We start from the raw sequence: 57,671 nt of genomic DNA, 5'->3' as shown, positions 1-57,671 counted from the left end.
AAGAAGGTGGAGCAAACTTAGAGGGTAACTCAAGATTAAAGGATGCTGTAGCAAAAGCTAAGGCTGCAAACATGCCAAATGATAACATTCAAAGAGCTATAAAGAAAGCTGCTGGAGAAGGGGATTCAGTAAACTATGAATCAATAGTTTATGAAGGATACGGACCATCAGGAGTAGCTGTAATGGTTGAAGTATTAACAGATAATAAAAATAGATCAGCTGGTAATGTAAGAAGTGCTTTCACTAAAGGTGGCGGAAACATGGGTACATCAGGATGCGTTGGTTTTATGTTCCAAAAGAAAGGTGAAATAGTAATAGAAAAAGCTGAGTTGGATGAAGATGAAATAATGATGCTAGCTTTAGATGCTGGAGCAGAAGATTTTGCATCAGAGGAAGAGGTATTCATAGTTACAACTTCACCAGAAGATTTTGGTACAGTAAGAGAAGCTTTAGAAGCAGAAGGATTAGAATTCTTAGAAGCATCAGTTAAAATGATACCAGATACTGAAACTGCTATAAACGAAGAGGATGCTAAGAAATTCCAAAAAATGTTAGACTTACTTGAAGATGACGATGACGTTCAAGAGGTTTATCACAATGCTGAATTCCCAGAAGGATGGGATGAGTAAGAGTTTAATATCTTATTAATTATAAAAATTAACTTTTGATTTTGAATAATAAAAATACCTTTTGATGTGCGTAATAGATAACAAAAGGTATTTTTTTATATAGGCAATAATTTATCTAGTTATGACTATCATAATAATTAAAATTTTTTATTAGTATTAATTTATATAGGATTATTTATAATAGATTTATTTACTAATATATATTGGTTTAAGATATACATAGGTTTAAGAAAAATTGAGATTTAAAAACTAAAAGATAAGATTTTTATAAAAATATTAAGAGACTAATAATTAAATAAGATTCTAAAAAAGTTAATTCAGTTAAAGGTAGTAATATCTAATGGTTTTACCATATTAAATATTACTGCCTTTATTTTTGGTTTTCATGCAATATAAAATCAATCTTAATATAATTATTTTTTAGTTTCTCTTAGTGAGGTTGAAAATGCTGTCATAAGCATTATTAAAAAAAGCAATATAAGTAATAATTCCATGGGACCTCCTTAATCATAAATAAACTAGATTTAAATATAATTAAAAGTTCAATTTGCTTAATGCTATAGAAAAACAATTCTTGTTATATTTTAAAAATATATAAATAATAATGTTTACAGTTTATAAGAATATTTTATCATACATAATATGGAAAAATATTAATTCTTTGAAAAAAATCTTTAAACTTAAGAAGTTTAATAAATTAAGGATAAATATAAAATATCTAAAAGATTTAATAAAAGTTAACAATTAAAGAAAATAAGTAGTATAATTAAAAAAAGAATTTTGGTTATATTAGGAGATGATGTTTTATGAGAAGCTTAAATGGAAATTTAATAAGAATCGCTGGAGAGATATTAAAAATAACATTAAATAAAGAAGTTACTGGAACTTTATATTATTCTGAGAAACTTGATGGAGAATTAAAGTTTATTAAACATATAGAAAAAGAAAATGAATTTGAGTTTAATGATCCAGAGCCTAAAAATAGAACTTTTTATTTTATAAAATGTGAAAATGAAGAGTTGATTTTAGCAGAGAGACTTGTACCACTTAAAAGATTTTGTAATTTTAGAGATTTAGGTGGATATGAAACAAAAGATGGAAGAATGGTGAAATGGGGATTATTCTACCGCTCAGAAGCTTTAAATAAATTAAAAGGAGAAGATTTAGAATATTTTAAAACTCTAGGAATTAAGTATATTTTTGATTATAGATCCTTAGAAGAAGTTAAATTAAGTCCAGATAAAAATGTTGAAGGGATAAAAAATATAAATATATCTGCAATGAGAAATTTAGATAATAAAAATCTAAATATGGAATCTTATTTAAAAGGCATTTTATTAAAGGATAGCAATCAAGAACCGCCTGAAAAGATACTTATGGATGGATATATTGAGATGCCAATAAATAATTTAGCTTTTAAAGAGCTTATAAAGATAATAGAAAATCCTAAAAATCTAGCTGTATTACAGCACTGTACATCAGGAAAAGATAGAACTGGTTTAGGATCAGCTTTAATATTATTGTTATTAGGTGTGCCAGAGGAAAAGGTAATAGAAGATTATATGTTAAGTAATGAATATAGAAAAGGAGAAAATCATAGAATACTTCAAGTTTATGAAAAACATATATCAAATGAAACTATAAAGGAATTAATAGATGACATTTTAGGAGTAAAAAAGAAATTCATAGAACTTAGTTTAAATAAAATAAAAAATACTTATGGTAGTTATGAAACATATTTTTTAAAAGAATATGGATTAACTAAGGAAAAAATAGAGTTTTTAAGAAATGAATATTTATATTAAATAAAATATAAGATTGGTTATTAGTAAGTTAATACATATGTTTTAAAAACTATTAAAAATATTAAAATGTATGTATAAAAAGAGAAAAATATGTTAATCATCACCAATGAGGTGATGATATGAATTTTAATAATATAAAAAATAATAATAAAATTAAAAACTTAATATTTATTCTTTTAGGCATATTTATATTTGCAAGCAGTTATATGATAACTTACTTTTATAATAGTAAAAAAATTAAACAAACTAATATGAAGGTTACAGAGAAAAAAGGTGGCATTGTTTTGGCTGAGAATATGGATGTGATATTTACAAGAAGAACTTTAGATGATCATGTTGTAGTTGATTATAAAACTACTATTGGAGAGATGATTAAAAATGAAGAAATAAAGGGAGAAAATATAGATGAGTTAATTTCTTCTGTAGAAAAAGATGGATATGAATTAGTTTCATCAACTTCAGGAGAAATAATTTTCTTAAATGATATGGGAATCTTAGAAGCTGGTAAGTATTATATAGGAGAAAAAGATGGATACATAGCAATGTTTAAGGCTGGTGAGGATGGAAGACCATTTATTGAAAAACCAGAGGATGTTAGCACAAAGAAAATAGATGATTTACCAGAGGTTGATAGAAGTAAAATAATTAATTTTGAAAAGAAATATGATACAAGAGAAGAATGTGAGGAAAATATAACAAATTACATAAGTTAAAAAATATTAGTAAACTTATTATTTGAAAAAATATATAATTTATAGCTATGTCTTATTAGGATATAGCTTTTTTTATTATTTAAATTAAAATATGACCTAGGAAAATAGAGAGTTTAGAGTGTTTTAAATGGATAGTAAATTTCGTGTAATTCATTGATAATATTTTCTCTTCATGTTAAAGTATTATATAGATTTAAAGAACTTATTATACATAGGAGTATTAAATATGTACGAATATATAAGAGGTCAATTTCAAGGGATAAGTAAGGATTATGTTGTAATAGAATTAAATAATATAGGATATAAAATTTTTACATCTGGAAATACAATGTCTAATATGCCAAAAGTAGGCGATGAGGTTCTTCTATATCTAGAGCAGATTGTTAGGGAAGATTTTATAGGTCTATATGGATTTACAACAAGAGAAGAATTAAAAATGTTTAAGCTTTTATTATCCATAAATGGGGTAGGAGCAAAAGCTGCTTTATCACTCCTATCAATTAGTACTGTTAATAATTTAAAGTATGCAATAATGATGGGAGATGAAAAGCACATAACAAGGGCACCTGGAATAGGAAAGAAAACGGCTCAAAGAATTATTCTAGAGCTTAAGGATAAGTTAAAGCCTGATGAACTTACTTCTAAAGAGGAAGAATTAATAGAAGGTATTAATGATAATTCTGATTATAGTTTCAATATAAATGAAACATTAAGTGCATTAATAGCATTAGGATATACAGAGAAAGAAGCTAAAAAGGCTTTAGAAAAAGTTGATAAGACATTATCTATAGAAAATATGATAAAGGAGTCTTTAAAGCTTTTAATGCGTTAGGAGGTGTAATTAAATGAGTGAAAGATTAGTTACCTCTAATGAGATTGGAATAGATTCAACTAATGAATACAGTTTGAGACCAGAGAAAATAAATGAATATATAGGTCAAGATAAAGTTAAAGAAAGACTAAATATATTCATAAAAGCAGCTCAAAGAAGAGAGGAAGCCTTAGACCATGTAATTTTATATGGACCACCAGGTCTTGGAAAGACAACATTAGCTAATATAATAGCCAATGAAATGGGTGGAAATCTTAAAATAACATCAGGGCCTGCTATTGAAAGAGCAGGAGACTTAGCAGCAATATTAACAACCTTAAATACTAATGATGTTTTATTTATTGATGAGATACATAGATTAAATAGAAGTGTAGAAGAAATACTATATCCTGCAATGGAGGATTATGTTTTAGACATAATTATTGGTAAAGGGGCTGCTAGTAAATCTATAAGATTAGATTTACCTAAATTTACTCTAATAGGTGCTACAACTAGAATTGGTATGCTTAGTTCACCTTTAAGAGATAGATTTGGGGTTTTATGTTCTATGGAATATTATACTGATGAGCAATTAAAGGAAATAATAATTAGAAGTGCTGAAATTTTAGGGTGCCATATAACTGAAGAAGGAGCATTTGAAATTGCTAAAAGATCAAGGGGGACTCCTAGAATAGCAAATAGACTTTTAAAAAGAGTAAGAGATTTTGCAGAAGTTTTATATAATAATGAAATTACAGAAGAAGCTGCAAAAAAATCCTTAGAGATCTTAGAAGTTGATGGTGAAGGGTTTGATAGGATTGATAATAGAATTTTAGAAGCCATAATAGATAATTTTAATGGAGGACCAGTAGGTATAGAAACCTTAGCGTACTTCGTTGGAGAAGAGTTAGATACTATAGAAGATGTTTATGAGCCATATCTTCTACAAAAAGGGTTTATAGTTAGAACTCCAAGAGGAAGAATGGCAACAGATAAAGCATATAAACATTTAGGAAGAGTTAGATTTAATGAAGCTAAAATAGATTCTAAACAATTTACATTATTTGAAAAATAAAATAGAGAAGGTGTAATTAAAATGAAAGTAAGTGATTTTTATTTTGAGCTACCAGAGGAACTTATAGCTCAATGTCCACTTGAAAAGAGAGATTCTTCAAGATTAATGGTTTTAGACAAAGAAACTGGAGAGATTGAACATAGAAAATTTCATGATATATTAGAGTATTTAAATGAAGGAGATACTTTAGTTTTAAATAATACTAGAGTATTGCCTGCTAGACTTATAGGAGAAAAAGAAGAAACTGGTGGTAAAATAGAATTTCTTCTTTTAAAGAGAATAGAAGGAGATAAGTGGGAGTGTCTAGCTAAGCCAGGAAGAAAAGCTAAAGTAGGTACAGTTTTCACCTTTGGAGAAGGAAAACTTAAAGCCATAGTTAGAGAGATTGGTGAAGAAGGAAATAGAATAATAGAGTTTATGTATGATGGTATATTTGAACAAGTATTAGATGAATTAGGCCAAATGCCACTTCCTCCTTATATACATGAAAAATTAGAGGATAAAGAAAGGTATCAAACAGTTTATTCTAAGGAAAAAGGATCAGCAGCAGCCCCAACAGCTGGATTACATTTTACTGAGGAATTATTAAAAGAAATTGAAAGTAAAGGTGTTAATATCGCATATTTAACTTTACATGTGGGACTTGGAACATTTAGACCAGTAAAGGTTGATGATGTAAATAATCATGTTATGCATTCAGAATATTATCATTTAGATAAAGAAAATGCAGATCTTATAAATAAAACCAAGGAAGCTGGAAAAAGAGTAATTGCTGTTGGAACAACATCTTCAAGAACTTTAGAGACTATTGGAGATGAAAATGGAAGAGTTAGAGAACAAAGTGGATGGACAGATATATTCATATATCCAGGATATAAGTTTAAAATAGTTGATAACTTAATTACAAACTTCCATTTACCTGAATCAACTTTAATAATGCTTGTTTCAGCTTTAGCTGGCCAAGATAACATAATGAATGCTTATAACACTGCAGTAAAAGAAAAATACAGATTTTTCTCATTTGGAGATTCAATGTTTATAAAATAAAAAGCAAAGGAAGGACTTTTTTCATGACTAAAAAAAGATATACTCTTTTAAAAAAAGACGGAAAAGCTAGAAGAGGTGAGTTTGTAACTCCTCATGGTACAATTCAAACTCCTGTTTTTATGAATGTAGGAACTTTAGCAGCTATAAAAGGTGCTGTTTCTTCAATGGATTTAAAAGAAATAGGATGTCAAGTAGAGCTTTCTAATACATACCATTTACATTTAAGACCAGGAGATAAGATTGTAAAGCAAATGGGAGGATTACATAACTTTATGAATTGGGATAGACCAATCTTAACAGATTCAGGTGGATTCCAAGTTTTCTCATTAGCAGGAATGAGAAAGATAAAGGAAGAGGGAGTTTATTTTAACTCACATATAGATGGTAGAAAGATATTTATGGGACCAGAAGAAAGTATGCAAATACAAAGTAACTTAGGGTCAACAATAGCTATGGCCTTTGATGAATGCATTCCAAATCCATCAACTAGAGAATATGTAGAAAAGTCAGTTGCAAGAACAACAAGATGGCTTGAAAGATGTAAAAAAGAAATTGATAGATTAAATTCATTAGATGATACTGTTAATAAAGAGCAAATGCTTTTTGGTATTAATCAAGGTGGAGTTTATGAAGACATAAGAATAGAACATGCTAAAACTATAAGAGAAATGGATTTAGATGGCTATGCTATTGGAGGATTAGCAGTTGGAGAAACTCATGAGGAAATGTATAGAATTATAGATGCTGTAGTTCCTCACTTACCAGAGGATAAACCAATATATTTAATGGGGGTTGGTCTTCCATCAAATATATTAGAGGCAGTAGAAAGAGGAGTAGACTTCTTTGATTGTGTTTTACCTGCTAGAAATGGAAGACATGGTCATGTTTTCACTAAGGAAGGTAAAATAAACTTAATGAATGCTAAGTTTGAATTAGATGCTAGACCAATAGATGAAGGGTGTCAATGTCCTGCGTGCAAAAATTACACAAGAGCATATATAAGACACTTATTTAAAGCTAAAGAAATGTTAGCTATGAGATTATGTGTTCTTCACAATCTATACTTCTATAATAAGCTTATGGAGGATATAAGAGAAGCTATAGATGGCGGATACTTTGCAGAATTCAAAGCTAAAAAGTTAGAAGAATGGAATGGAAGAGCTTAATAATATAAATTTTAAACAATTAAGAAGGGAGTGGCCGATATGAATTTTCAACAAATAGCAACAATGGTATTACCGTTTATTTTAATGTTTGGTGTATTTTACTTCATAGTTATTCTACCAGAAAAGAAAAGAAAGAAAAAATATGATGCTATGTTAAATGAGCTAAAAGTAAATGATAAGATCATAACTAGAGGCGGTATCATAGGTAGAATAGTAAAATTAAAAGATGATAGCGTTATAATAGAAACTACTCAAGATAGAACAAAAATCGAGTTTTCAAAACAAGGCATAAGTTCAAAGATTGATTAGTATAATTTAAAGAAATAGTTATTTTAATGTATTTTATACATTAAAATAACTATTTTTTCATTTTAGGTATTGAATTTTATATTATAATGTGAAAGAATAAGTATGGTAAATCAAATTAGCTTTTTAAAAAGAACTTTAAAATTAAACCTTAGCATGGTATAATATTAAAGATAGTTTTGATTGGAGGAAGAGTAAATGAAGCGTATAAAAACAGTAAACAAGTCAAGCTTAAAAAAGAGCTTATGTAAACCAGCAGATTGCAGAGAGTGTGCTAACTCATGCCAATCAGCTTGTAAAACATCAGCTACAGTAGCAAACTTAGCTTGTGAAAATTAATTATAAAAATTCTTAAGTGGCAGTAACTTTTAAAGTTACTGCCATAGTTCTTAGTTAGGAGGAAATATTGTGGCATTAATTCATAAATTTATGCAAGGTGGAGAGTATTACGTAGTAGATGTAAACTCAGGAAGTGTTCATATTGTTGATGATCTTATTTACAATATGATAGACAATGATAACAAATTAAGTAGTAAGGAATCTTTAATTGAAAAGTTAGAAGATAAATATCCAATTGAGGAAATCGAAGAGGCTTACGAAGATTTACTTCAATTAGTAGAAGAGGACGCTTTATACTCAGGAGATTTATATGAAGAGGTTGCTAAAGAAAGTGATAAGGCACCTTCACACATAAAAGCACTATGCTTAAATGTTGTACATGACTGTAATTTAAGATGTAAATATTGTTTCGCTGATGAGGGAGAGTACAAAGGATGTAGAAAACCAATGAGTGTTGAAGTTGGTAAAAAAGCTATTGATTTTGTATTAGCAAATTCAGGTGGAATAAAGAATATAGAAGTTGATTTATTTGGTGGGGAACCACTAATGGTATTTGATACAATAAAAGAAATAATAGATTATGGTAAAAAAAGAGGAGAGGAAGTAGGCAAAAATGTAAGATTTACTATGACTACTAATGCAACTCTTTTAAATGATGAAAGAATTGATTATATAGATAAAAACATTGGGAATATAATTCTTTCAATAGATGGAAGAAAAGAAGTTAACGATGCTGTTAGAATAAGAGTTGATGGTTCAGGAAGTTATGATAGAATACTTCCAAACATTAAAAAAATGGTTGAAAAGAGAGATCCAAGTAAAAAATATTATGCTAGAGGAACATTTACAAGAAATAATACTGACTTCTTCCAAGATGTAATGGCTCTTGCTAATGAAGGATTTACTGAGATTTCAATAGAGCCAGTTGTGCTTCCAGATGAACATGAATTATCTTTAAGAAGAGAAGATTTACCAACTATTTTTGGAGAGTATGATAAATTATACAATGAAATGGTGAGAAGATTAGAAGAGGGAGATAACATATTCAAATTCTATCACTTTAACATTGATTTAAATGGTGGTCCTTGTGTTTACAAGAGAATAGCAGGATGTGGAGCAGGTCATGAATATATTGCTGTAACTCCAGATGGAGAAATATATCCATGTCACCAATTCGTTGGAAATACTGATTTCTTACTAGGAAATATCTATGATGGAGAAATCAGAAAAGATCTTTCAACAGAATTTAAACAAGCCCACATATATAATAAACCAAAATGTAAAGAATGTTGGGCAAGATTCTACTGTAGTGGTGGATGTCAAGCAAATAACTTTAACTTTAATGGCGATATTCACGTTCCTTATGAAATTGGATGTGAAATGCAAAAGAAAAGAATTGAGTGTGCTATTGCATTAAAGTCAAAGACTATGAATGATGAATAAAAATATAATATTGATAATATGTTGCCATATATTGACTATATGGCAACATATTAATATAATTTAGTTTATCAGAGAAATTTTTACAGAGGGGGATAACCATGAAATCAAAATTAGGTAGCTTCATATTATTTTTTATCTCCATAGTAGTGATAAGTTTTTTAGCTCTAGCAGGGTTCAAAGGATTTACCTTAGGGGACTATCAATTTAAAACGTTTAATGAGGTTATAACTAAAGGATTGGATTTACAGGGTGGAGTTTCTGTTCTTATGGAAATCCAAAGTAATGATGTAACAGTAGATCAATTAAACACAACCAAGGAACTTTTATCTTTAAGGGTTAACAAGGTTGGGGTTTCAGAAACTGTAGTAACAACAGAGGGGAAAAATAGAATAAGAATTGATATTCCAGGAAAATACGATTCAAAAACTATAGTAGATTCTCTTCAACAAACAGGAGAGTTAACATTTGTAGGTCCTGAGAATGATGTTATTTTAACAGGAAAAGATGTTGAAAAATCAAGTGTATATATAGACCCTCAAACAGGTAAGCCAGTTATAAAATTAGAGCTTAACGAAGAGGGTAAGAAAAAGTTTGCTGAAGCAACAAAAAAATATAAAGGCCAAAAAATAGCTATAAAAATGGATAATGAAACATTAACAGATCCAGTAGTAAATGACATAATTTCTAATGGTGAAGCTATTATTTCAGGAAACAGATCAATGGAAGAAGCTGAAAAGGTATCTGGAATAATAAATGCTGGTGCATTACCAGTTCCAGTTAAAGCAGTTTCAGTTGAGACTGTAGGTGCTCAATTAGGTGCAAATGCTCTTCCAAATGCAATGAAAGCAGGAGCAATAGGTGTAGCTATAATATTCCTATTTATGTTAATCTACTATAGAGTTCCAGGATTCATTGCATGTATGTCATTAAGTGTTTATATATTAGCAGTACTTTATGTATTTTCATTAGTAGGAGTAACTCTTACTTTACCAGGTATAGCAGCATTCTTATTAACAATAGGAATGGCAGTAGATGCTAATGTACTTATATTTGAAAGAATCAAAGAAGAACTTAGAAATGGTAGAAGTATAAAATCAGCTATTAAAATTGGTTTTAGTAATGCTTTAAGATCAATAATGGATTCTAATATAACAACTTTTATTGCTGGTTTAGTATTATACTTCTTTGGATCAGGACCAGTTAAAGGGTTTGCCTTAACATTATTAATAGGTATTATAATAAGTATGTTTACCGCTATAATAATGACAAGATTCTTCATGAATTTAGGATTCAACATGGGAATATTAAATAAACCTTCAATGTTTGGTCGTATAAAAGGAGGTAGACATAATGCTTAAAATTGTAGAGAAGAAAAAAATATGGTTTACTATATCAATTCTTATAATTGCTATAGGTTTTGGATTTATGTTTACTAAAGGTATGAATTTTGGAATAGACTTTAAAGGTGGTACTCAAGTTGTAATAAACATGGGAACAGAATTTAATAAAACTGATGTTGATAAAATTGTAGATGAATATTCAAAAGATGCAGTTACAAATCAAGTTAATGGTACTGAACTTCAAATAAAAGCAAAAGAGTTAAATAGTACTCAAGTTAGCGATATCTTTAACGCTCTTAAAGAAAAATATGATTTAAAAGATGATGCCTTAGTATCACAAAATGAGATTGGAGCTTCTGTTGGAAAAGATTTAACAATAAATGCAATAGTGGCTCTTGTAATAGCTATAATAGGAATGCTTATATATGTAATTATAAGATTTAAATTTTCCTTTGGTGTAGCAGCTATAGTAGCTCTTTTGCATGATGTATTAATAACGTTAAGTGTTTATGCTATATTTGGTATAACAATAAATACTCCATTTATAGCAGCTATACTTACAATAGTAGGTTATTCTATAAATGATACAATAGTTATATTTGATAGAATAAGAGAAAATGAAAAAAAACTTAGAGGAAAATCTGTGGAGGAGATTGCAGACATAAGTATAACTCAAACAATGTCAAGATCTATAAACACAACACTTACAACTTTAATCACTATAGTTTGTGTTTATATCTTTGTTCCTACAGTTAGAGATTTTGCTTTCCCATTAATAGTTGGTATAGCATCAGGAGCTTGTTCTTCAATATTTATAGCAAGTCCAATTTGGTGTATGATAACTAATAGACAAAAAAGCAAAAGACAACAAATAAAGTCAATAAATAAATAATAGTAAAAAATGCTAAAAGTTATAAAACTTTTAGCATTTTTTTATTTTGATTAGAATTTTTATTGTTTTTGAAGAAAAATAGGTAAAAAGTAATAAAAATGACTAATGAATACGTATTTATTTGAAAAGTATTTGTCAAAAAGATAAATTTAAATTATAATATACTTGTTTTCTTAATTTTATGGAGGAGTTAAATTATGCAGAAGGCTTGGAAAAACATATATTGCACTAATTACATATCTGGGTATAGCCCTTTTAACATTAAAAATATGAATAAAGCAATAGAAAGACTAGCATCTGCAATTAACAATAGAGAAAAGATAGTTATATATGGTGGGTGTGATTTAGATTCTATATGCGCAATATCATCTTTAATGCTTATATTAAAGTATTTAAATGCTGATGTTGAATATTGTGTAAGTTCAGATTATGAAGATAATGACTATGATATAGATGAATATACTTTAAGAGAAGATATAGCTTTTTTAGGTGCAGAACTTTTAATAACAGTAGGTTGTGGACTAAAAAATAAAGAGGTAGAGAATCTTTGTAATATATTTAATATAGATTTGATAATAATGGAAAATAAGCGTACAAAATGTATATATAATTCAACATATATAAACCCAAATGAAGAAAAGTGTTCATATAGATATAAGGATTTGACTAATTCAGGGTTAACTTTTAAGTTAATGCAAGCTATTGCTATATATTATAACATGAAAAGAATAAATAAGTATCTAGATTTAATACTTATAGGTAGTGTTTCAAAGAATGTTAAAAACAAAGGAGAAAATGGAATAATATTAAAAGAAGGCATTCAATATTTAAGATATACTAATAGTATAGGATTGAATGCCATTAAGAGTTTCTTTAATATTAGTGATATAAATATAGATAGTATTAATAAAATAGTTAATGAGATAACTCCAAGAGAAGGTGCTATTAGCAAAAAAGATAACGCAAAGATAATTGTGGAGTTATTAACTACAAATGATAAGGACAGAGCGGAGCAAATAACTAAATATATTTATAATGAAAAAATAAGGTAGTAATTAAAATTTATATATATTTATTGATTTTGGAGGCAAAGTAATGAGTTTAAAGGATAAAATAAGAGTTATAGAAGATTTTCCTAAAAAGGGAATAAGTTTTAAAGATATAACTACTTTAATAGCAGATGGAGAAGGATTAAGAGAGTCAGTTGACAAAATGGCAGAATTCTTCAAAGACAAGAATATTGACGTTGTAGTTGGACCAGAAGCTAGAGGATTTATATTTGGAGTTCCTGTAGCATATGCTTTAGGTGTTGGATTCATTCCAGTAAGAAAGCCAGGTAAACTTCCAGGAGATACAGTTAAAGTAGAATACGATTTAGAGTATGGGAAAGATGCTTTAGAAATACATAAAGATGCTATAAAACCAGGTATGAGAGTTGCTATAGTTGACGATCTTTTAGCTACTGGTGGTACAATAGCTGCTGTTGCTAAATTAGTAGAACAAGCTGGTGGAGAAGTTGCTGGGTTAGCATTTACTATTGAGTTAACAGATTTAAAAGGAAGAGATAAATTAAAAGGATACGAAGTAACATCATTAGTTGATTATGATGTTTAAAATTCTTTAGGTTTGTAAAATTTATAATAGATTTTAAGATGGCTGGTTTATTGACCAGCCATTAATTTTATTATTGGTTTATTTTATTTTTTTGTTATATAATAATATAATATATTAAAAGAAATTTTAAGTAGGGGAGAATAATCCGGTATGTTAGAAGAACTAATTTCTAAAATAAAAGCTAATGGGAACAATGTTGATATAGATTTAGTTAAAAAAGCATATGATTTAGCTTTTGAAGCACATAAAGAACAAAAAAGAGAATCAGGAGAGCCATACATAATTCATCCTATTAGCGTAGCTATGATATTAGCTGATATGGGCATGGACACAAACACTATAGTTGCAGGACTTCTTCATGATGTCATAGAAGACACGGATTATACTTATGAAGATATAAGTAATATTTTTAATGTTGAAGTAGCTAACTTAGTTGATGGTGTTACTAAACTTGGTAAGATAAAATATAAAAGCAAAGAAGAACAACAAGCTGATAATGTAAGAAAAATGCTTTTAGCAATGGCTAAAGACATAAGAGTTATAATAATAAAATTAGCAGATAGACTTCATAATATGAGAACCCTTAAATATATGAAGCCTGAAAAACAGAAGAAAAAAGCTCAGGAAACTTTAGATATATTTGCACCTTTAGCTAATAGATTAGGTATATCTAAAATAAAGTGGGAATTAGAAGATTTATGTTTAAGATATATTCACCCAGAAGAATATTATGATTTAGTAAATATGATAGCTGAAAAAAGGGTGGAGAGAGAAAAATTTATTTCTCGTATAATTGAAGAGATAAAAGAGAATTTAGATAAAGCTAATATAGATAGTGACATAGAGGGAAGACCAAAACATTTCTACAGTATATATAGAAAAATGGTAAATAAAAATAAGAGCATAGAACAAATATTTGATTTAACAGCAATAAGGATTTTAGTTAATACAGTTAAAGATTGCTATGCAGTACTAGGTATAGTACACACGATTTATAAACCAATACCAGGTAGATTTAAAGACTACATAGCAATGCCAAAACCTAATATGTATCAATCTTTACATACAACAGTAATAGGAAGTGAAGGAAAGACTTTTGAAATTCAGATAAGAACTTTTGAAATGCATAGAACGGCCGAGTACGGAATAGCAGCTCACTGGAAATATAAGAGTGGTGTTACTGGAACTGATTCAAAAGATATGACTTTTGAAAACAAGCTAACATGGCTTAGAGATATACTTGAGTGGCAAAAGGAAGCTGTTGATGCAACTGAATTTATGGAAGGATTCAAACTTGACTTATTTTCAGATGAAATATTTGTATTTACCCCTAAGGGTGTAGTTATAAATTTACCAGCGGGAGCAACTCCTATAGACTTTGCATATAGGATTCATACAGATATAGGAAATAAGTGTGTAGGCGCTAAAGTTAACGGAAAGATAGTGACTTTAGATTATAAGCTTAAGACTGGAGAAATAGTAGAGATATTAACATCTTCATCATCTAGAGGACCTAATATAGATTGGTTAAATATAGCTAATAGTAATCAAGCTAGAAGCAAAATAAAGCAATGGCTTAGAAAAGCAAGAAGAGAAGAAAATTTAGAAAGAGGAAAGGAAATGCTTGAAAAGGAATGTAAAAAGCAATCCTTAGTATTTTCAGATCTTTGTAAAGGGCCATTATACGAAAAATTATTAAATAGATATCATTTAAACAATGTTGAAGAAATATATGTTGCCGTAGGAGAAGGAGAATTACTTTCATCTACTGTAATATCTAAGCTTAAAGAGAATATTGTAAAACAGGTTAGTGAAGAAGAATTAAATAAAAATATTGAAGAACAAATAGCTAAAACCGAAAGACAAACAAAGAAAAAACAAAGCTATGGAGTAACTGTTAAGGGATTAAATAATATAATGGTTAGATTTGCAAGATGTTGTAATCCTGTACCAGGAGATGATATAGCAGGGTATATAACTAAAGGAAGGGGAGTTTCTGTACATAGAAAGGACTGTTCTAACTTTAAGGCTATATTGGAAAGACAGAGAGAGAAGGTTGTAGATGTTGTTTGGGGAACTGAAAAAGGTGCTGCATATGTGGCTGAACTTGAAGTTAAAGCAGAAGATAGAATGTGTTTATTATCTGATATTATGTTAGTTATAACTGACTCTAAACTTAGTCTACTTTCTTTAAATGCTAAATCAGGGAAAAATGGAGTAGCTAATATAAATATTAAAGTGAAAATTGATAATATAGAACAATTAAAAGATTTAATGAAAAAAATAAGAATACTACAAGGAATATTAGATGTTTATAGAGTAAATAAATAAAAGGAGAGAATAACAGTGAGAGTCGTAGTTCAAAGAGTAAATAAATCTTCTGTTAAAGTAGATAATGAGATAGTTGGAATTATAAATAAAGGCTTTAATGTATTGGTTGGAATTGGTAAAGAAGATACTGTTGAAGACTTAAAATATATGAAAGATAAAGTTTTAAACTTAAGAGTTTTTGAAGATGAAGAGGATAAAATGAATTTATCCTTAAAGGATGTTAGAGGAGAACTACTCCTTATATCACAATTTACTCTTTATGGAGACTGTAGGAAGGGAAGAAGACCAAACTTTATGAATGCTCTTGGAGGTGATGAGGCTAAGAAACTTTTTGATGAGTTTGTAATGATGTGCAGAGAAGAGGGAATAAAGGTTGAAACTGGAGTGTTTGGTACTCATATGATAGTTGATATAGAAAATGATGGTCCTGTAACTTTAATGCTAGATAGCAAAAAGAATTTCTAAACAAATATTACTATTTTATGTATAAAGCATTATAATAAATATAGGATTTAAGAAAAGTTAAACATTGAAAGTTTTTATAGGAGTTTAGCTTAACAAGTTAGACTCCTATAAATTCGGTTAAAAATATAAATTAAACTTTATTTTTTAGGAGGGATTGATATGTTAATAAAAACAATTCCAGTAGGAATGTATCAAGCTAATTGTTATGTTGTTATAGATGAAGAAACTAAGGATTGTATAATAGTAGATCCTGGTGAAGAAGCATCAAGAATTGAAAGCGTAATAGAATATTTAGATGCAAAACCAAGAATGATATTATTAACTCATGGACATTTTGATCATGTTGGAGCTGTACAAAAACTTGTAGAAAAATATAAAATACCTTTTTATATAGATAAAAAAGATGAAGATATGATAGAAAGAAATGTTGATGTTTTTGGAAATCTTCCAAAGGCTGATGGATATTTAAAAGATGGAAATACTCTTAAATTATCCGATAATTATGAAATAAAATGCTTAGAAACACCGGGACATACTCCAGGAGGAGTGTGTTTATTAATAGACAACTGTCTTTTTACAGGAGATACTTTATTTAGAGAATCCATTGGAAGAAGTGATTTTGAAGGTGGTAATCAAGCAACTCTTCTTAAGAGTATAAATGACAAATTGATACCATTAGGTGATGACATAGCAGTATATCCAGGACACGGACCAAGTTCAACTATTAAACACGAAAGACAAAGAAACCCATTTTTAGCAGGAGATTTTTATGTATATTAAAATATATCTTAATGACTTAAAGTATAGATATGATGTTTATCAAATGTTTAATATATTTTATACTTTTAATGAATTAAAGTTTGTAGAGGAAGAAGAAAAGAGAGATTACGGGGTATTTATATCTGAAAATATGGTGGAAATTTCAGATGGAGACAATAGTTTTTATTATGAGTTCAAAGAAGGATACGGATTAAAAACTGAACTTAAAAAAGGAATATTCAAATTTTTATCTGAAACTCTTAAGGATGAATATCCTTGGGGAACATTAGTTGGAATAAGACCAAGTAAAATAGCTTTATCCCTAATAAGAGAAGGAAAGTCTGATGAAGAAATAATAAAATATTTTGAAGATTATTATATGGCTAGTGAAGAAAAAGCTAAACTTTGCATAGAAGTTGCAGAAAGAGAAGAAAGCTTTGTAAATAAAGAGGAAAAAAATGTAAGTATATATGTTGGTATGCCTTTTTGTCCTACTAGATGCCTTTATTGTTCCTTTGCAGCAAATCCTATTGCTGGATGCAAGAAAGATGTGGAACCATATTTAGAAGCTTTAAGTAAAGAAATTTCATCTATAAGCGATTATGTATCGAACAAAGGCTTGAAGATAGAAACTGTTTATTTTGGTGGAGGTACTCCAACATCAGTAAATAATGAACAGTTTGAAGTATTAATGAAACATATATATGAGAGTTTCGTTAATAATAAAGGAATAAAGGAGTTCACTGTTGAATGTGGAAGACCTGATTCTATAACTGAAGAAAAATTAAAAACTATGAAAAGATATGAAGTATCTAGAATATCTATAAATCCTCAAAGTATGAATGATAAAACCTTGAAATCAATAGGTAGAGGGCATTTAACAGGTGATGTAGTGGATAAATTCAATTTGGCAAGAAGCTTAGACTTTGATAACATAAATATGGATATTATCATAGGTCTTCCAAATGAAGATATTTCTGAGGTTTCTAAAACATGCAAAATGATAAAGGAGCTTAATCCAGATAGTTTAACTATTCATGGTATGTCTATTAAAAGAGCATCAAGACTTCATGAAAATTTAGTTCTAAATAATACTATAACTATTGCAAAGCAAAAAAATCTTAATAATATGTATGAAATGAGCAAAGTTTTAGGAAGAGAACTAAATATGCATCCATATTATATGTATAGACAAAAAAATATGGTTGGTAATATGGAGAATGTAGGATATTCAAAAGCTAATAAGGAATGTATCTACAATATTCAAATGATTGAAGATAAGCAGACTATAATTGCATTAGGAGCAGATGCAGTTTCTAAAGTAGTATTTTTAGAGGAAGATAAAAATCGTATAGAAAGATTTGCAAATGTTAAAGACGTAAAGGAATATGTAAAAAGAATAGAGGAAATGGTTGAAGGTAAGAAAGAATTGCTTGATACTTTATATAAATAAAAAATAATATTATGTAGGAGGATTTGTTTATGGCGATACAAGCTCAAAAGGGTACAAAAGATATGATACCTAACGACGCTTATAAATGGAATTATATAGAAGACAAGTTAAGAAAAATATCAGCTGAATATGGAATTAGAGAGATTAGAACTCCTATGTTTGAGGCAACTGAACTTTTCAAAAGAGGAGTTGGAGAAACTACTGATGTGGTTCAAAAGGAAATGTACACTTTTGAAGACAAAGGTGGAAGAAGTATAACTCTTAAACCAGAGGGGACAGCTCCAGCTGTTAGAGCATTTATTGAAAATAGTTTATATGCTGATGCTCAGCCAACAAAAATGTTCTATTTTACTCCATGCTTTAGATATGAAAAAATGCAAAAAGGAAGATTAAGAGAATTCCATCAATATGGAATAGAAGTTTTTGGTTCACAAGAAGCTTCTATTGATGCAGAAATCTTATCTTTAGTTATGAGAGCATTAACAGAGGATTTTGGAATAAAAGGATTAAGTTTAAATATAAACAGTTTAGGATGTCCAAAATGTAGAGCAAAATTCAATGAAGCTTTAAAACAATACTTAAAAGAGAACTATGATAATCTTTGTGAAACTTGTAAAACAAGATTTGAAAAAAATCCTATGAGAATAATAGATTGTAAAGAAAAGAGATGTAAGGAAATAGTTAAGGAAGCTCCTTCAATACTAGATTATATCTGTGAAGAGTGTAGTGATCACTTTAGCAAGTTAAAAGCTTACTTAGATGTTATGGGAATAGAATACAACATAGATCCACAAATAGTAAGAGGATTAGATTATTATAGTAAAACTGTTTTTGAGGTTATAAAAGATGGATTAACAGTATGTGGCGGAGGAAGATATGACTATCTAGTAGAAGAAGTAGATGGGCCGAAAACTCCAGCTATGGGATTTGGATTAGGTCTTGAAAGACTTCTTTTAATCCTAGATGAAGAAGGAATAGAAATTCCTGAACCTGTTAGATGTGAAGTTTATATTGGCTCAATGGGAGATAAGGCTAAGCTTGAAGCTATGAAATTAGCATTTAATCTTAGGAAAGTTGGTATTAAGGCTGAAATAGATCATTTAGGAAAGAGTGTTAAGGCTCAAATGAAGTATGCTAATAAAATAGGAGCTAAATATACTTTTGTTATAGGTGATTCTGAAATAGAAGAAAACAAAATTAAAATTAAGAGAATGAGCGATGGAGAACAATTCGAAGTCAGCTTAGATATAAATGAAATAGTAAATATAGTTAAGTAGTAGATAGGAGGAGAATTAAAATGGGTGAAGCTTTAAATGGATTAAAGCGTAATATAATGTGTGGAGACGCTAGAGAAAGCCATATTGGACAAAAAGTAACCGTAATGGGTTGGGTTCAAAGAAATAGAAATCTTGGAGGTCTTCAATTTATAGACTTAAGAGATAGAGAAGGAATTTTACAGGTTGTATTTAATGATGATTTAGGAGAAGAAATCCTAGAAAAAGCAAAATCAATAAGACCTGAATATTGTATTGCTGTAACAGGTGAAATAGTTAAGAGAGAATCAGTAAATCCAAACATGCCAACAGGTATGGTTGAGTTAAAAGCTGAGGAATTAAAGATTTTATCTGAATCAGATACTCCTCCAATATATATAAAAGAAGATTTAGATGCTGCTGAAAGTATTAGATTAAAGTATAGATACTTAGATTTAAGAAGACCAGATATGCAAAATATCTTCAAAATAAGACATAAGACAACTAAAGCAATAAGAGATTATTTAGATCAAAATGGTTTCTTAGAAATGGAAACACCAATACTTACAAAATCAACTCCAGAAGGAGCTAGAGACTATCTTGTTCCATCAAGAAACTATCCAGGAATGTTCTATGCATTACCTCAATCACCACAATTGTTTAAACAATTATTAATGGTATCAGGTTTTGATAGATACTTCCAAATAGTTAAGTGTTTCAGAGATGAAGATTTAAGAGCTAATAGACAACCAGAGTTTACTCAAGTTGACTTAGAAATGTCATTTGTTGAGCAAGATGACATTATGGCTTTAAATGAAGGTTTAATAAAGCATGTATTTAAAGAAGTTTTAGGAGTAGATGTAAAAACTCCAATAAAGAGAATGACATTTAAAGATGCTATGGAAAAATACGGTTCAGATAAACCTGATTTAAGATTTGGAATGGAAATCAAAAACTTAAGCGATGTTGTTAAAGAATGTGGATTTAAAGTATTCACAGATGCTGTAGCTAATGGAGGTTCTGTTAGAGGTTTATGCTTAGAAGGCGGAGCTTCTATGGGAAGAAAAGATATTGATAGATTAGGAGAGTTCGTTAAAACTTTCAAAGCTAAAGGTTTAGCATGGATTCAATTAAAAGAAGAAGGTGTTAAATCACCAATAGCTAAATTCTTCCAAGAAGAAGAGTTAAACAAAATAATTGAAACTATGGGAGCTAAAACAGGAGATTTAATTCTTATAGTTGCTGATAAAAATTCAGTAGTTTTAAAAGCTTTAGGAGAATTAAGATTAGAGCTTTCAAGAAAATTCGATTTAGTTAAAGATAAGAATGAGTTTAACTTTACATGGATAACAGAGTTTGATCTTCTTGAGTATGATGAAGAAGAAGGAAGATATTTTGCAGCTCATCATCCATTTACAATGCCAATGGATGAGGATATACAATACTTAGATACTGATCCAGGAAGGGTTAGAGCTAAGGCTTATGACTTAGTATTAAATGGAGAAGAATTAGGTGGAGGATCTATAAGAATACATGATACTAAACTTCAAGAAAAAATGTTTGAAGTATTAGGATTTACTCAAGAATCAGCTTGGGAAAGATTTGGATTTTTATTAGAAGCATTTAAATTTGGACCACCACCACACGGTGGATTAGCTTTCGGTTTAGATAGAATGATAATGTTCTTAGCAGGAACTGAAAATATTAAGGACGTTATAACATTCCCTAAAAACCAAAATGCATTTTGTTATTTAACTGAAGCACCTAATATAGTAGATGAAGGACAATTAAAAGAATTAGGAATTGAAACAATAAAGAAAGAAGATACGGCAGAGTAATTTTTGAGCAATCTAAATTGATATACTAAAGTAAACTTAATTAGCGTGGGTTTTTTTACTCACGCTAATTTTAGTCAGTTTATATAGGTGGTAAGTAAAAAATATACTTTATAAATTAAGAGTTTTTATTAATTTACCAATTAAAAATTAAATCTTAATTATAGATTGCTACTTTTATTGACTTTGAATAAAGAATTAAGGTATATTAAATAATTAATATGAAATAATATAAATTAAAAATATAGTATGTATTAGATTACAATAATGGTATGAGGTGTAAATTTTGAATGATAATGAAGCTTTAAGAAAAGATATACTTGTAAGATTAAGAAAAATAGAGGGTCAAGTAAAAGGAATTCAAGGAATGGTAGATAAGGATGTTTGTTGTAGAGATGTATTAACTCAAATATCTGCCATAAGAGCTGCTATAAACAAAGTTGGAGTACTTATTATAGAAAACTATGCTAGAAATTGTATGGGCATAGGAGAAGAGAATAAAGAAGAATTAGCAGGTTTAGAACAATTAATAAAAACACTAAATAGTTTTGTAAAATAATAGACCACAAATGTGGTCTATTTTTTTGTATGAAAATCTACGTTACTTTTATTTTTAAATTTTTTTAATAATAGGATGTTTTTAGGATTTAATGATTCATGAGTATATTGTTTTTTTCTATTGTTTATTAAACGAGTAATTGTGGATACAAATAAAACTCCTAAAGCTAATGCTCCTGAAGATGATATTGTCATTATGGCTTGATTCCAAGTTGACATAGCATCACCTTGAATAGCCTCGTACATTGTATTATACATACCGCTTCCAGGAACTAAAGGTATCAAGGCACAAATAACTATTGTTGTTACTGGAGTTTTTAAAATCCTTGCATATATTTCTGAATAAGCACTAAAGGCAATTGCTGAAAAGAACATTGATAATATGACACTTAGTCCACAATATAGTCCTATTTTATAAACTAGCCATCCTAAGGCGCCACCTATTCCAGCAAAGAATAAATTCTTTCCATGAATATTAAATAATACTCCAAAAGCTATAGTGGCTATGAAGGTAGCTAGAACTTCTTTAATTAAAACCAATTATATACCACCTCCAAAGTAAATCCAAATACTCATAACCATACCAGTTCCAACAGCTATAGAGATAGCTACTAAGAAGGCTTCAGCAGCTCGTATAAGACCAGATATTAAATCGCCAGCAATTGTATCTCTAATAGCATTTGTAATAGATAAACCAGGAACTAATAGCATTATACTACCTATTATCATTGTATCTAGATTGCTTCCAATTCCTAAGTTATAGGCTGTTAATGATAAAAGAGCAGCTATTGCTCCTCCTAAAGTATTTATAAAAAAGGTGTTTATTCCTAATTCACTAGCCTTAAAGGTAGTTAATTTTACAAACATTCCAACGAAAAATGATACTACGCAGTCTTCTACAGTACCACCTAATATAGTGGTAAATCCAGCAGCAACTATAGCTGAAAATATTAGATTTGTTTTAAAATCATATTTAGGACAATTTTCATTTATATCTATTAATTTTTCTAAAACCTCATCAAGAGAATATTTTTCAGTATAAAGTTTTCTTGAAAGTTCATTAACTAAGTGAATTTTCTGTAAATCAACAGTTCTATTAGTAACTCTTTTTACTAAGGTAGTTGTGTAATTATTGTCATCATAAACAGAAACCATAATTCCAGTTGGAGTAACAAAACTTTCAGCATATCTAATACCATAAGCAGCACAGATTCTACAAATAGTCTCCTCAACTCTGTAAGTTTCCCCACCACTTTCTAGTATTATTCTACCTGCAAAAGTTGCAATGTGTAATACTTTATCAAAATCCATATTATTCGCCCCTATGTAAATTTATAACCAATATAGTAATTATAACATATGAAAAGTTAAAATAAGCTATACAAACTCATATTAGTTTAATAAAAATATAAACAAATTATTTTATATTGATAAAAATAATTAATAAATTTATAATTAGTAATATACACTTTATGTTTGGGGTGAAGAAAAATGAATTTTGAAAACTTAGAAAAAGAAGATAAGCAAATTGCAAATCTTATTCAAAAGGAAAAGGAAAGACAAGAAAATAGTATAGAGCTTATAGCTTCAGAAAACTTTGTTAGTAAAGCTGTTATGGAAGCTATGGGATCATATTTGACAAATAAATATGCTGAGGGTTATCCTTCAAAAAGATATTATGGTGGATGTCACGTAGTAGATGAGGTTGAAGATTTAGCAAGAGAAAGAGTGAAAAAATTATTTGGGGCTGAGCATGCTAATGTACAACCACATTCAGGATCACAAGCTAATATGGCTGTTTATTTTTCAATATTAGAGCCAGGTGATACTGTATTAGGAATGGATTTAAGTCATGGAGGACACTTAACACATGGTTCACCAGTTAACTTCTCAGGTAGATTATTTAATTTCGTGTCATATGGTTTAGATAAAGAGACAGAAACAATAAATTATGAAACTGTAAGAGAACTAGCTATTAAGCATAAGCCTAAGTTAATAGTTGCAGGAGCTAGTGCATATTCAAGGATTATAGATTTTAAAACTTTAAGAGAGATAGCAGACGAGATAGGAGCATACTTAATGGTTGATATAGCTCATATTGCAGGACTCGTAGCTACAGGCTTACATCCATCACCAGTTCCTTATGCTGACTTTGTTACATCAACAACTCATAAAACTTTAAGAGGACCAAGAGGAGGATTAATACTTTGTAAAGAAAAATTTGCGAAAGTATTAGATAAGAATATCTTCCCAGGAATACAAGGTGGTCCTTTAATGCATATAATAGCTGCAAAGGCTGTTTGTTTTAAGGAAGCATTAGAACCAAGTTTTAAAACATATATGGAGCAAGTTGTTAAGAATGCACAGGTTTTAGCGAAAACTTTAGAATCTTATGGATTTAAATTAGTTTCCAATGGAACTGATAACCATTTAATACTTGTTGATTTAACTAATAAAGATATAACTGGTAAGGATGCAGAAATCCTTTTAGATAGTATAGGAATAACTTTAAATAAAAATACTGTACCAAATGAAACAAAAAGTCCATTTGTTACTAGTGGTGTTAGAATAGGAACTCCAGCTATAACAACTAGAGGATTTAAAGAAGAAGAAATGAAAGAAATAGCTTCTATAATAAATGATGCTATTAAAGAAAAAGATGGAGATTTAGAGCCATTAAAAGCAAGAGTTAAGGCTTTATGTGCTAAATATCCTTTATATTAATAATTGTAAAATAGTTTTTATGGAAGATTATCAGATCTAAATTAAAAAACACTGAATAAAAAATTAAAGTCATGTTACAATTTAAATTTGTAACATGGCTTTAATTTTTTGATAATAATAGTATTACAAGAGAATAATTTAAAAAGAGAAAAATTTTTGATATAGTTTATATTGTGAAAATATTCATATTATTAGATGAAAGAGGTGAACTTTCATAGGAATTTACCTATGAAGATTTTTATGAAATTTATAGATTTTCATTGTGATACAGCATCACTTATGCTTCAAGAAAATAAAAAGCTTTTTAAAAATGATTTGAAAGTTGATATAAATAAATTAAGAGAAGGGGAGAATTTAGCTCAATTTTTCGCTTTGTTTATAAATAAGGAATGTAATTATAATACTTATTCTTATTGCAAAGAAATGCTACAGAATTTTAAAAGAGAAATAAATGAGAATTCAAGATATATAGTTTTATGTAGAAATATAAGTGATCTAGAAAATGCAGAAAAAGAGAATAAAATAGGAGCCTTTCTAACTATTGAAGAGGGAGATGCTATTAATGGTGATATTGAAAAGTTAAGAGAGTTTAAAGAGGAAGGAGTCTCTTTAATAACTTTAACTTGGAATTATATAAATGACTTAGGATATCCAAATTATGAGTTTAAATATAAGGACAGAGGTCTTACTAAAAAAGGTATAGAAGTTGTTGAAGAAATGAATAATCTAGGAATGTTAATAGATGTTTCTCATATTTCTGATGGAGGGTTTTATGATGTAATAAAATATTCAAAGAGTCCAATTATAGCATCTCATTCTAATAGTAGAATACAGACTAATCATAGTAGAAATTTAACTGATCATATGATTAAGGAGCTAGCTAATAATGGAGGAGTAACAGGAATAAATTTTTGTAATACTTTCTTAAAAGAGGAGTGGGAAGAGGATTCAAATTTAGCTTCTATAAGAAATATGGTTAGACATATAAAACATATAAAAAATATTGGGGGAATAGATGTTATTTCCTTAGGATCTGATTTTGATGGTATAGAAAATGAAGTTGAAATTAAAGATTCAAGTAATATGGGCTTATTATTAAGTGCTTTGGAAAGAGAAGGTTTTAAAGATGATGAAATAGAAAAAATATATTATAAGAATGCAAAGAGAATAATAAGGGATGTTTTAAGATAGTCTTATAAATTAATAGGTTGTATCAAAACTTTAAAAAAATAAAACTTATAAATATATTACGAGAATTACTAGAGATTGCTAAGAATTATAAGTTTTAATAAGTTATTTTTATACAATTTTTTGAGAATTTTAATATTTGTAAAGAAAAGGATGAAGTATTAATGGAGAAAAAATTATTAGGCAAGATTGTATATATAACAGGAGCTTCAAAAGGAATTGGAAGAGGGATAGCAAAGGAATTTGGAAAGGCAGGAGCTTTTGTTTTGGTTGGATATAATAATGATTTAGAAGGAGCTAATGAAACCTTAAATATGATTAAGGAAATAGGTGGTTCAGGAGAGATTTTAGGTGGAAATGTAGCTAATAAGGATGAGAGAAATAATATAATAAGTTCTATTAAAAATAAATTTGGAAAACTTGATGTATTAGTAAATAATGCTGGGATATCAAAAATAGGATTATTTATGGATTCTAGTGATGAAGAAATAGATTCTATTATGAATGTTAACTTAATAGGTGCTATGAAGCTTACAAGAGATGCTATAGACTTATTAAGAGAAGCAAGCAATTCATCAATTATAAATATATCATCTATATGGGGAAATGTTGGGGCTTCCTGCGAAGTTTTATATTCAACTACTAAAGGAGGAATGAATTTATTTACTAAAGCCTTATCAAAAGAAATAGCTCCTTGGGGTATAAGAGTAAATGGTATAGCTCCAGGTGTAATAAATACAGAGATGAATTTATGGCTTAGCAAAGAAGAAAAAGAGGGATTAGAGGAAGAAATACCTATGAATAGATTTGGCGAAATTGAGGAGATTGGAAGAGTAGCAAAATTTTTAGCTTCAGATGAATCTTCATACTTAACAGGGCAAATATTGACTGTAGATGGTGGAATGCTTTAAAAAATTAAAAGATTCTGTATAAAAATATAATAAAGCCTACAAACAATATGAAGAGAATATATAGATGAGGTTTAGAATTTAAATTATTATTTAGAAGATATCACATTAAAAAGCTTAGACTGTTTGAAGCGTAGCAAGTTTCTAAACTTTAGTGATATCTTCGGAGTAATAATTGTAAATTATTAGCGTAATATGGTAATTGTTGGAATGTGTTTGTAAGCTTTATTAAAAATTACTTTGATACATGACATTTAGATTTCTTCTGCTACATCTATTTCTTTAGATTTTTTTAGTGTAAAGTAGAATTTAACACCATTTTCTGTATTCATAACTCCGAATTCACTTTCATGAGCTTGAAGTAGATTCTTAACTATGGATAGTCCAAGTCCTGTGCTTCTAGAGCCTCTATTTCTTGAAGTATCTACTCTATAAAATTGAGTCCAAATCTTATTTATATCTGAATCAGGAATATGGACACCGGTGTTTTCAATTGAGAAGTAAATTTTATCTTCTTCAACTGGTTTTATATCTATTATTATTTTATTATTAGGTTCAGAGTATTTTATAGCATTTGTAACAAAATTAGTTAGGACCTGTTCTATTTTAAAGTCATCTCCGTGAACATATAAATCTTCATTAAGAGAGTAATTTTTTATTACAGTTAAATTATTTTTGTTAATATCAACAGAATTTTTTACTAGAACTTCCTCAGTAAGTTCAGTAAGAGAAAAATCTATGGTATGTAAATCAATTTTCCCAGATTCAAGTTTTGAAAGTTCAAGCATATCCATAACTAATTTGTTCATTTTTTCTGCTTCATCTATTATTATATCTAAATAAACTCCTTGATCTTTATAATCAACTATACCGTCTTTTATTCCTTCAGCATATCCAGATATTATACCAATAGGAGTTTTAAGTTCATGAGATGCTCCAGCAATAAAGTCTTTTCTAAGTTTTTCTAATTCTCTTTCCTTTTCTATATCTTCTTCTAATTTTTTATTTTTTATTTTTAAATCATCTAAGGCATTAGATAGATTTTTAGATAGAAAGTTTAAAGTTTTAGCTAGATTGCCTATTTCATCTTCACGTTCTATATTACACTTTTCAGAAAAGTCCATAGCACTCATTTTCTTTGCAGATTTATTTAATTTAACTAGAGGCTTGGAAATTAAATTTGAAAATACATAAGATAAAATCAATCCAATTACTATTACTATAAGAATTATATATTTGTAAAAATCTTTTATTAAGGCACTTGCTTCTTCAATTGGTTGGAATGATGTTATTGCTATAATAATAGAATCATTCTTAGAATTAAGGGAAAATGGAACCATATAAACAATATATTTTGTTGAGTATTTTCTACTTTTAAAGTCTGTAGTTACCCCAGAGTTTGAATTTAATAAGGTTTTTGCAAAATCTGGGTCACTATATAACTCATTGAAAATATCGTTTAATAAATCAAAAGCTTCTGAATTTTTGTTAGCTGGATCAGGCACATATTTTGGAGTACTGTCTATAGAGTAAATTCCTATTTTAGAGTTGTTTTCAAGCTCAAAAAGGCTTAAAGCTCTATATAAAGAGTCAGTATTTTTTATGTCATAAGAATATAAAGCTCTAAATTTTAAAACTGCATTGCTTAAATCATCACTTTTTCTTTTAAAATAAAATTCTTGAAAAAATGTCATTTGAAAAATCATGGTGAATAGTGTTAAAAATAATATTATACCAAAGGTTATAATAAATAGTCGTTTTGAAATACTTTTTTTCACTATTTCACCTCAAATTTATAGCCACTTCCCCTAACAGTAGCTATGTAATTAGCTTTATCTAGCAATTTTTCTCTAAGTCTTTTTATATTAGTGTCAACGGTTCTTATATCTCCAAAATAATCATATCCCCAAACATTATCTAGAATCCTATCTCTTGATAAAGCTATACCTTCATTTGAAGAAAGGTAAATAAGTAAATCATATTCCTTAGGAGATAGTAATAGTCCTTCTCCATTTAGTTTTACTTCATGAGATAATTTATTTATTGTTAATCCGTTGAAATCTAAAATGTTTTTATCGTTTAATGTACCTGTTCTTCTTAATAATGCTTTAGCCTTTGCTAATAAAACTTTAGGGCTAAATGGTTTAGTCATATAGTCATCAGCTCCAAGCTCATAGCCAAGAAGTTTATCTTCCTCTTGGCTTTTAGCTGTTAATAATATTATAGGAGTATTTGAAACTTCCCTTATATTTCTACAAACAGCAAGACCATCTAATTTTGGCATCATTATATCTAATATTGCTAAATCAACTATATTTTCAGAAAATATCCTAAGAGCTTCTTCACCATCAGAAGCCTCTAAAACATTAAAACCATCTTTCTTGAAGTAATCTCTTACAAGAAATCTTATACGTATTTCATCTTCTACAATAAGTACCGTTTTATTCATATAATCACCAACCTTTAAAAAATATTGTTTTAACTTACTTAATATTATACAATGAAAACTAAGGTTTATATAAATAATTTTAGAGGAGTTTTTAATGAAAAGGTGGACATTTGATGAAAATACCATAATTTTACCCAATGGGTTAAAAGTTATAACAATAAAAAAAGATACAAGGTTAGCATCTATAAATATTGGATTTAATATAGGATCTTTATATGAAGATAAAAAAGAATTAGGTATGAGCCATTTTGTTGAGCACATGCTTTTTAAAGGAACAAAGAAGAGAAGTAATGAACAATTAAATAGAGAATTAGAATTTTTAGGTGGAGATTATAATGCTTATACAGATTACATTTCAACAGTATATAGCATTACTTGTCTAGATGAGGAATTTGAAAAGGGAATAGAACTTTTAAGTGACATGGTTTTAAATTCTTCTTTTGATGAAAAAGAAATGAAAAAAGAAAAGGGTGTTGTTTTATCAGAAATAAAAAGTGATAAGGATGATATTGAAGATTTAAGTATTAGCAGAACTCATGAATATGCTTTTGATAAATCAGCACTTAAAAATTCTATTGCAGGAACTGAAGAACATGTTAAGGGATTTAAAAGAAAGGAGGTTTATGATTTTTATAAAAAATATTATACTCCTGACAATTGTGTTATTGTAACTGTAAGTGCTTTTAGTCATGATCAAATGCAAAAGATAATAACAAACTTATTTGGAAAATGGAAAGGAAAATTATGTGAAAAAGCTAAAATAATAAAGGAAAAAAATAAAGAGTTAATAAAAACAACTTACAAATCTCAAATAGAGCAGGGAACTGTTACTTATCTCTATGCATTTAAAGAGGTTGAGGAAAAAGATAAACTTCCATTAAAAATATTAAGTTATAAGCTAGCTGAAAGTTCAAATTCAATATTATTTAGAGAGCTTAGGGAAGAGCGTGGATTAGCCTATGATGTATATAGTCAAATGGATTTAGATGAAAATGTAAATACAATGAATATTTTTACATCAGTTAGAGAAGAATCCATAGATGAGGTGATAGAAGTAATAGACAAAGCTATATTAGACATAAAAAATAAGAATATAAACTTTGATGAAGATATGCTTTGTATGATGAAAAAGACTCATAAGACAGGGGTAGTTTCCACATTAGAAGATTGTAGCAGTTTATGTAGTTATGTATTAGTTCAAAGTTTAGCAGGAAAAGATATAACTGAGTTTATAAATAGCATGGAAGAATTAGAGTCTTTAACTGGTGAGGATATATATAGGGTTTGTAATAAATACTTGAATAATCCGACTATACACATATTAAAACCAATGGAGTAGATAAAATGGGAAAAATAACAAGTATAGAAGTTCAAAAGAGAAATGTAAATAGAGTAAATGTTTATGTGGATGAAGTTTTTACCTTTGCTTGTGATGCTGAACTTATATATAAGCAAGGAATACAAAAGGATTTTGCAATAGATGTTGAAGCAATCAAGGAATTTGTAAAAGAAGATGAATTCATAAAATGTAAAAATTCAGCACTTAGAACAGTTGAAAAAACCTATAAAACAGAAAAGGAATTAAGAGATAAACTTATTGAAAGAGGTTTTGAAGAGGATACAATTAAAAGAGCTATAGAATTTTTAAAGGAATATAATCTTTTAAATGATGAAAAATATGCAGAGATGTATATAAAGGATAGGCTTAAAAGCCAAGGAAGAAATAAAATAAAATATGCTCTTATAAAAAAAGGTATTAGTGAAGATATACTTTTAGATAAATTATCTAATATTGACTCAGAGGATGAAAATCATACTGCTTTTAAATTAGCAGAAAAGAAATATAATATACTAAAGAAAAAAGAAAATGATAAATATAAATTATCTCAAAAATTATTTAGATTTCTTTTATCTAAAGGATATGATTACGACTGCTGTAATAGCATAGTTAGAAGCTTAACAAATAATGAATATATGGAGTAGATAAAATGAATTTTAACTTAGTAGATATAATTATAGTTTGTTCTTTTATACTGCCATTAGTAGTTGCTTACAAAAGAAAGTTTAATATTATTAGAATAAAAAAGAGCATAGAAGAATTGGGAGGATATATATCATTTTTTCTTGCTTTATACTTAAGTTTTATAGCTATAAAAAAGATAGATATAATAGAGAGGATGTTTTCAATTGCAGTTGTTGAATTCAATAATATTATATCTAATTTTAATATTTCACCGCAGGTTATAATGATATTAATAGTATTAGCTCTTACGCTTGTAATTTATTTTATAGTAAAAATTATACTTAAAATATTTAATTTTATTATTTTAAATCCAATACTAAGATGGTTAAAGAAAGAAGAGTCTAGAAGTGGTAAGGGATTTGGAAAAGTTGCAGCTTTAATAATAAACATACCAAAGTCTCTTTTTTATATGGCAGTAATTGCTTTAGTTATTGTTATTCTAGGAAGCAATGGTTTCTTAGGAGAGAAAATGGAAGGCTTAACTTTAACTTCAAAGGCATATGAGATTATAAATAGTAATAAGTACTATGCTGCTTTAAACAAAGAATATGAAGCTTTTCATGATGAATATAAAGATGTTATTAGTAAGAGTATATATCCTGTAGATGAAATTAATAAAGAGCCAATAAATGAAAAAGTGGTTGAAAGTAATGAAAATGTTATAAATCTTTATAATGGAGTAACTATAGAACAAGGTATAAAATCAAACGAAGCTATTGATAAAAAAGCTAAGGAACTTACTAAAAATACAAAAAATAGTAGAGAAAAAGCTAAAAAAATATATACTTGGATAAGTGAAAATATTAATTATGATTATGATAAAGCTAAAAATATAAGTAAAAAAACTTCACAGTATAAGTCTGGAGCTATTGAAGCTTTTGAAACTAGAGAAGGGATATGCTTTGATTATTCTTGTCTTTATGTTGCTATGGCAAGAGAAGCAGGTCTTAAAGTTAGAATGGTAACCGGAGAAGGCTTCAATGGAAAGGAATGGGGACCACATTCTTGGAATGAGGTTTATTTACCAGAAAAAAATCAGTGGATAACTATTGATTCTACCTTTGGTAAAGCAGGAAATTATTTTGATAGCAAAAAAAATAGTGAATCACATAGAGATGGAAAAATAATAGGTGAATGGTAAGATAATAAGCCATATGAAAATACAATAAAACTTACAAATATATTTTGGAGAGAATTAAATTTATCTTAATATTATTTGTAAGTTTTATTTAAGTTTTAGGGGAGATTAGATTTTTTATATATTTTTTAAAATCGAACTTTTACTTATGTAATTTTAATTATAAATGGGGATTAAGTGTGTTATAAATTTTATTTTGAGATTTTTGATAAAATTAAACTTATAGCTTTTTCACAATCATTATCTGCATTGTCTAATGCCCAAGCTAGATTAAAATATCTTAAAGCTTTAGAAGTATTATTTGTCATTGAATAACAATAAGCTAAGTTGAAAAAATATTTTGAATCTTGGTATAGATCTAAAGCTTTAGTTATCATTTCAATAGCTTTTTCATATTGATTTAGTTTAATATAGCAAACACCAGCGTTATAGTAACTATGGCATTTACACTCATCATTATCTAAAGCCTTTTTATAATAATTTATAGCGTCAGAATAATTTCTAGTATTGTATAATTCATTACCTTTAGAAAAGTTACTCATTTTTGACCTCCTAAATAATATCTATTTTAATTATTAACTTATTTTGGGATTATATTCACAGATTGAAAATATTGAATAATTTGATCAATGCGTAAATTATATGATTATATTTAAGACTAAAAATATTATAAATTTATATTATATTTGATTAGAGTTACTTGACATATGTTAAAATAATAGTATAAGATATATCTATAATTTAAATGATTATACAAACAGTGATAAAGAGGAGTAAAGATAGGAAGAGCTTTCAGAGAGGAAATCCTTGGGTGGAAGATTTCTAAGTTTGATATCTTGAAGGTAGCTTTTGAGTTTCTTTGGTGAAATTATTAAAGTAATCAAAGACGGCAAATTCAGTCGTTAATTTTAGAGAGCTCTTATTATGAGAGAAAAAAGGTGGTACCGCGAGTTTTCGTCCTTTTGTGGATGGAGGCTTTTTTTATTGCTTAAAACCACTTTAAGATAAAGGAATATTTTAAATTAGTGTTTGTTTCTATATAGAATTTTAATATAAATCTAAATGGCTAACTAAAATAAATATTCATTTAAAATAGATTATAAATAAAAATAATTGTTAAAAGGCATTTCAAGATAGCTTTTGGAATGTTTTAAATAAATACATAAAATTGTGTTTAAGTTTTAAGGAGGTAAGTCTAATGGATAATAAGAATATTTCTACAACGTATAATCCTAAAGAGTTTGAAGAAAGACTTTATAGCAATTGGCAAGAAAAGAAGTATTTTACTCCTGTAGTAGATAAGAGTAAAAAACCTTATACTATAATAATGCCACCGCCAAATATAACTGGTAAATTACATTTAGGTCATGCACTTGATAATACACTTCAAGATATGCTTATAAGATTTAAGAGAATGCAAGGATATTGCACTTTATGGTTACCAGGACAAGACCATGCTAGTATAGCAACTGAGGTTAAAGTTGAAAATGAACTTTTAAAAGAAGGTCTTTATAAGAAAGAAATGGGAAGAGAAGCTTTCTTAGAAAAAGTTTGGGAATGGACAGATGAATATAGAGAAAGAATAAGAGAACAACTTAAGAAAATGGGATGTTCAGCTGACTTTACAAGAGAAGCTTTCACAATGGATGAAAACTTAAGTAAGGCTGTAAGACACGTATTCGTTAAATTATATAAAGAAGGTTTAATATACCAAGGAAACAGAATAACTAACTGGTGTCCTAAGTGTCAAACTGCTTTATCAGATGCTGAGATAGAGTATGAAGAAAAGGAAGGAAACTTCTGGCATATTAAATACCCAGTAGTTGGTTCAGATGAATTCTTAGAAATAGCTACAACTAGACCAGAAACTTTACTTGGAGATAGTGCTGTAGCAGTTAATCCAAGTGATGAAAGATATTCTCACTTAGTAGGTAAAATGTTAAAATTACCTTTAACTGATAGAGAAATACCTGTAATCGCTGATGATTATGTTGATGTAGAATTTGGAACAGGAGCAGTTAAAATAACTCCAGCTCACGATCCTAATGACTTTGAAGTTGGTAAGAGACATAACTTACCACAAATAAGAGTTATGGATGATAGTGGTGTAATAAACCACCTGGGTGGAAAATATAAAGGCTTAGATAGATATGAAGCTAGAAAACAAATGGTTGCTGATTTAGAAGAGTTAGGATTATTAGTTAAAATAAAACCTCATACTCACAATGTTGGTACTCATGATAGATGTGGTACAGTTGTAGAGCCAATCATATCAAAACAATGGTATGTAAAAATGCAATCATTAGCAGATCCTGCTATAGAGGTTGTTAGAAATAAAGGAACTAAATTTGTTCCAGAAAGATTTGAAAAGACTTACTTCAACTGGATGGAAAATATTCAAGATTGGTGTATTTCAAGACAATTATGGTGGGGTCACAGAATACCAGTATTCTACTGCAAAGATTGTGGAGAAATAATGGTTGAATTAGAAGATCCAACTAAGTGCTGCAAATGTGGATCAGAGAACATAGAACAAGATAAAGACGTTTTAGACACTTGGTTCAGTTCAGCTTTATGGCCTTTCTCAACTTTAGGATGGCCTGATAGAACTGATGATTTAGAATTCTTCTATCCAACATCAACATTGGTTACAGGATACGATATAATATTCTTCTGGGTTGCTAGAATGATATTCTCAGGTATCCATAACATGGGAGAAACTCCATTTGATACAGTATTAATTCACGGTATCATAAGAGATGCTCAAGGAAGAAAAATGAGTAAGTCTTTAGGAAATGGTGTTGATCCATTAGAAGTTATAGATGAATATGGTGCTGATGCATTAAGATTCATGTTAGTAACAGGAAATGCTCCAGGAAATGATATAAGATATATTCCTGAAAGAGTTGAAGCTGCAAGAAACTTTGCTAATAAGATTTGGAATGCTTCAAGATTCGTTATGATGAACTTAGATAGAGAGCTTATGGATAAATACAAAGACTGTAAAGAATATAGCTTAGCAGATCAATGGATATTATCAAGAATGAACTCATTAATCAAAGAAGTTACAGAAAACATGGAAAAATATGAGTTAGGAATAGCTCTTCAAAAAGTACATGATTTCTTATGGACAGAGTTCTGTGATTACTATATAGAATTAGTTAAACCAGTATTATATGGTGATGATGAAAAAGCTAAGGGAGTAGTATTTAATGTGCTTTATACTGTATTAAATACAGGATTAAAATTATTACATCCAGTAATGCCTTTCATAACAGAAGAAATATATACTCACTTAAGTACAGAAACTGAATCAATTACAATAGCTACTTGGCCAGAATATGATGAAGCTTTAAATAACGAAAAAGCTGAGAAGGACATGACATTCATAATGGAAGCTATAAAATCATTAAGAAACTTAAGAGCTGAAATGAATGTACCACCTTCAAGAAAAGCTAAGGTTATGGCTTATGCTTCAGAGGAGGCTAAAGATGCATTCATAAATGGTGGAGCTTACTTAGAAAAGCTTGCATCTGCATCAGAAGTTACTTTCTTAGATAATAAAGATAACTTAGATAATAACTTAGTATCAGTAGTTGTTAAGGGTGGAGAATTATTCTTACCATTACTTGACTTAGTTGATAGAGAAAAAGAATTAGAAAGATTAAATAAAGAGAAAACTAAACTTGAGGGAGAAATCTTAAGAGTTGAGAAGAAGCTTTCTAATGAAAGATTCGTAAGCAAAGCACCAGAGGCTGTTGTTAATGAAGAAAGAGAAAAAGGTGTTAAATATAAAGAAATGTTAGAGGCTGTTCTAGAAAGAATACAAGCTTTACAATAATATTTAGCGTATTATTTTTTACTAGAATCAAAGAATTACTTAATTTCGTAAAGTATTTCTATTATTCTTACATAGATAATGAAACACTAATTACTCATTAAGATATTCTTTATGTTCTAGTTAAAAAATAAATATTTGCTAAATCTAGAGAGTGTGTTGATAATTAACTTTATTATGTTAGTTTGATACACACTCTATTATTATATTTAGGAGGGCTATAGGAATGATGAATTATGATGAAGCTATGGAATATATTGTTACTGCATCAAGGTTTGGAATGAATTTAGGATTAGATAGAATAGAAAAGATTTTGGAGTTTTTAGGGAATCCACATAAGGGTACTAAGTTTATACATATTGGGGGAACAAACGGCAAGGGATCAACTACTGCTATGATAAGTTCAGTTTTAAAGGAAGCTGGCTTTAAGGTTGGAATGTACACATCACCTTATTTAGAAGAATTTGAAGAGAGAATACAGATTAATGGTAAGAATATAAATAAAGATGATTTAGCAAATCTTATGGCAGACGTTAGAAAGGCTATAGACAAAGTTATAGAGCTTGGGTATGAAAGTCCTACTCAGTTTGAAATAATAACTGCTTTAATGTTTTATTATTTTTCAAAAAAGAAAGTAGATTATGCTATTTTAGAAGTTGGTTTAGGTGGAAGATTAGATGCAACCAATGTGGTTATTCCTGAGATAGTTGTACTTACTTCAATAAGTTTAGATCATATGAATATTTTAGGAAATACCATAGAGGAAATTGCAAAAGAAAAGTGTGGAATAATAAAGAAGGGTATACCTGTAATATCTTATCCACAAGAAGAGAAGGCGTTGGAAGTAATAAAACAGAGATGTAATCAATTAGGTTGTGACTTAGAGGTTGTTAATATTGATGATATAAAAAATATAGTTATAGATAAGAAAAATCATGTTCAGAAAATAGAAGTTTCAGTAGAAAATGAAATTTTAAAAATAGATTTAGGTTTACTTGGAGATCATCAAGTAAAGAATTTTTTAGTAGCACTAAAAACCATAAATAAGTTAAGAAATAATGGAGTAAACATAAGCAATAAGTCTATTAAGAATGGTTTTAAAAAAGTAAGATGGATTGGAAGAATGGAAGTGTTAAATGAGATTCCATTAGTTGTTATAGATGGAGCTCATAATATTGATGGAATAAGAAGTTTAAGAAATAGCATAGATAAATACTTTGATTTTAAAAATATAACATTAATATTAGGCGTTTTAGGTGATAAACAAGTAGATGAAATGGTAGAAGAAATAACTAAAGGAGTAGATAAGGTAGTTATAGTTGAACCACATAGTGATAGAGCAGAGGATATTGAAAATTTATATATTAAAGTAAAAAAATATGGGAAAGAAGCCTTTAAATTTAAGGATTATAAAGAGGCGTATAACAAAGCATATTATCTTACTAATGAGGATGACTTATTATTAATTTGTGGTTCTCTATATATGGTTGGAGATATGAGAAAAACCATAAGAAATAATGAAAATACATCATTAAGAAGTATAAAGTATTAGCCTTGAGTATATAAATTGTATTTAACTAGCTAAATTGTATTTAACTAGATAAATTAGAAAAATATAATTTGAACTATTGTTAATAAAAGATATATAATTTATTAATAGAATGTTATGGATGTGATTAATATGGATAAAGATAAAGAGATAAGTGGATTAAATAATTTAGAGTTTAAAATAATAGTGCAAGGAATATTAGTAGGAATAATTGTTGGAATTGTAATAATGATTTATAAAACAATAATAGGATTTGGAGTAAATGGATTTAACAAGTTATATTTATATACAAGAGAAAATCCAAAGCTTATAATTCCTTTATTTTTAGTTCTTATATTTTTAGGCTTTATAGTTGGAATTATAGTTAAAAAGAATCCTATGATAGGTGGAAGTGGTATTCCGCAGGTTGAAGGAGAGTTAAGTGGAAAAATAACTGTAGACTGGCTAAGAGTATTTAGAGATAAGTTTATTGGTGGAATAATATGTATGGCGTCTGGTCTTTCAATAGGTAAAGAGGGACCTTCAGTACAAATTGGAGCATCAATAGGAGAAGGATTTGCAAAAATATTTAAAAGAAGTGACTTTGAAAAGAGATTATTAATAACGGGGGGAGCAAGTTCAGGTCTTGCTGTAATATTTAATGCACCCCTATCAGGAGCTATATTTGCTCTTGAAGAAGTACATAGAAGTTTTTCTTTACCAGTTATGTTAGCTGCACTTTCAGCTTCTCTTACAGGAGTTTTTATAGATAATCTTATTTTGGGAAATGATTTTTGTATAAAAATACCGCCTATAAATTCATTGCCAATACAATATTATTGGACATTATTAATACTAGGAGCAATATTAGGGGGAACAGGATGGATTTTTAATAAAGGACTTTTAAAAACACAAGATTTTTATGTGAAGACTTTGAAAAAAATTCCTGTTGAATTTAAAACAATCATTCCTTTTGTTATGACTGGAATTTTAGCTTTAACAATTCCACAAGTAATTGATGGAGGAGATTCTTTAATTGAAAGTGTGATAGGAAATAATATTGCAATAAAGCTTTTAATAGTAATTTTAGTGATAAAATTTATATTTACGTTCTTTAGTTACTCATCAGGAGTTCCAGGAGGAATTTTCTTTCCTTTATTAGCTATAGGTGCTTTAGTAGGAGCTATATTTGGATTGTTTTTAAACAAGTATTTAGGAATAAGCGATTCTTTAATAGTTAACTTTATAGTACTAGCTATGGCGGCACAATTTGCATCTATAGTTAAGGCTCCTATTACTGGATTAATGCTTATAACAGAGATGACAGGTACTTTTAAACATTTATTACCAGTAGCTATAACAGTTACTGTGGCATATTTAGTTTCTGATATGCTTAATAATAAGCCTATTTATGAAAGTTTATTAGAGAAATTATTAGAAAGAATGAATATTAAGTTTAATGCTGGTACAAAGAAAAAAGAGATTTTTGATTTTGAAGTAAAGATTGGTTCTGAATTAGATGGGAAACTTATAAAAGATGTGAAATGGCCTGAGGGTAGTTTAATAATAACTATTTTTAGGGGATCAGATGAAATAATACCAAATGGAGAAGTTAAAATTCAGTCTGGGGATGTTTTAGAAATAATATTTAGTAAAGAAAAACAATCTCAGTATTATGATGAAATATCTAAAAAAACACATTGTCAAATGTGATTATTAGTAGATTTTTTTCTGTAATATTATATACATAATGATATAAAAAGAGAGTTATATAGAAATTTAAAGCTAATAAGTTTAGTTTCTATATAACTCTCTATTAGTTTTCTTGATTATTATTGTTTTCAGAAGAAGCATTTTTATCTGTAGATGGAGAGTTAGATGATTCTCCATCTACACCAACTTCATTATCTTCAGTTGGTTGCTGTGTTGGAGATTCGTGTGGAGTATTTGGCTTTTCTGAAATATTAGGTTTTTTAGTAGAATTATTATCAGTAGAACTATTTTCAATAGTTGGCTTACGAGAAGAGTTATGATTATTTCCTTGACTAGAATGTTTTTCTATTTTATTGTTGTTATTAGAATTATTGTTACTACTATTACTTGAATTGTTTTTAGGTTTTTCAAAATTTCCAGTAGTATTTATACTAGGTATATATTCATAATCAGGATGAGTAGTATCATCTTTAATATCATAGTCATTAAAATATTGTTCTATTATAGAGTTGAAGTTGCTAGTATCAGGCTCATAATTTTTATTATCGTTAAATATGAACTCTTGAAGAGCTTTTGATGTTTCAACTTTATCTATAACGAATACCCAACCTTTATCATTAAGAATTCCACCTTTTGAAATACTGTCTATAGGAACTCTAAATTGGTCTATTTCAAAATTGCAATTTTTACCTACATTTAAAGTTGTAAATCCATAATCCATAGCATTTCCTAAGGAAATATTAGTTTTAACATATGGGAATAGTTCATTAAGTAGAGAAACAAGTTTAACTGTTGACATATCTTTAATTTTTTCTAAAGCAACTTGAAGAATAGCTCTCTGTCTTTCAGTTCTTTCATATTCACCGTTACCAATTTTTCTAATTCTAGCATAAGATAATGCTTGATAACCATTAAGATTATAAGTGCCAGGTTGAGGAAGTAAATCTTTTTCAGAACCTCCACCATCTATAATATATTTATTAAGTTCATCAAGTTCATAATCTTTAATTGTTACTTCAATTCCGTTTATAGCATCTATGACATTAACAAAAGCACTAAAATCTACGATTATATAGTTATTTAATTTTATACCAAAATTATTTTGGATAGTTTCAATTGTTTTAGTAGGACCGCCATAAGCAAATGCATGGTTTAGTTTTTCTTCACCATGACCATCTATTTTTACTAGCATATCTCTCATCAAAGAAGTTACTTTTAATTTTTTATTGATATTATCTATTGTTAAGATCATTATGGAATCTGATCTAGATACATCTTCACCAGGTCTAGCATCACTGCTAAGTAAAAGAATATTTGTTACCCCAGAAATCTCTTTAAACTTAATATTTTCATCTACAGTATTAACTTTTGCAGGATCCGTATTTCCTTCATAGGATTGATTATAAAATCTAAAAACAAAAAAAACTACTATAGATGCAATTAATATAAGGATAATTAATAGGGAAAATATAGTTATTTTTTGTTTTTTACTAAAATTAAAGTGTTTATTTTTATCCATAAGTACTCCTTTTTATAATTTATTTAAACGTTTTAATTAGTATCTAAAACTTAATTATTTAATAATAACATAATAGTTACGTCTTAACATCATATTTAAATGATTATTAACAATTAGTTGAATAATAAAAAGATATAAAAATAAGTGGGATACTTTTATATATCCCACTTATTTTATTCACTTAAATTTTGTTTTTTATTTTCTAATCTGTATTCAATGAATTTCTCAGTATATATTTTTATTAATGCTATTATAGGAACACTTAAGAACATTCCTAAAACACCAAATATTCCGCCACCAACTGTGACAGCAAATATTATGAATAATGGAGAAACACCTACTTGATCTCCTAATATTTTTGGACCTAAGTACCAACCATCAAATTGTTGGAGTATAAATATGAATAAAAGAACCCATATTGCCATAGATGGTTGAACAATAAGTGTTAATAAAAATGCAGGAATCATTCCTATAAATGGACCGAAATATGGAATCATATTTGTTAATCCAACTATGAAAGAAATAAGTACTGCATATTGAGTACCCATTAATAATAAACCTATATAACAAAGTACACCTATTATAAGTGAATCTATAATTTTACCTATTATAAATCTACTAAAAATATTGTGAGCTTCTGCCATGAAACTAATAAAAAGTTCTGAAGATTTTTTAGATGGCATAACTGCAACTATAATTTTTTTACATCCTTTAATTAAAGTTTCCTTATCCATTAACATGTAGATTGAAATAATAAATCCAAATACAAATTTAACAAAGGATGAAGTTATTTTTATAGTTTGAGTTAACAAGCTACCTACTATATTAGATAGCAAGGTTGATGTCTTAGAAATAAATTCTCCAGCAGAAGTATTTAAGTGATTTAAATCTAAAGGAATATTCATATTCGCTAAGGTGCTGTTAATCCACTTTTCAGCAGAAGATGCATATTCACTAAGATTGCTAAATAATTCTGACAAACTATCAAATATTGTAGGAACAATAATAGCAATTAATATGTAAACACATATTATAACTAAAATATAGCTTATCATTAATGAAAAAGCTCTCTTAAGCTTAAACCTTTTTTCTATGAGCATCATGAGAGGATTTATTAAATAAGCTATACCAAAAGCCCAAAAAAATGGTGTTAAAACGGATAAAAATGGTCTAATACCTTCACCTAAAATACTCCTAATATTAAAAATTAACATGATTGAAAGTGTTGATATTAATATTAGTGGGAGCCAATTAAAGTGAAAATTATGTTTTTTAAACAATTATATTTTCCCCCTAAATTATATAAATTTTATAGCGATTTTTGCTAATAATAATAGCAGGATTATTAATCTTCTATAAGAGCATTAATTATTTTGTTATATATATAGGAAGAATTATTTTCCCATTTGTTGCAAATAGATTTTGCTTCAGTTTTGGAAGGAACGCTTACATTTAAATCAATTAGAATAGTATTATTTTCTATTGCTTTAAGATTTACTATGAAGGAACTGTCTTCTCCAACAGTATAATCAGCAGATATACTTAATTCTTTTTTTATTTTTTCAACGTGCTTGCGTACATATTCATCTATAAGCTTTAATTTGTTTGGAGATATTCTATCTTTGAAGAAGAATAGTACTTTATCTCCTTTTTCCGTAAGTACTATGATTTCTTTATTATCATCTTGTTTCTTATATTCTAAGAACTCAGAAGAAATTAATTCAGATACATATTGCTGTAACATAAAATAATTTATAAAACTATTTTCTAAAACTATATCTGTTAATTGTGTATTAGATATAGGATATTTTATGGATTTTATTATATATAAAAGAAGTAATTTATTCTCAGCTAATTCTAATGTGCTATCATACATTTATGTTTTCCTCCATAACTGTTTTGAAATAATAATCCTATTATACCATATATGTTTTAAGATAATAAAGTTATTTGATTAATATTAAATATCAAGGAGTGAATACTTTGAAAAATAATAATTTTTTTGTTTTTAAAAATTTTATTACTACTATTACTTTAATTGTGATAATTGCCATATTTACATTGCCTAGTAATGTTTTTGCAAAAGTTAATAAGCCGATTCATTGTGTGGATAGAGAGGATAAAAAAATTTCTCTTACTTTTGATGTAAATTGGGCAGAAAATGATTATTTATATGAAATTTTAGATTTATTGGATGAAAATAATATAAAAGCTACATTTTTTGTAATGGGTAAATGGGTAATATATCCTGAAGGTAATAAGGAAAAGTTAGTAGAAATTTATAAAAGAGGACATGAAATAGGAAATCATAGTTATGTACATCCTGATTTTAAGAATATAGGAAAAGATAGAATCATTGAAGAGGTTAAAAAAACAGAAGAAATAATAGAAAAGGAAGTTGGAGTAAAGACAAATTTATTTAGATTTCCTAGTGGTTCATATAATCAAGAAAGTTTAAGCATTGTTGAAGGGTTACAATACAAGAGTATCCAATGGGATGTTGATAGTGTTGATTGGAAGGGAGAGAGTAAAGAGAAGGAGTATAAAAAGGTAATTAATAATGTAAAAGGTGGGTCAATACTTTTATATCATAATAATGGTAAATATACTGTGGAGAATCTCAAGGAAATAATTCCAAAACTAAAATCACAAGGATATGAATTTGTTAAAATAAGTGACATAATATATGAAAATAATTATGAAATAGATGACAATGGAAAACAATTGTTAATTAAAACGAAACAAAATAATGGTTGAAATCGTTGAACAAAATGTATTATAATGGAAATAGTTATTAAATATACAGATAAATATAAAAAACATATTAAACTTATATGATTAAACACTAATGGGGAGAGGGGTTTAGGTTAAAATGGATAATTTAATGTTAAACAACAAAATTTATTTAGAAGGAACTGTAGTTTCAGAATTAGAGTTCAGTCACGAAATGTATGGAGAGGGTTTCTATACATTTAACTTAGAGGTTATGAGATTAAGTGATTCAAAGGACTTATTAAATATTACTGTATCAGAGAGATTAATAACAACTATGGATTTAAAAATTGGAACTGAAATATTAGTTGAAGGGCAATTAAGAAGTTATAACAAATTCATAGATGGAAATAATAAGCTTATTTTAACAGTTTTTGCAAGGAATATAGAATACTGTGAAGAAAGAAGTAAAAATCCTAATGAAATTTTCTTAGATGGATTTATTTGTAAGGAGCCAGTTTATAGAACAACTCCATTTGGAAGAGAAATTGCTGATTTATTATTGGCTGTAAATAGATCTTATAATAAATCAGATTATATACCAACTATAGCATGGGGAAGAAACTCAAGATTCTGTAAAACATTAGAAGTGGGGGATAATATAAGAATTTGGGGAAGACTTCAAAGTAGAGAATATCAAAAGAAAATATCTGAAACTGAAGTTGTTAGGAAAATAGCATATGAAGTTTCAATTTCTAAAATGGAAAAGGTAGCTGGTGAATCAGAACAAAGTGAATCAGGTGAAGAAATTTCTTAATAAAAAAATGCCATGAGAATAAATCCTCATGGCTATTTTTATTATTTTCTTAAATCATCTAGTATTTCTGTTTTATCTTTAGTTTTTTCATCAACAGATTTAATTATTTTAGCAGGAGTTCCAGCTACAACTACGCCAGCAGGTACATCTTCAACTACAACTGATCCAGCAGCAACAACAGCACCTTTTCCTATTTTAACACCTTCAAGAATAACGGCGTTAGCTCCTATTAAAACATCGTCTTCTATTATACATGGAGTTTTGCTAGGTGGTTCTAAAACACCAGCAACAACAGCTCCAGCACCTAAGTGAACTCTTTTTCCAAGTTTTCCTCTAGCACCAATAACAGCGTTCATGTCTACCATTGTACTTTCGCCTATTTCAGCTCCTATGTTTATGACAGCACCCATCATTATAACAGCGTTATCTCCAATTGATACTCTGTCTCTTATTATTGCGCCAGGTTCGATTCTAGCGTTTATGTTTAAAAGGTCTAACATTGGAATAGCTGAATTTCTTCTATCATTTTCAAGTCTAAAGCTTACTATTTTATCTTTATTTTCTGTTAAGAAATTAGCAACTTCATCACTTTCTCCAAATAATACATAGAAATCATTATTTCCATAACATTCTATTGAACCTAATTCTACACCTTCTAAGTTACCTTTAAGATAAACTTTAACAGGAGTTGATTTTTTTACTTCCTTTATGAATCTAGCAATTTCATATGGATCTGTAAAGTTATAACTCATATTAAATTACATCCTTTCTATTTATAATGCATTTTGTTTATATATTTATTAAAATATAATATACAATATAAATTATTATAAACAAAAATGATTATCAATAAAAGAGAAAAACGTAAAATTTATATTATTTAATAAATAGATAATATATTATAAAATATAATTCAAAGGAGTGATAAAATATGACAAGACTTAAAGAAGGATATGTTCAAGTATATACTGGAAATGGAAAAGGGAAAACTACAGCAGCAATGGGATTAGCTTTTAGAGCTGCAGGTGATGGTATGGAAGTAAAGGTGGTTCAATTTCTTAAATCATGGAAAACAGGTGAGTTAGAATCTGCTAAGAAATTTGATAATTTAGAGATATTAAGATTTGAAAAGGTAAAAGGTTTTACTTGGGAATTAAATGAGGAGCAATTAGCTCAGTTAAAATCAGAGGTTAGAGTAGGATTTGATTTTGTAAAAGAACTAGTTAAAAATAGAGGATGTGATATATTAATTTTAGATGAGATAATGGCTTCAATTTCTGGAGGTTTTATAGGAGAAGATGAAGTTTTAGAGTTAATTGAAAATAAGCCTAAAGATATGGAATTAATACTTACAGGTAGAAATGTACCAGAAAAAATAATGGAAAAAGCTGATCTAATAACAGAGATGAGAGAAATTAAGCATTATTATAAAAAAGGAGTTCCAGCTAGAGAGGGGATAGAATTTTAATGAATAAAAATGTTATTGGGGTAGAAATATCAGGAATAAGAAAATTCTATAATGAGGTTGTAAAATTCCCAAAAGCGATATCATTAACTTTAGGACAACCAGATTTTCCTGTTCCAGAAAAAGTTAAAGGAGCTATGATAAGGGCTATTGAAGAGGGAAAAACAACATACACAGCTAATGCAGGTATAGTTGAACTGAGAGAAGAAATATCAAGTTTATTAAAGAATACTTTTGATATTGATTTTAGTAAGGATGAAATAATTATAACTGTAGGTGGAAGTGAAGGGTTATATGCAGCTATGACAGCTGCTTTAAATCCAGGAGAGAAGGTTTTGGTTCCGTCAATTGCATATCCAGCTTATGAAAGTATAAGCAAAATAATAGGATGTGAAGTTATAAATTACGATTTGAATGAAGATTTTTCAGTTAATATAGAGAGTTTAAAAGAAGGGATAAAACAAGGTGGAAAACTTTTAGTACTTTCTTATCCATGTAATCCTACAGGAGCATTACTTAGTAAAAAAAGTAGAGATGAGTTAGTAGAAATTATAAAAGAGAATGATATATTAGTATTAACTGATGAAATTTATTCATCACTTTGTTTTGAAGAAGAGTATTACTCTGTAGCTCAATGTAGAGAGATAAAAGAAAAATTAATATATGTAAGTGGATTCTCTAAGATGTTTTCAATGACAGGCCTTAGAATTGGCTATGTAGCATGTACTAAGGAAATATATGATCAAATTATAAAAGTTCATCAATATAATTCTTCATGTGCAACATCTATTTCTCAATGGGGAGCCTTAGAAGGATTAAAATCTTGTATGAATGATGTTGAAAATATGAATGAATCTTTTAAAGAAAGAATGAATTTTACCTATAAAAGATTAATAGATATAGGATTGGAAGTAGAAAAACCTAAAGGAGCTTTTTATATTTACCCTAATATAAGCAAATTTGGATTAACATCAGAAGAATTTTGCCATAGATTACTTGAGGAAGGTGGAGTTGCCTGTGTACCAGGAGATGCCTTTGGAAAGGGTGGCGAAGGATACATTAGAATATCTTATTGTTATAGTAAAGATGAACTTGAAAGAGCTTTAGATAAATTAGAGGCTTTTGTAAAAAGTCTAAAAAAGTAAGATATGTTTTAGATAAAATATGATTTAAAACAGTAAAAAATAAATTATATAAAATTACATTAAAAATAAAACTTATAAATAGTATTAAGAGAAGTTAAATAATTCTGAAAATATATTTATAAGTTTTATTATTTTACTTTGTTTAAAGTTAACTTTGATTTCTTAGATATATTTAAATCTACACATATAAATTAATGATATTTTAAAACAAAGTATGTTTCAATGTTTTATGAAATTTTTATTAGAAGTTTAGTTGTAAAACATCATCCATTGAGTATTTTCCAGCTTTAGTTTTATCAGCCATATATTCGCATGCTTTTAAAGCACCTATAGCAAAAACATCTCTTGAAATAGCTTTGTGATTTATTTCTATAACTTCACCATCACCAGCAAAAATAATTTCATGATCTCCTATTATTCCGCCGCCTCTTACTGTATTTACACAGATTTCATTTTTTTCTCTTTTAGCAATTCCTTCTCTTCCATAAAGTAATTTTGTTTCTTCATTAAGAGAGTCTTGAATAGTATGAGCTAATAAAAGGGCAGTTCCACTTGGAGCATCAACCTTTTGATTATGATGTCTTTCTACAAGTTCTATATCAAAGTTTTCATAAAGAACTGGAGCTACTTTTTTTAATAAATTATTTACTAAATTAATACCTATGCTCATGTTAGCAGATCTAAAAATAGGAATTTCTTTTGAAGATTCTTCTATAAATTTTAAATCTTCAGGAGTGTATCCTGTTGAACATAGTATAAGTGGTTTCTTAGTCTTCTTTGAAAATTCTACTAAGCTTTTTAAAGCATCAGCTCTTGAAAAATCTAATAGTACATCATATTCAACATTACAATCTTCTGGTTTTGCAAAGATTGGGTAAGATCTTTGAACTTTAGTGTTATTATCTATACCAGCAACTATTTCAACATTAGGAAATTTTGTTTCAGCTAAGTTTGAAATTACGCTACCCATTTTTCCTGAACAACCATTTAATATAACTTTAACCATAATTGGTACCTCCGATATTAGTTTTAAATAAGCATAACCATATAAAGGCGATTATGCTTATCATATAATATATTATTTTATCAAACCATTAACTTTTAAGTTTTCTTTTAGTATCTCTAAATTAGAATCTTCCATTTCACACAAAGGTAATCTTAATGGTCCACAGTTAAAATTCATTAAATTCATAGCTGTTTTAACTGGGATTGGATTTGTTTCTATAAATAAAGAATTTGCTAATGAAAGATATTGAAGTTGAAGATTGCGTGATTCAATAACTTCTCCTAAGAAATATTTTTCACATATATTGTGAGTTTCTTCAGGAAGAATATTTGCTAAAACTGAAACCACACCAGCTCCACCTAAAGATAAAATTGGAACTATTTGATCATCATTTCCTGAATAAATAGCAATTCTATCACCACATAATTCAGCCATTTTAGCTACTTGTGAAAGATCTCCACTAGCTTCTTTTATAGCAATTACATTATTTAAATCTGAAAGTTTATCAAGCATTAATGGAGTTATATTCATTCCAGTTCTTGATGGAACATTATAAAGCATAATAGGAATACTTATTGCATCATTTATAGCACTAAAATGAGCATATAATCCTTTTTGAGAAGTTTTATTATAATATGGAGTTATTATTAATACCATATCAGCGCCAACTTTTTCAGCATATTGGCTTAATTCTATTGAAGCCTTAGTATTATTTGTTCCAGTTCCAGCTATTACAGGAACTCTTTTATTTACAACTTCTACAGAGAATTTTATAACTTCTTTCTTTTCTTCTAAAGTCATAGTAGAACCTTCACCAGTAGTCCCACAAACTAAAATAGCATCAGTATGATTTTTAATGTGCCATTCTAATAATTTTCTTAGCTCTTCATAATTAACACCATCTTCAGTAAAAGGTGTTATTAAAGCTACACAAGATCCTTTAAACATAGGTATTACCTCCAAAATAAATTATTTTTCATCTATAAGTATTTCAGCAATTTGAATTGCATTAAGAGCTGCCCCTTTTCTTATATTATCAGCCACAACCCAAAGGTTAAGACCATTATCTAAGCTAAAATCACGTCTTATTCTTCCAACGAATACTTCATCTCTTCCACTAAGTTCAAGTGGAGTAGGATATTTTAAGTTTTCTAAATCATCATGAACTATTATTCCATTTGAATTATTAAATAAATCTATAACATTCTCAAGTTCAAATTCAGAATTAAGTTCTACATTGATACTTTCACTATGGGCATTTAAAACTGGCACTCTAACTGTAGTGGCAGTTATTCTTAAGGTATCATCATGAAGTATTTTTTTTGTTTCTTCAATCATTTTAATTTCCTCTTTTGTATATCCATTATCTAAGAATACATCTATATGAGGAATTACGTTACCTAATATAGGATATGGGAATTTTTTTGTAGTTCCTTCTTGTAAATCTAATATACCTTGAATTCCAGCTCCTGAAACTGCTTGGTAAGTTGAGTAAACTATTCTTTTTATACCGTATTTATCATATAGTGGTTTTAAAGCTACTATAGCTTGAATTGTAGAACAGTTTGGATTAGCAATAATACCTTTATGCCATTTTACATCCTCTGGATTTACTTCAGGTATTACTAAAGGAACTTCTTTATCCATTCTCCAAGCACTACTATTATCTATAACTACTGCTCCATGTTTTGCGAAAATAGGAGCAAATTCTAAGCTTACACTTCCTCCTGCTGAGAATAATGCAAAATCTATTTTCTTGTTTTTAATATTAGATTCGCATAATTCTTCAACTAATACATCTTTACCTTTAAATTTTAAAGTTTTTCCCGCTGATTTTTTTGATGCAAATAAATATAATTCTTTAACTGGGAAATTTCTTTCTTCTAGGATTTCAAGGAATTTTCTTCCGACATTTCCTGTTGCCCCAACTATTGCTACATTGTACACAATATCCCTCCTAAATATAATCTTAATATATTCTATTTATATATATTAAATATAGTTCAATGACAAACACTTTATCAAGTATATTTTAAGATTAATTTGAAGGATTTGAGTAAGTTAACTTTCAAATTTGATAAAATATGAATATTTAAGCTTATAGTGGGAATAATAGTTTTAAAATAAACTTAAGGTAGGGGAAGAATATGAGCAAGACACCATTAAAAAAAATTATAAAAGGAAAAATAAAAACTAACAAGGAATTAACACCAGCAGAAAAATTAAGAGAAAAAATGAAATATGAAATAGCTGAAGAATTAGGATTAAGTAATAAGGTTGATAAATTTGGATGGGGAGGATTAACTGCTGAAGAAACAGGAAGAATTGGTGGGTTAATGACTAAGAGAAAAAAAGAACTTAAATTACCTAGCAATGATGAAATACTAGGTAGGAAAAAAACTCACGTTGACGAAAAATAAAAAAAGTATATAATTTTTAGGTAGAATAATATATGGGGGATTTTAATTATTATGAAGAGTTATAAGATGATGGCAAAAGTGTATGATGAACTTATATATGAAGATGTAAACTATGAGAACATAGCACAATATGTCTTATCTAAATGTGATAAGTATAATATTAATAAAGAAATGTATTTAGATTTAGCCTGTGGCACAGGAAATGTTGGTGTTTATGTAGGAAAATCCTTCAAAGAAAATTATTTTGTTGATCTTTCACAGGATATGCTTATAGAAGCAGATAAAAAGCTTAGAGAAAATAGAGTTAGAGGTAAGATAGTGTGTCAAGACATGTGTGAGTTAGAGTTAAATAGAAAGTTTGATTTAATAACATGTGTTTTAGATTCAACAAATTATATTTTAGATGATGAAAGTGTAGAAAAATATTTAAAAGGGGTATATAATCATTTAAAAGAGGATGGTTTATTTGTATTTGATATAAATTCATACTATAAAATATCAGAAGTGTTAGGCAACAATGTTTACACGTATGATAGTGAAGAATTATTTTATGCTTGGGAAAATATTTTTGAAGATGAAATAGTTGAAATGAATTTAAATTTCTTTGTGAAAGATGGAGAAAAGTATGAAAGATTTACAGAGGTTCATGAAGAAAGAGCTTATAAGGAAAGTGAAATAGAAAATATTCTTAAAGTAATAGGCTTTAAAATAGAAGAAAAGCATAATGGTTACACAGAAGATGAATTGACACGAAATACTGAGAGAATAGTTTATATAGTAAAAAAATAACGGAGGGATTAAATTATGAGTGATAAATTAATAAGAGCTATAGCTAAAGATGGTATGATAAGAATATTTGCAGCAGAAACTACAGAATTAGTTAATGAGGCTTCAAAAATACATGATTGTACACCTACAGCAGCTGCTGCTTTAGGAAGAATGTTAACAGCAGGAACTATGATGGGAGCAATGTTAAAATCAGATAAAGAGGTTGTAACTTTACAAATCAATGGTGGAGGAATGGCTAAAGGAGTTACTGTAACTGCTTATTCAGATTGTAGTGTTAAAGGATACATAGGAAATCCACATGTTGATTTACCTTTAAACACAGAGAATGGTAAATTAAATGTTGGAGAAGCTATTGGTAAAAATGGTGGATTAACAGTAATTAAAGATTTAGGATTAAAGGATCCATATGTAGGACAAGTTCCTATATATAGTGGAGAAATAGCTGAGGATTTAGCATATTATTTTACAGCTTCAGAGCAAATACCTTCAGCGGTTGCCTTAGGAGTATTAGTAGATAGAGATCATTCAATAAAAAAAGCTGGTGGATTTATAATTCAATTATTACCAGGTGCTGATGAACTTTTAGGTGATCTATTAACATATAGATTAGATGAGATTCCTTCATTAACTACAATGTTATCAGAAGGAAAAACAATAGAAGAAGTTATAGAATTCATTTTTGATGGAATGGATTTGAAAATATTAGAAGAAGAAACTCCAAAATATAAATGTGATTGTTCAAGAGAAAAAGTAGAGAGAGCATTATTAAGTATAGGATATAAAGATTTAAAAGAATTATATGATGAAGGTAAGGAAGAGGAATTAAAATGTCACTTCTGTAATAAATCATATAAGTTTACAAAAGAAGATATAGGAAAATTATTAGAAGAAAAAGAAAAATCTATTGCTGATGAAGTTTCAGAAGAAATGAAAAAAGCAGAAGAGAAAGAAATAGAAGAAAAAAATAAAAAATAAGTTGACAAATTAATTTTAAGTTAATATAATAATAAATGTCTTGAAAAACTCAAGGCGTTTGGCTCGATAGCTCAGTCGGTAGAGCAGAGGACTGAAAATCCTCGTGTCGCTGGTTCGATTCCTGCTCGAGCCACCATTATTGCGGGAGTGACTCAATGGTAGAGTGTCACCTTGCCAAGGTGAAAGTTGCGAGTTCGAGTCTCGTCTTCCGCTCCAAATGCGGGTGTAGTTCAATGGTAGAACACCAGCCTTCCAAGCTGGATACCCGGGTTCGATTCCCGGTACCCGCTCCATATATGGCGCTATAGCCAAGTGGTAAGGCAGAGGTCTGCAAAACCTTTATTCCCCGGTTCAAATCCGGGTGGCGCCTCCATAAAAACATCTATAAGAAACCTTATAGATGTTTTTTTGTTGTTTTAAAATAGTATTAATTTATTGCATATAACTATGCATAAACAATAATTAGCAACTTCTTTTTGGAATTTGATAAACTTTTCAATAATAAAAATACATCCTACAAATAAGATTATAAATTTGCAGTAAATGTTTACTAATAATTTAATAAAGTATCAATAAAATTTCTTTAAAAGCATATAATATATTAAATTATAACTTACAGTATAATATGTTTTATTTTATAAGAAAAGTAAATTAATATTTTGATAATTTAATATTATTATAAATAATTATTCTAATATTAAAATGACTAACTTGTAAATATGTTGGAAATTAGGATACATAATGTATTAATTATATTTTAAATAGATATAATATAAAAATAAACTTATTAGGAGGAGTAATGATGTTTTTAGCTATTATAATTGTTTTATCTTTATGTTTAACTTATTTAATTCTAAGGAATAATCAAGAAAACAATAAAAATAAATCAAACATAAATAGTGGATGGAAGATAACTCCATATTTAAGTTTAAGAATAAGTTCCTTTGAAAGTAGAATTGATTTAGAAAAGATGAGGTTAAAGGAATTAATAAAAAATACTATAAAGTTAATGGATAAAAAAGTTGATTTTATAAATTGTAATGGTGAAGGGTTTTATATAAAAAGTAAAGATGAATTAATATATATAGAATTTTTATTAGAAGATAAAAAGATAGTAAAAAATAAAGAAAGTGTTTTCTTAAAAAATAATGAGATAATAAATTTAGAGCTATATAATATAATAAGAAAGACTATTGGGAAATATGTATGGTTTTGGGAAGAAGAATTTGTAAATCCAATAGAAAGTAAATTTAATATAAAATTTTCAAGTGGAAATATAATTATGAAAATTAGTAAAGAAAATAAAATGATTTTTAATAATGGTGAGGAAAATAATATTTTAAAAAATGAATCTTAAGACTAAAGAAAAATTAATCATATTTTTAGGATAGACATAATGAGAACTTTATATTTATTCTTTTTATGTGTAAAATTAAATTAGCATAGTTAAAAATATAGTTATATTTTAATTTGCATTAATTTAAAGCCTAATTATAAATGAAAATGTGAGAGGAGCATTAAGATGAAAATAAAAGATATAAAAAAATTAACTGATTGTAAGTTTTTAAACTTATATAAATTAGATATTGAGAATAAGGTTGGAAATTCTAAGGAATATTTTATAGCAAGTAGAAGAACAGAAAAAGATTTAAGCTGCGTTATTAATAATCATGATAAGGCAGATGGAGTTATGATAATTCCAATAACAGAAAATGATGAGTTTGTTTTGATAAAGCAATTTAGACCTGCTATAAATGATTATATATATGAATTCCCAGCTGGACTTATAGACAATGGAGAAGATGCAATAAAGGCTGCTACAAGAGAGCTTTTTGAAGAAACTGGACTTTTAGCTAGTGAAAGCGAATGCTTAATAAAGCCTAGTTATACTTCAGTAGGGATGTCTGATGAGTCTATAGCTGTGGTTAAAATGAAGGTTTATGGAAATATTTCAACAGAGAATTTAGAAGAAAACGAAGAAATAGAAGTTATTAAAGTGCCTAGAAAAGAGGCTAAAAACTTTGTTAAAGAAAATAATGTATCAATAAAAACTGCATTAGTTTTAAATTTTATGTAGATTCTAAGTAAATTAAAGGAGCTTTATGAAACTCTAAGATAAAATTTATAAATGTATTAAGATTTTCTCTTAACACTATTTATAAGTTCTATTAATGAGTTGTTTTCATAAGGCTCCTTTTAAAATTATACTAAAATTTCTTTTTGTTCTTTAGCTAAATTATCAACTACACCATATGGAATTTCTCCTCTGTGAAGTTTTAAGGCATTTAATGCAGCACCTTTAATTGGTGGAAGTATAGGTGCTGTTAGATTAAATGCGGTATAGTTATCTTGAAGATAATTTCTTAATGGTTCTAAGATAAATTCTTTTGAGTTGAATACACTACCAGAGTAAGAGATGTTTAATACTCCTGTAAACTCAAGTTGACTAGTTATTCCATTTACCATTAGAAGACATTCTTTAGCAGCTTGTCTATAAATATCTAAGGCATATTTATCACCTTTAAGAGCAGCTTTATAAACTAACATTGCAAGTTTAGCAACTTTAGTTCTATCTTGTTTATATTCGTCCTTTATAAGGAATATTAAATCAAAATCATTTTCTAGTTTTAATTCATTTTTAAATATATCATAGAGAACAGTTCTTTCTAATCTATGATCAGATTGTTTTCCAAAGATTTCAATCCCTTTTTTAGCAATCCAATATGCAGATCCTTCATCACCACATATATATCCCCATCCGCTAGTTCTTACTGTTTCTAAATCAGTAGTTATACCAGATGCAATGGCTCCTGTTCCTAGAATTAAACATATTCCAGGTTTACCAGCTAATGAACCAGCTAAGGCAACTTCTATATCGTTTCCACAAGAAAATTTATTTTCTCCTAAGATTTCAGCTACTATATAATTCATTTTTAATTTTTCGTTTTCATTTTCACCATAAGCAGGCAAACCTAAAAATGAGTAACTAAGATCATTTCTGTATATATTAATTTCGCTACAAATTTTATCAATACCCTCTTGAATACCTTTTCTGAAACCATCAAAACCTACTTGATGGATATGACATGTACCACTAGTATGAGTTGATAAAACCTCTCCTAAATGGTTTATAAGCATAAATGATGTTTTGGTTCCACCTGCATCAATACCTAAATAAAACATACTTTTCCCCCTTTTAATACATAGTTGTAATTACCACTTAAATTTATTTTACTATAGTATTAATTGTATAATCAATGGGCATGGAAAAGTATGAATTGAATTAAACAATAATTCAGAAAATATTAAATTTATCCAATTGTTATTTGAAAAAAGATATATTGAATTTGTAGCAATAAATGTGATAAATATAAAAAAATAATATTTATATGCTATTTTATCAACATTTATTACTATTTTGAGTAAAATATAGTGATTGTTAAATAGTTAATATACTACCTCTATCTATTAATTTACCATTAGAAAGATAAATTGGTTCAACATCATATTTTAATAAAAAATTTTTAATCTCATTTCCATAAGAATGATTTTCTAAGTTACCAAAGAAGGCCATTTTATTTTTTGAAATTAATCCGCAAGTTCCACCTATAAAACCATAATTCAAACCAGGAAGAGAAATATCACCACTAGGAATTAATAAGATATCAAAACCATAAGGTTTTAAGGCTTTACAAATTCCTTTATCAGAAGTTATTAAAGCTTTTTCAGAGACTATAGCAATAGAACATTTAGAATATCCTTGCTTTATATTTATTAAATTTTTTTCTTTTACTAATTCAATTAGTTTAAGGTCAGTAAATTTTAGATTGTGTATAAAATCATTTTTTAAGTTTACAGCATTTAAAATTACATTTCCGGGATATTTATCTTCTAAGTTGTAAGAGCTTTTTATAATATTTAATTCTTTGGGAATAGAGTTAAACAATTCTTTAGAAGAATCTTTAGCTAACAAGAGAGTGTTTTCATTAAGTACATTTATTTGTATATCTGGATGACCATTTATAGCATCATATAATTTAGGGTGTTTTGGTACCTTAATTATATTAATATTTAAATCTTTTAGTTTTTTTTCTTCTAATTCTGAAATTCTATAATCAACAAAACAAGTTCTCATAATAATCTCCTTATTCAAAAGTTTTATATTTTAATTTTACTAAAAAAATAAATAAATTGTCGATTAATGAATTTATATTTTTGAATATTAGATATGAATTAATACATACTAAAAGTAGAGAAAGGAGTGAGAAAAATGCTTCTAATGACATTATGTTGTGAGGACGAAAAAAAATTAATAGAGGACATACAGAGTATAAAAAGTGTTTTAAAAAGTAAAGGAATTGTAATTGGTGTGTCAGAAAGTATCTCATGTGGAACTCACTTCGTTAAAATATACTATGAAAATAGTAACTTTGATGAAAAGGTAAGAGAGACCATAATGTTATATATAAGTAATGTTATCTATAATGTTATAATAGAACACTATAGAGAAAAGGAAATGCTTCATTATATGAATGAAAATTATTTCTTTTTAAAACATGATGAAATATTGGAAATAGATTTAATCATAAATAAAATATTAAAAGGCGAGAAAAAGATTTGTTCTGATAAAGATTTTTATTGTTTAAATAAAGTTAATGATATTATAGAGAATATAAAAGAATTTATATTAGAAAATGATTATATAAACATAGAGGGTTTTATAACATTTAGAATGAAATCTTTATTAAAGTATATAGAATGTATTATAGATAAAGTAGTAGAAGATTATATGATTGAAAAAGAATATAATGAATTTATAAAACTATTAAAGTATTTTGTTGGTATACAAGATTGTAAATTGGAAGAAGTAAATATAATAGTTCAGAGAAATGGATTATATGAGGTTAAAGATTCCAAAGGACTTGATATCTTTAAGGAATTTTTAAATGAAATTACAGATATGGCTGAAGAAGGAATAATAAATACAGAAGATATTATTATTAGTGGTTTAATAACTAATTCACCCAAAAAAATAAAAATATATAATGAAGAAGATTGTATTAATAAAGAATTTATTCAAACTATAAAAAGTGTTTTTGGTGAAAGAGTAGAAGAACATAGAAGTTATAATGATATTCTAAAAAAATAAATTCTTTAAATTACAAAAATCATTAAGGTGATTAAAATACTAGGTTATTTGTTAAAGATATAAAACTATTATTTTATTTAAAAGAAATTAATGAATTGTGTTGACAATAAAAAAGAATAATGATAAGATAACTGATGTCAAGAAGAAACAGCCGTTTCTCACCTTACAGCTATTAATGCTAGTTTGGTCATGAATTTTATTACATTTGATTTTGGTAATAGAGGACGGCTTAAAACCGTCCTTTTTTATTTATATATTTGTGTTGGCTAAATTCTATCGGAGGTGAACAAGATTAGTAAAAATTTTGCAATCAATCAAGAAATAAGAGAAA

General features: G+C 27.9%; 54 protein-coding genes, 4 tRNA genes and 2 other annotated features (1 of these 60 running past the window's edge). Of the genes, 44 read left to right on the top strand and 14 right to left on the bottom strand.

Going from position 1 to position 57,671, the window contains the following annotated elements; translation table 11 throughout:
- From Q1J60_RS00500 to Q1J60_RS00400, 21 genes are all read left to right on the top strand, one after another.
- Positions 1-629 carry the 3' portion of a YebC/PmpR family DNA-binding transcriptional regulator gene (locus tag Q1J60_RS00500; RefSeq protein WP_300257046.1) on the top strand. The gene continues 109 nt to the left of window position 1, outside the view, so the window shows 629 of its 738 coding nt (coding positions 110-738); its start codon lies off the left edge, out of view; it ends in the stop codon at positions 627-629.
- Positions 630-1,435: 806 nt separating this feature from the next.
- Entirely contained in the window at positions 1,436-2,434 is a 999-nt protein-coding gene (locus Q1J60_RS00495) for a tyrosine-protein phosphatase (protein ID WP_300257043.1), read from the top strand.
- A gap of 119 nt (positions 2,435-2,553) precedes the next feature.
- Positions 2,554-3,147 carry a hypothetical protein gene (locus Q1J60_RS00490; RefSeq protein WP_300257041.1) on the top strand — a complete coding sequence of 198 codons (594 nt, stop codon included), beginning with the start codon at positions 2,554-2,556 and terminating at the stop codon, positions 3,145-3,147.
- Between the two features lie 226 nt (positions 3,148-3,373).
- Entirely contained in the window at positions 3,374-3,979 is a 606-nt protein-coding gene (ruvA, locus tag Q1J60_RS00485; RefSeq protein ID WP_300257037.1) for a Holliday junction branch migration protein RuvA, read from the top strand.
- Between the two features lie 13 nt (positions 3,980-3,992).
- Positions 3,993-5,033: a Holliday junction branch migration DNA helicase RuvB gene (gene ruvB / locus Q1J60_RS00480; protein WP_300257035.1), complete on the top strand. Its 1,041-nt coding sequence runs from the start codon at positions 3,993-3,995 to the stop codon at positions 5,031-5,033.
- Positions 5,034-5,054: 21 nt separating this feature from the next.
- Positions 5,055-6,080, top strand: coding sequence for a tRNA preQ1(34) S-adenosylmethionine ribosyltransferase-isomerase QueA (gene queA / locus Q1J60_RS00475; protein WP_300257032.1), 1,026 nt, complete (start codon positions 5,055-5,057; stop codon positions 6,078-6,080).
- Positions 6,081-6,103: 23 nt separating this feature from the next.
- A complete protein-coding gene (gene tgt / locus Q1J60_RS00470) occupies positions 6,104-7,246 on the top strand; it encodes a tRNA guanosine(34) transglycosylase Tgt (RefSeq protein WP_300257029.1) in 1,143 nt (380 codons plus the stop codon).
- 39 nt (positions 7,247-7,285) lie between these two features.
- Complete coding sequence (gene yajC, locus Q1J60_RS00465; protein ID WP_300257026.1) at positions 7,286-7,555, top strand: preprotein translocase subunit YajC; 270 nt, start codon at positions 7,286-7,288, stop codon at positions 7,553-7,555.
- 195 nt (positions 7,556-7,750) lie between these two features.
- Positions 7,751-7,891: a six-cysteine ranthipeptide SCIFF gene (gene scfA, locus Q1J60_RS00460; protein ID WP_003451489.1), complete on the top strand. Its 141-nt coding sequence runs from the start codon at positions 7,751-7,753 to the stop codon at positions 7,889-7,891.
- 69 nt (positions 7,892-7,960) lie between these two features.
- Positions 7,961-9,334: a thioether cross-link-forming SCIFF peptide maturase gene (scfB, locus tag Q1J60_RS00455; protein WP_300257024.1), complete on the top strand. Its 1,374-nt coding sequence runs from the start codon at positions 7,961-7,963 to the stop codon at positions 9,332-9,334.
- A 98-nt stretch (positions 9,335-9,432) separates the two neighbouring features.
- Positions 9,433-10,692, top strand: coding sequence for a protein translocase subunit SecD (secD, locus tag Q1J60_RS00450; RefSeq protein ID WP_300257022.1), 1,260 nt, complete (start codon positions 9,433-9,435; stop codon positions 10,690-10,692).
- Positions 10,685-11,566, top strand: a complete 882-nt coding sequence (secF, locus tag Q1J60_RS00445; RefSeq protein WP_300257019.1) for a protein translocase subunit SecF — start codon at positions 10,685-10,687, stop codon at positions 11,564-11,566. The genes secD and secF overlap by 8 nt, the downstream gene beginning before the upstream one ends.
- A 197-nt stretch (positions 11,567-11,763) precedes the next feature.
- Positions 11,764-12,618 (top strand): DHH family phosphoesterase, encoded by an 855-nt coding sequence (locus tag Q1J60_RS00440; protein ID WP_300257016.1) that lies wholly within the window; start codon positions 11,764-11,766, stop codon positions 12,616-12,618.
- Positions 12,619-12,661: 43 nt separating this feature from the next.
- Positions 12,662-13,180 carry an adenine phosphoribosyltransferase gene (locus tag Q1J60_RS00435; RefSeq protein ID WP_300257013.1) on the top strand — a complete coding sequence of 173 codons (519 nt, stop codon included), beginning with the start codon at positions 12,662-12,664 and terminating at the stop codon, positions 13,178-13,180.
- Positions 13,181-13,330: 150 nt separating this feature from the next.
- Complete coding sequence (locus Q1J60_RS00430; RefSeq protein WP_300257011.1) at positions 13,331-15,511, top strand: RelA/SpoT family protein; 2,181 nt, start codon at positions 13,331-13,333, stop codon at positions 15,509-15,511.
- Between the two features lie 15 nt (positions 15,512-15,526).
- Positions 15,527-15,976: a D-aminoacyl-tRNA deacylase gene (dtd, locus tag Q1J60_RS00425; RefSeq protein ID WP_300257008.1), complete on the top strand. Its 450-nt coding sequence runs from the start codon at positions 15,527-15,529 to the stop codon at positions 15,974-15,976.
- A 159-nt stretch (positions 15,977-16,135) separates the two neighbouring features.
- Entirely contained in the window at positions 16,136-16,756 is a 621-nt protein-coding gene (locus tag Q1J60_RS00420) for an MBL fold metallo-hydrolase (RefSeq protein ID WP_300257005.1), read from the top strand.
- Complete coding sequence (locus tag Q1J60_RS00415; protein ID WP_300257002.1) at positions 16,746-18,188, top strand: coproporphyrinogen III oxidase; 1,443 nt, start codon at positions 16,746-16,748, stop codon at positions 18,186-18,188. The genes Q1J60_RS00420 and Q1J60_RS00415 overlap by 11 nt, the downstream gene beginning before the upstream one ends.
- 29 nt (positions 18,189-18,217) lie before the next feature.
- Positions 18,218-19,465 carry a histidine--tRNA ligase gene (gene hisS / locus Q1J60_RS00410; RefSeq protein WP_300256999.1) on the top strand — a complete coding sequence of 416 codons (1,248 nt, stop codon included), beginning with the start codon at positions 18,218-18,220 and terminating at the stop codon, positions 19,463-19,465.
- Between the two features lie 20 nt (positions 19,466-19,485).
- Positions 19,486-21,279, top strand: coding sequence for an aspartate--tRNA ligase (gene aspS, locus Q1J60_RS00405; RefSeq protein WP_300256997.1), 1,794 nt, complete (start codon positions 19,486-19,488; stop codon positions 21,277-21,279).
- Between the two features lie 283 nt (positions 21,280-21,562).
- Entirely contained in the window at positions 21,563-21,835 is a 273-nt protein-coding gene (locus tag Q1J60_RS00400) for a metal-sensitive transcriptional regulator (RefSeq protein ID WP_300256995.1), read from the top strand.
- A gap of 17 nt (positions 21,836-21,852) precedes the next feature.
- On the opposite strand, the gene Q1J60_RS00395 is transcribed toward Q1J60_RS00400, so the two are convergent.
- Together Q1J60_RS00395 and Q1J60_RS00390 are read right to left on the bottom strand one after the other, a co-directional pair.
- Positions 21,853-22,374, bottom strand: a complete 522-nt coding sequence (locus tag Q1J60_RS00395; RefSeq protein ID WP_300256993.1) for a threonine/serine exporter family protein — start codon at positions 22,372-22,374, stop codon at positions 21,853-21,855.
- Positions 22,375-23,145 (bottom strand): threonine/serine exporter family protein, encoded by a 771-nt coding sequence (locus tag Q1J60_RS00390; protein ID WP_300256990.1) that lies wholly within the window; start codon positions 23,143-23,145, stop codon positions 22,375-22,377.
- A 180-nt stretch (positions 23,146-23,325) separates the two neighbouring features.
- Here Q1J60_RS00390 and glyA point away from each other — a divergent pair, with 180 nt between their 5' ends.
- The 3 genes from glyA to ymfI all read left to right on the top strand — a co-directional run bounded on the left by glyA (position 23,326) and on the right by ymfI (position 26,657).
- Positions 23,326-24,558, top strand: coding sequence for a serine hydroxymethyltransferase (gene glyA / locus Q1J60_RS00385; protein WP_300256987.1), 1,233 nt, complete (start codon positions 23,326-23,328; stop codon positions 24,556-24,558).
- Positions 24,559-24,786: 228 nt separating this feature from the next.
- Positions 24,787-25,749 carry a dipeptidase gene (locus Q1J60_RS00380; RefSeq protein ID WP_300256985.1) on the top strand — a complete coding sequence of 321 codons (963 nt, stop codon included), beginning with the start codon at positions 24,787-24,789 and terminating at the stop codon, positions 25,747-25,749.
- A gap of 161 nt (positions 25,750-25,910) precedes the next feature.
- A complete protein-coding gene (gene ymfI, locus Q1J60_RS00375) occupies positions 25,911-26,657 on the top strand; it encodes an elongation factor P 5-aminopentanone reductase (RefSeq protein ID WP_300256984.1) in 747 nt (248 codons plus the stop codon).
- Positions 26,658-26,908: 251 nt separating this feature from the next.
- Here ymfI and Q1J60_RS00370 read toward each other — a convergent pair whose 3' ends face one another.
- Positions 26,909-28,432 carry a HAMP domain-containing sensor histidine kinase gene (locus Q1J60_RS00370; protein WP_300256982.1) on the bottom strand — a complete coding sequence of 508 codons (1,524 nt, stop codon included), beginning with the start codon at positions 28,430-28,432 and terminating at the stop codon, positions 26,909-26,911.
- The gene (locus Q1J60_RS00365) at positions 28,432-29,103 is read right to left on the bottom strand and encodes a response regulator transcription factor (protein WP_300256980.1); all 672 of its coding nucleotides are present in this window, start codon (positions 29,101-29,103) and stop codon (positions 28,432-28,434) included. Before Q1J60_RS00365 ends, Q1J60_RS00370 begins: the two co-directional genes overlap by 1 nt.
- Positions 29,104-29,197: 94 nt before the next feature.
- Here Q1J60_RS00365 and Q1J60_RS00360 point away from each other — a divergent pair, with 94 nt between their 5' ends.
- The 3 genes from Q1J60_RS00360 to Q1J60_RS00350 are packed head-to-tail and all read left to right on the top strand — an operon-like array spanning position 29,198 to position 32,267.
- Positions 29,198-30,442: a M16 family metallopeptidase gene (locus tag Q1J60_RS00360; RefSeq protein ID WP_300256979.1), complete on the top strand. Its 1,245-nt coding sequence runs from the start codon at positions 29,198-29,200 to the stop codon at positions 30,440-30,442.
- Between the two features lie 5 nt (positions 30,443-30,447).
- Positions 30,448-31,086 carry a recombination regulator RecX gene (gene recX / locus Q1J60_RS00355; protein WP_300256978.1) on the top strand — a complete coding sequence of 213 codons (639 nt, stop codon included), beginning with the start codon at positions 30,448-30,450 and terminating at the stop codon, positions 31,084-31,086.
- Between the two features lie 5 nt (positions 31,087-31,091).
- Positions 31,092-32,267 carry a transglutaminase-like domain-containing protein gene (locus tag Q1J60_RS00350; RefSeq protein WP_300256976.1) on the top strand — a complete coding sequence of 392 codons (1,176 nt, stop codon included), beginning with the start codon at positions 31,092-31,094 and terminating at the stop codon, positions 32,265-32,267.
- Between the two features lie 188 nt (positions 32,268-32,455).
- On the opposite strand, the gene Q1J60_RS00345 is transcribed toward Q1J60_RS00350, so the two are convergent.
- Positions 32,456-32,806: a tetratricopeptide repeat protein gene (locus tag Q1J60_RS00345; RefSeq protein WP_300256974.1), complete on the bottom strand. Its 351-nt coding sequence runs from the start codon at positions 32,804-32,806 to the stop codon at positions 32,456-32,458.
- A 209-nt stretch (positions 32,807-33,015) separates the two neighbouring features.
- Positions 33,016-33,229 (top strand) — a binding site (T-box leader).
- 233 nt (positions 33,230-33,462) lie between these two features.
- On the opposite strand from Q1J60_RS00345, the gene Q1J60_RS00340 reads away from it, so the two are divergent.
- From Q1J60_RS00340 to Q1J60_RS00330, 3 genes are all read left to right on the top strand, one after another.
- On the top strand, positions 33,463-36,105 hold the full coding sequence (locus Q1J60_RS00340) for a valine--tRNA ligase (RefSeq protein ID WP_300256972.1): 2,643 nt from the start codon (positions 33,463-33,465) through the stop codon (positions 36,103-36,105).
- Between the two features lie 226 nt (positions 36,106-36,331).
- Positions 36,332-37,654: a bifunctional folylpolyglutamate synthase/dihydrofolate synthase gene (locus tag Q1J60_RS00335; RefSeq protein ID WP_300257179.1), complete on the top strand. Its 1,323-nt coding sequence runs from the start codon at positions 36,332-36,334 to the stop codon at positions 37,652-37,654.
- Positions 37,655-37,783: 129 nt separating this feature from the next.
- Positions 37,784-39,343, top strand: a complete 1,560-nt coding sequence (locus tag Q1J60_RS00330) for a ClC family H(+)/Cl(-) exchange transporter (protein WP_300256970.1) — start codon at positions 37,784-37,786, stop codon at positions 39,341-39,343.
- 103 nt (positions 39,344-39,446) lie between these two features.
- Here Q1J60_RS00330 and Q1J60_RS00325 read toward each other — a convergent pair whose 3' ends face one another.
- The 3 genes from Q1J60_RS00325 to Q1J60_RS00315 all read right to left on the bottom strand — a co-directional run bounded on the left by Q1J60_RS00325 (position 39,447) and on the right by Q1J60_RS00315 (position 42,738).
- Positions 39,447-40,862, bottom strand: a complete 1,416-nt coding sequence (locus tag Q1J60_RS00325; protein ID WP_300256968.1) for an LCP family protein — start codon at positions 40,860-40,862, stop codon at positions 39,447-39,449.
- 173 nt (positions 40,863-41,035) lie between these two features.
- The gene (locus Q1J60_RS00320; protein WP_300256966.1) at positions 41,036-42,142 is read right to left on the bottom strand and encodes an AI-2E family transporter; all 1,107 of its coding nucleotides are present in this window, start codon (positions 42,140-42,142) and stop codon (positions 41,036-41,038) included.
- Between the two features lie 65 nt (positions 42,143-42,207).
- On the bottom strand, positions 42,208-42,738 hold the full coding sequence (locus Q1J60_RS00315) for a DUF4364 family protein (RefSeq protein ID WP_300256964.1): 531 nt from the start codon (positions 42,736-42,738) through the stop codon (positions 42,208-42,210).
- Positions 42,739-42,845: 107 nt separating this feature from the next.
- Between Q1J60_RS00315 and pdaB the strand changes: the two genes are divergently transcribed.
- Together pdaB and Q1J60_RS00305 are read left to right on the top strand one after the other, a co-directional pair.
- Entirely contained in the window at positions 42,846-43,619 is a 774-nt protein-coding gene (pdaB, locus tag Q1J60_RS00310; RefSeq protein ID WP_300256962.1) for a polysaccharide deacetylase family sporulation protein PdaB, read from the top strand.
- Between the two features lie 115 nt (positions 43,620-43,734).
- A complete protein-coding gene (locus Q1J60_RS00305) occupies positions 43,735-44,391 on the top strand; it encodes a single-stranded DNA-binding protein (RefSeq protein ID WP_300256960.1) in 657 nt (218 codons plus the stop codon).
- A gap of 41 nt (positions 44,392-44,432) precedes the next feature.
- Here Q1J60_RS00305 and dapD read toward each other — a convergent pair whose 3' ends face one another.
- On the bottom strand, positions 44,433-45,143 hold the full coding sequence (gene dapD / locus Q1J60_RS00300; RefSeq protein WP_300256958.1) for a 2,3,4,5-tetrahydropyridine-2,6-dicarboxylate N-acetyltransferase: 711 nt from the start codon (positions 45,141-45,143) through the stop codon (positions 44,433-44,435).
- A 179-nt stretch (positions 45,144-45,322) separates the two neighbouring features.
- Between dapD and Q1J60_RS00295 the strand changes: the two genes are divergently transcribed.
- On the top strand, positions 45,323-45,859 hold the full coding sequence (locus Q1J60_RS00295; protein WP_300256955.1) for a cob(I)yrinic acid a,c-diamide adenosyltransferase: 537 nt from the start codon (positions 45,323-45,325) through the stop codon (positions 45,857-45,859).
- Positions 45,859-47,001, top strand: coding sequence for a pyridoxal phosphate-dependent aminotransferase (locus tag Q1J60_RS00290; RefSeq protein WP_300256953.1), 1,143 nt, complete (start codon positions 45,859-45,861; stop codon positions 46,999-47,001). The genes Q1J60_RS00295 and Q1J60_RS00290 overlap by 1 nt, the downstream gene beginning before the upstream one ends.
- Before the next feature lie 241 nt (positions 47,002-47,242).
- On the opposite strand, the gene dapB is transcribed toward Q1J60_RS00290, so the two are convergent.
- The 3 genes from dapB to Q1J60_RS00275 form a co-directional block, all read right to left on the bottom strand.
- Positions 47,243-48,007: a 4-hydroxy-tetrahydrodipicolinate reductase gene (dapB, locus tag Q1J60_RS00285; RefSeq protein ID WP_300256951.1), complete on the bottom strand. Its 765-nt coding sequence runs from the start codon at positions 48,005-48,007 to the stop codon at positions 47,243-47,245.
- A 72-nt stretch (positions 48,008-48,079) separates the two neighbouring features.
- Positions 48,080-48,955 carry a 4-hydroxy-tetrahydrodipicolinate synthase gene (gene dapA / locus Q1J60_RS00280; protein WP_300256950.1) on the bottom strand — a complete coding sequence of 292 codons (876 nt, stop codon included), beginning with the start codon at positions 48,953-48,955 and terminating at the stop codon, positions 48,080-48,082.
- A 21-nt stretch (positions 48,956-48,976) separates the two neighbouring features.
- A complete protein-coding gene (locus Q1J60_RS00275) occupies positions 48,977-49,954 on the bottom strand; it encodes an aspartate-semialdehyde dehydrogenase (protein WP_300256948.1) in 978 nt (325 codons plus the stop codon).
- A gap of 200 nt (positions 49,955-50,154) precedes the next feature.
- On the opposite strand from Q1J60_RS00275, the gene Q1J60_RS00270 reads away from it, so the two are divergent.
- From Q1J60_RS00270 to Q1J60_RS00230, 9 genes are all read left to right on the top strand, one after another.
- The gene (locus tag Q1J60_RS00270) at positions 50,155-50,427 is read left to right on the top strand and encodes an alpha/beta-type small acid-soluble spore protein (RefSeq protein ID WP_300256946.1); all 273 of its coding nucleotides are present in this window, start codon (positions 50,155-50,157) and stop codon (positions 50,425-50,427) included.
- Between the two features lie 51 nt (positions 50,428-50,478).
- Positions 50,479-51,216, top strand: coding sequence for a class I SAM-dependent DNA methyltransferase (locus Q1J60_RS00265; protein WP_300256944.1), 738 nt, complete (start codon positions 50,479-50,481; stop codon positions 51,214-51,216).
- Between the two features lie 15 nt (positions 51,217-51,231).
- Complete coding sequence (gene hslO / locus Q1J60_RS00260; RefSeq protein ID WP_300256941.1) at positions 51,232-52,191, top strand: Hsp33 family molecular chaperone HslO; 960 nt, start codon at positions 51,232-51,234, stop codon at positions 52,189-52,191.
- 60 nt (positions 52,192-52,251) lie between these two features.
- A tRNA-Phe gene (locus Q1J60_RS00255) sits at positions 52,252-52,327 on the top strand.
- Positions 52,328-52,332: 5 nt separating this feature from the next.
- Positions 52,333-52,407: transfer RNA gene (locus tag Q1J60_RS00250), tRNA-Gly, on the top strand.
- Between the two features lie 3 nt (positions 52,408-52,410).
- Positions 52,411-52,484, top strand: a tRNA-Gly gene (locus tag Q1J60_RS00245).
- Between the two features lie 5 nt (positions 52,485-52,489).
- Positions 52,490-52,564 (top strand) — tRNA-Cys (locus Q1J60_RS00240).
- 429 nt (positions 52,565-52,993) lie between these two features.
- Complete coding sequence (locus Q1J60_RS00235; RefSeq protein WP_300256939.1) at positions 52,994-53,548, top strand: hypothetical protein; 555 nt, start codon at positions 52,994-52,996, stop codon at positions 53,546-53,548.
- A gap of 165 nt (positions 53,549-53,713) precedes the next feature.
- Positions 53,714-54,268, top strand: coding sequence for an NUDIX hydrolase (locus Q1J60_RS00230; protein ID WP_300256937.1), 555 nt, complete (start codon positions 53,714-53,716; stop codon positions 54,266-54,268).
- Positions 54,269-54,393: 125 nt separating this feature from the next.
- Here Q1J60_RS00230 and Q1J60_RS00225 read toward each other — a convergent pair whose 3' ends face one another.
- Together Q1J60_RS00225 and Q1J60_RS00220 are read right to left on the bottom strand one after the other, a co-directional pair.
- Positions 54,394-55,374, bottom strand: a complete 981-nt coding sequence (locus tag Q1J60_RS00225; RefSeq protein WP_300256935.1) for an N-acetylglucosamine kinase — start codon at positions 55,372-55,374, stop codon at positions 54,394-54,396.
- Between the two features lie 256 nt (positions 55,375-55,630).
- On the bottom strand, positions 55,631-56,326 hold the full coding sequence (locus Q1J60_RS00220; RefSeq protein WP_300256934.1) for a DUF6873 family GME fold protein: 696 nt from the start codon (positions 56,324-56,326) through the stop codon (positions 55,631-55,633).
- Between the two features lie 135 nt (positions 56,327-56,461).
- Here Q1J60_RS00220 and ytxC point away from each other — a divergent pair, with 135 nt between their 5' ends.
- On the top strand, positions 56,462-57,340 hold the full coding sequence (gene ytxC / locus Q1J60_RS00215) for a putative sporulation protein YtxC (RefSeq protein WP_300256932.1): 879 nt from the start codon (positions 56,462-56,464) through the stop codon (positions 57,338-57,340).
- Positions 57,341-57,473: 133 nt separating this feature from the next.
- Positions 57,474-57,593 (top strand) — a sequence feature (ribosomal protein L20 leader region).
- The last annotated feature ends 78 nt before the right edge of the window (positions 57,594-57,671 follow it).

This window comes from Clostridium sp. (genome assembly GCF_029258205.1).
Taxonomy (GTDB): Bacteria; Bacillota; Clostridia; order Clostridiales; family Clostridiaceae; genus Sarcina.
This window is presented reverse-complemented; position numbering and strand designations above follow the sequence as displayed.

What these genes read in the sequence shown, in the direction of transcription:
- Q1J60_RS00495 (WP_300257043.1), top strand. Translation starts at nt 1,436, where the DNA reads ATGAGAAGCTTAAATGGAAATTTAATAAGAATCGCTGGAGAGATATTA.
- Q1J60_RS00490 (WP_300257041.1), top strand. Translation starts at nt 2,554, where the DNA reads ATGAATTTTAATAATATAAAAAATAATAATAAAATTAAAAACTTAATA.
- ruvA (WP_300257037.1), top strand. Translation starts at nt 3,374, where the DNA reads ATGTACGAATATATAAGAGGTCAATTTCAAGGGATAAGTAAGGATTAT.
- ruvB (WP_300257035.1), top strand. Translation starts at nt 3,993, where the DNA reads ATGAGTGAAAGATTAGTTACCTCTAATGAGATTGGAATAGATTCAACT.
- queA (WP_300257032.1), top strand. Translation starts at nt 5,055, where the DNA reads ATGAAAGTAAGTGATTTTTATTTTGAGCTACCAGAGGAACTTATAGCT.
- tgt (WP_300257029.1), top strand. Translation starts at nt 6,104, where the DNA reads ATGACTAAAAAAAGATATACTCTTTTAAAAAAAGACGGAAAAGCTAGA.
- yajC (WP_300257026.1), top strand. Translation starts at nt 7,286, where the DNA reads ATGAATTTTCAACAAATAGCAACAATGGTATTACCGTTTATTTTAATG.
- scfA (WP_003451489.1), top strand. Translation starts at nt 7,751, where the DNA reads ATGAAGCGTATAAAAACAGTAAACAAGTCAAGCTTAAAAAAGAGCTTA.
- secD (WP_300257022.1), top strand. Translation starts at nt 9,433, where the DNA reads ATGAAATCAAAATTAGGTAGCTTCATATTATTTTTTATCTCCATAGTA.
- secF (WP_300257019.1), top strand. Translation starts at nt 10,685, where the DNA reads ATGCTTAAAATTGTAGAGAAGAAAAAAATATGGTTTACTATATCAATT.
- Q1J60_RS00440 (WP_300257016.1), top strand. Translation starts at nt 11,764, where the DNA reads ATGCAGAAGGCTTGGAAAAACATATATTGCACTAATTACATATCTGGG.
- Q1J60_RS00435 (WP_300257013.1), top strand. Translation starts at nt 12,662, where the DNA reads ATGAGTTTAAAGGATAAAATAAGAGTTATAGAAGATTTTCCTAAAAAG.
- Q1J60_RS00430 (WP_300257011.1), top strand. Translation starts at nt 13,331, where the DNA reads ATGTTAGAAGAACTAATTTCTAAAATAAAAGCTAATGGGAACAATGTT.
- Q1J60_RS00420 (WP_300257005.1), top strand. Translation starts at nt 16,136, where the DNA reads ATGTTAATAAAAACAATTCCAGTAGGAATGTATCAAGCTAATTGTTAT.
- Q1J60_RS00415 (WP_300257002.1), top strand. Translation starts at nt 16,746, where the DNA reads ATGTATATTAAAATATATCTTAATGACTTAAAGTATAGATATGATGTT.
- hisS (WP_300256999.1), top strand. Translation starts at nt 18,218, where the DNA reads ATGGCGATACAAGCTCAAAAGGGTACAAAAGATATGATACCTAACGAC.
- aspS (WP_300256997.1), top strand. Translation starts at nt 19,486, where the DNA reads ATGGGTGAAGCTTTAAATGGATTAAAGCGTAATATAATGTGTGGAGAC.
- Q1J60_RS00390 (WP_300256990.1), bottom strand. Translation starts at nt 23,145, where the DNA reads ATGGATTTTGATAAAGTATTACACATTGCAACTTTTGCAGGTAGAATA.
- glyA (WP_300256987.1), top strand. Translation starts at nt 23,326, where the DNA reads ATGAATTTTGAAAACTTAGAAAAAGAAGATAAGCAAATTGCAAATCTT.
- Q1J60_RS00380 (WP_300256985.1), top strand. Translation starts at nt 24,787, where the DNA reads ATGAAGATTTTTATGAAATTTATAGATTTTCATTGTGATACAGCATCA.
- ymfI (WP_300256984.1), top strand. Translation starts at nt 25,911, where the DNA reads ATGGAGAAAAAATTATTAGGCAAGATTGTATATATAACAGGAGCTTCA.
- Q1J60_RS00365 (WP_300256980.1), bottom strand. Translation starts at nt 29,103, where the DNA reads ATGAATAAAACGGTACTTATTGTAGAAGATGAAATACGTATAAGATTT.
- Q1J60_RS00360 (WP_300256979.1), top strand. Translation starts at nt 29,198, where the DNA reads ATGAAAAGGTGGACATTTGATGAAAATACCATAATTTTACCCAATGGG.
- recX (WP_300256978.1), top strand. Translation starts at nt 30,448, where the DNA reads ATGGGAAAAATAACAAGTATAGAAGTTCAAAAGAGAAATGTAAATAGA.
- Q1J60_RS00350 (WP_300256976.1), top strand. Translation starts at nt 31,092, where the DNA reads ATGAATTTTAACTTAGTAGATATAATTATAGTTTGTTCTTTTATACTG.
- Q1J60_RS00345 (WP_300256974.1), bottom strand. Translation starts at nt 32,806, where the DNA reads ATGAGTAACTTTTCTAAAGGTAATGAATTATACAATACTAGAAATTAT.
- Q1J60_RS00340 (WP_300256972.1), top strand. Translation starts at nt 33,463, where the DNA reads ATGGATAATAAGAATATTTCTACAACGTATAATCCTAAAGAGTTTGAA.
- Q1J60_RS00335 (WP_300257179.1), top strand. Translation starts at nt 36,332, where the DNA reads ATGAATTATGATGAAGCTATGGAATATATTGTTACTGCATCAAGGTTT.
- Q1J60_RS00330 (WP_300256970.1), top strand. Translation starts at nt 37,784, where the DNA reads ATGGATAAAGATAAAGAGATAAGTGGATTAAATAATTTAGAGTTTAAA.
- Q1J60_RS00325 (WP_300256968.1), bottom strand. Translation starts at nt 40,862, where the DNA reads ATGGATAAAAATAAACACTTTAATTTTAGTAAAAAACAAAAAATAACT.
- Q1J60_RS00315 (WP_300256964.1), bottom strand. Translation starts at nt 42,738, where the DNA reads ATGTATGATAGCACATTAGAATTAGCTGAGAATAAATTACTTCTTTTA.
- Q1J60_RS00305 (WP_300256960.1), top strand. Translation starts at nt 43,735, where the DNA reads ATGGATAATTTAATGTTAAACAACAAAATTTATTTAGAAGGAACTGTA.
- dapD (WP_300256958.1), bottom strand. Translation starts at nt 45,143, where the DNA reads ATGAGTTATAACTTTACAGATCCATATGAAATTGCTAGATTCATAAAG.
- Q1J60_RS00295 (WP_300256955.1), top strand. Translation starts at nt 45,323, where the DNA reads ATGACAAGACTTAAAGAAGGATATGTTCAAGTATATACTGGAAATGGA.
- Q1J60_RS00290 (WP_300256953.1), top strand. Translation starts at nt 45,859, where the DNA reads ATGAATAAAAATGTTATTGGGGTAGAAATATCAGGAATAAGAAAATTC.
- dapB (WP_300256951.1), bottom strand. Translation starts at nt 48,007, where the DNA reads ATGGTTAAAGTTATATTAAATGGTTGTTCAGGAAAAATGGGTAGCGTA.
- dapA (WP_300256950.1), bottom strand. Translation starts at nt 48,955, where the DNA reads ATGTTTAAAGGATCTTGTGTAGCTTTAATAACACCTTTTACTGAAGAT.
- Q1J60_RS00270 (WP_300256946.1), top strand. Translation starts at nt 50,155, where the DNA reads ATGAGCAAGACACCATTAAAAAAAATTATAAAAGGAAAAATAAAAACT.
- Q1J60_RS00265 (WP_300256944.1), top strand. Translation starts at nt 50,479, where the DNA reads ATGAAGAGTTATAAGATGATGGCAAAAGTGTATGATGAACTTATATAT.
- hslO (WP_300256941.1), top strand. Translation starts at nt 51,232, where the DNA reads ATGAGTGATAAATTAATAAGAGCTATAGCTAAAGATGGTATGATAAGA.
- Q1J60_RS00235 (WP_300256939.1), top strand. Translation starts at nt 52,994, where the DNA reads ATGTTTTTAGCTATTATAATTGTTTTATCTTTATGTTTAACTTATTTA.
- Q1J60_RS00230 (WP_300256937.1), top strand. Translation starts at nt 53,714, where the DNA reads ATGAAAATAAAAGATATAAAAAAATTAACTGATTGTAAGTTTTTAAAC.
- Q1J60_RS00225 (WP_300256935.1), bottom strand. Translation starts at nt 55,374, where the DNA reads ATGTTTTATTTAGGTATTGATGCAGGTGGAACCAAAACATCATTTATG.
- Q1J60_RS00220 (WP_300256934.1), bottom strand. Translation starts at nt 56,326, where the DNA reads ATGAGAACTTGTTTTGTTGATTATAGAATTTCAGAATTAGAAGAAAAA.
- ytxC (WP_300256932.1), top strand. Translation starts at nt 56,462, where the DNA reads ATGCTTCTAATGACATTATGTTGTGAGGACGAAAAAAAATTAATAGAG.